Here is a 57,671-nt window from a genome sequence, read left to right on the forward strand (position 1 = left end):
TCTGCCCTTGCTGGAGGCCGGCTCGCATACCCATGGCATCGGAAACCGTTTCCACCGCGTCAATGCCGTGAAGCAACGAGGCAATTCCTGGCACACCGGAAACCTTGGCCGCGAGGCCAGTTGGTCCAGCATTACCAGACGCACCGGCTTCAACGAGTGCCAGGCCCCTTGGCGCTTCTCTCATCGCCGAGGAGAGCTGGTCGATGTCGGGAAGACACAGGCCCTGGGTAAAACGCCCGATAACCTGTTCAACCGCAAACTCCCAGCCATCGGCAATATCGAGCTGGCTGGCTACCCGGGGCATATCGCCCAAATCGTTCCGGGAAAGCCAGGATTGCAGGACATCATCTCCGGCCCCCATCTGTTCATCCAGAAGCGCCTGCTGAGACTCAAGAGAGGCGCGAAGGCTCTGGACCCGTTGGCGCTCCTCCGAGACGGCCTGCTCGGCGTCACGCTGATGCTGCCGGGCGTCGTAGAGCTCATCCTGGATCGCCGCAATGCGCTCAGCCGCTTCCTCGCGTTTCAGCTCCAGTGTTTCTTGCTGGTCCAGCAGCTCCTCAAGTTCCGCCCGATCCATCTGGCCTTCCAGCAATTCCTGCTCATCCTGCAGTTTGCGTTGCCGAGTGAGCAGTTGCTCAATGGCGTCTTCGAGAGAGCGAATCCTGGACTGGGCCAACTCGGCCTGGCGCCGGGCATCCGACGAGCGGGCGCTGAAATCTTCCCATTGGTGCTGCCAGTCGCTCATGGCGTCTTCGGCCTGCTGCAGTTTCTCGCCCGACTCTTCAGAGCGTATCGCCAACGCTTCCTGTTCTGGCTCCATCATGTCCAGCTCTTCCTGGATACCCGCCAGCTTGTCCTCGTCCTGCTCCAGTTCCCTGGCCAGCTCGCGCTGGTTGGCCATGGCCTGGTCCAGTTCCGCGGCCATCTGCCGGCTACGCTCGCGCTGGTGCTCCAGACTCTGTTCGATACGGGCGATATCCGCGCCGGCCTCGTAATAGCGTGCCTGGGCCCGGTTGAAATGTTCGGTCCGTTCCTGATGATTGTCCCGGAGGGATTCGAGAGAGGTCTCAAGGCTGACGCGTTCGGTCAGGTATTTTTCGAGCTCAAGCTCGGTGTCCCGGATCTTGCCCCGCCAGGCCTGCAGGTCATTGTCTAGGGATTGCCAGCGCAGTACCGTCAGTTCGGCTTTCTTCTGGCGCTCCTCCTGCTTGTAAGCCTTGAACTTTTCCGCCGCTGCCGCCTGGCGCTCCAGGTGCTGCAGTTGTCGGCCCAGCTCCTCCCTGAGGTCGGTCAGCCGTTCCAGATTTTCCTGGGTCCGACGGATGCGATTCTCCGTTTCCCGGCGACGTTCCTTGTATTTTGAGATGCCGGCCGCTTCCTCAATGTAGATCCGGAGCTCTTCCGGTTTTGCCTCGATCAGGCGGGAGATCATGCCCTGCTCGATAATGGCGTAGCTCCGCGGGCCAAGGCCAGTCCCCAGGAACAGATCGGTAATGTCCCGGCGCCGGCACTTGGAGCCATTCAGGAAGTATTCGGACTGCCCTTCCCGGGAAACCCGGCGGCGAACGGAGATTTCGTTGAATTTCGCGAATTCACCCGGGGCCGAACCATCGCTGTTATCAAACACCAGTTCAATGGAGGCCTGACCTACCGGCTTTCGTGCGCTGGAGCCGTTGAAGATAACGTCTGTCATGGACTCGCCGCGCAGGTACTTCGCGGAGCTTTCCCCCATCACCCAGCGCACCGCGTCGATGATGTTGGACTTGCCACACCCATTTGGCCCGACCACGGCTGTCATGTTCGATGGGAACGGCACGGTGGTTGGATCAACGAAGGATTTGAAGCCAGCCAGTTTGATGGACTTCAGACGCATATCAGGCGCTCGCCTCCTGCCGGAGAATCGTCAACACCTGCTGCCGCTGGTGTTCACCAAAGGCCTGTATGACCGCTTGCAATCGTTCCGCGTCATCATCAACGGCGGCCTCGGCCAACTGCCGGAAGAAGGTCGCGGTTTCCCCGATTTCTTCCCGAAAGTGCTCCAGCGCCACAAAATAGGTTCGGCTGATGGCCGGCCGGAAGTTCTCGAGAGTCTCCTCAAGAAAAGGGTTCTCAACCAGCCCGTAGGCGTAGCGCATTACCCCGAATCCGGCGTCGATGACCTGCTCGGCAGCGTCTGCGCTGGTCGCGTTGAGGGCGTCAATGACCGCCTGCAGTTCACGGACCTGACCCATGACACCGCCAAGCTCTTTGCCGGACCAACGTTCAAGCACCTTGCGCCCTAGCATGCAGAGAAGATCGATGTAGATATCGTAGAGGCTGTTGACGCTTTCCGGCGTCAGGCTGGAGACAACCGCGCCCCGCCTCGGGAAAATTTCGATCAGATGGCGGCGCTCCAGAATAAGTAGCGCTTCGCGCACAGAGCCACGGCTGACATTCAGTTCACCCGACACTTTCAGTTCCTGAATGCGTTCGCCGGGTTTGAGATCTCGCGTGATGATTCTTTGCCCCAGATGCTGGGCAATTTGTTCAGACAGACTTTCCGGGGCCTGAAACCTCATAAAGTTGGTCACTCATTCCTGAAGACGGCACGATTTCAAACGCAGAAGTTTACCACAGGGAATCTATAGCCCCACCCCTTGTCTGACATTTTGAGCGGTCAGGAACGCATCACGGCAAATCACTGCCGGTTTTTTGACAGCAATTCCTGAACTACCGCTGAAAAATCATAAATTGAGTGAAAAATAGTTCATTAGCATCTGTTTTTGTTGTTATTTTTTAAGTAGGCACGGTTTCTGCTTTTGACCCCGAAAGCACTGTAAATTTCTGCGACAGAGTGAACCGTAGTGAAAAACATACCGTCGATCCATCAGTCTCCTTCCCAGCCCCAGAAACTGGCTGCGCTGCGTCAGGCACATCAGGACTGGACCAATACGCCGGATGTGCTCGCAAGACTGACACGACGGCTCTCGACTACCCTGTCGCTGGAGCAACAGCTGGCCATCCTGGCCGAAGAACTGGTCGCCATTATCCCGTTCAGTTCCCTCAACTACCGCCACCGGATCGGTAAACAGGATTTCGTCTATGCCACCGGAATGGGCGGCCCGCACCGCTGCGAGTATCGTCTGAGCCTTGAGGGAGTCAATTACGGGACTCTTGTGCTGCAACGCCGTCAGAGGTTCACCGAACAGGAGCTTGAAGGCATCGAGATAATTCTGGGCGCGGCCATCTGCCCGATTCGTAACGCCTGCCAGTACGTCGCCATTGAGCAGGCGTCTCTGACCGATTCCCTGACCGGCATTCCCAACAAACGCGCCCTGGATGACGCGCTTCAGCGCTCCAGCCTGTTGTCGGAAAGACATGGCGAACCATATTCACTTGTGCTCTGCGACCTGGATCATTTCAAAACGATCAACGACACACACGGTCACGTGGTAGGCGACCATATTCTGCAAATCGCGGCGGCGGAGATCGAGAAGTCCATCCGCACATCTGATTCAGTGTATCGCTTTGGTGGCGAGGAATTTGCCATCCTGCTGCCGCATACCTTGGAGCAGGATGCAAAAGATGTGGCGGAGCGGGTTCGCAAAGCGATCGCGGCCATCCGGGTGGATGGCGGAGAAAAGGAGCTGAAAGTCACAACCAGCTGTGGCGTTGCTACGTTTCTGCCCCAGGAAGCCCCGCAGGCCTGGCTAGCCAGGGCTGACGAAGCGCTCTATCGTGCCAAACACCAGGGTCGTAACTGCACCCGGGTGTTTGCCACCATTTCGTGACGCTTAACCCCGCGGCGTCTTGCTTCGGGCTCTCTCTGGCCTGGGAGTCCGCCCGGCGGGCCTGGCGGGCTTGGTGTCGCTGACCGCCCATTTATTGCCAGGAGTTTTCTTTCCGGACCGGCCAGGGCTCTTGCGCCTCTGGCGATCATGGGCTGCCTTTTCGTTTGGCGTTTTCTGGGGAATCTCGACCGACTCGAGACCAACGGTTCGACTGAGGGTATCTACCGCCCGCTGATCCAGCTCTTCCCATTTTCCCACGGTCAGCCTGCTTGGCAGGAAGATCGGCCCGTAACGCACGCGTTTCAGCCGACTGACTCGAACGCCCTGGGATTCCCACAGGCGACGCACCTCCCGATTGCGCCCTTCCAGCAGGGTAACGTGGAACCAGCGATTCATACCGCTGCCACCGGCCGGAGAGATATCGGTGAACTTGGCCATGCCATCTTCCAGGAGAACGCCCTGAAGCAGTCGCTCGATCATGGCGTCGTCCACTTCCCCGAAAATCCGCACTGCGTATTCCCGGTCAATCTGGTTGGACGGATGCATCAGGCGGTTCGCCAATTCACCGTCTGTAGTAAACAGCACCAGGCCGGTGGTGTTGATATCAAGCCGACCAATGGAGATCCACCGATGCTCTTTAAGGCGTGGCAAACGATCAAACACCGTCGGTCTGCCCTCAGGGTCCTTTCGGGTCGTGACCTCGCCCTCGGGCTTGTTATAAATCAGCACCCGTCGCATCACTTCAGCCGCGCCGGACACTTCCAGTCGTTTGCCATCGAGCTCGAAACGGTCCTCGACGGACGCCTTCTGCCCTGGTGCCACCGGTTGTCCATTGACCAGGAGACGACCGGCTTCCATCCAGCCCTCGATTTCCCGGCGCGAACCAACACCTGCCCGGGCGAGCAATTTCTGAATACGCTCAGGGCCGCCCTGACTGGCTGGGTCACGGGCGGGTCTGGCTGGTTTGTTGGGGCGTTCTGCCGCCATGTAATCAATCCTTAGTTTCTGACTGACACCCGAATGGCGTCAGTGAAGTGTCTGGCTCGAAGATTCGTCGTCGTTCTCGGCAGTCGTGGATTCGAACTCGATCTCACCCTGCATGTTCTTTTCAATTTCCCGGCCGATTTCTTCAAGATCGCGGACTTCATTCAGGGGCGGTAGCTGGTCCAGGCCCGTGAGATTAAAGTAATCCAGGAATTGTTTCGTGGTCGCGTACATGGCCGGCCGCCCCGGGACATCCCGATGCCCAACGACGCGCACCCACTCTCGCTCAAGCAGTGTACGAATGATATTGCTGCTTACCGTAACACCCCGGATGTCCTCGATTTCACCCCGGGTGATGGGCTGTCGGTAAGCAATCAGTGCCAGGGTCTCCAGCAAGGCCCGTGAATAACGCTGGGGCTTTTCCTCGAACAGTCGACCCACCCAGGGCGCATACTCCTCACGCACCTGGAGTCGGTAGCCACTGGCGACCTTTTTCAGCTCGAAGCCTCGCCCTTCACAGGCCGCTTCAAGAAGCACCATGACGTGCTCCATGACCTGTCGCGCCGGCCGCTCCCCTTCACTGAACAATTCCCGCAGCTGGTCAAGAGACAGCGGTTTGCCCGCCGCCAGCAGGGCGGCCTCGGCAATTGCCTGGATTCTCAGCAGGTGCTCTTCGTTCATGGTGTCTGATCCGTATTTCCGTGCTTCCGACTTCCAGGGGCCCTAACTTGCCGCCCTGGCGCGAACATGAATCGGCCCGAGAACTTCCGCCTGAACCACCTCGATCAACTGCTCCTTGACCAGCTCAAGCGTCGCCAGGAAGGTTACAACAACCCCCAGCCGCCCCTCTTCGACCGTGAACAGGCTCTCAAAGGTCACAAAATGGTCATCCTGAAGCACCGAAAGGATTGCCGACATGCGTTCACGGGTGGACAGCTTCTCACGCTCAACATGGTGACTGGTGAACAGGTCTGCGCGCTGTAAAACACCCTGAAGGGCCAGCAGCATCTCCCTCAGATCCACATCGGGATGGGGCTGACTTGACGGCATCCTGGGCAGGGCGGCCGAGGCTGCGAAGTTATCCCGCTCCAGCCGCGGCAGTTCGTCGATATCCTCGGCGGCCTGCTTGAACCGTTCGTACTGCTGAAGCCGACGAATCAGTTCGGCACGAGGATCGACCTCTTCTTCATCGTCGCTTTCCTGGCGAGGTAACAGCATCCGCGATTTGATTTCCGCCAGGGTGGCCGCCATCACCAGGTATTCGGCAGCCAGTTCAAAGCGCATGGCCTCGACGGCACCGATGTAATCCATGTACTGCCGGGTAATCTCGCTGACGTCGATGTCCAGAATGTTCATGTTCTGGCGACGTATGAGGTACAGCAGAAGGTCCAGCGGGCCTTCAAACGCTGCAAGGAAGACCGCCAGGGCATCCGGCGGAATGTACAGGTCCTTGGGAAGATCCACCACCGGCTTGCCGGACACCAGCGCCAGGGGCGATTGCTCCGGGCCGGCGTCCTGAGCTTCCGGCGTCGCCTGATCGGTGGATTCTTCGGTCATAACCTTTCTCTCCGGATCGGTCCCGCGGCTCTGTGCCCGCGGCACCGATTCCTGCGGATTCAGCGGTAATGAAGCCCCATGGCCGCCCGGACTTCCTCAAGGGTATCTCTGGCAGCATCGCGGGCGTGTTCGCGACCTTCCTGGAGAATGGAATGAACCAGGTCCGGGTTGCCCTCATACTCACGCGCGCGCTCGTGGAGCGGTCGCTGCTCTTCTACAATCGCGTCAATCAACGGCTTCTTGCAATCAAGGCAGCCAATGCCGGCACTGCGACAACCGGTCTGTACCCACTCCTGGGTGTCCGCGTCCGAATAGATCTTGTGCATCCCCCACACCGGGCATTTCTCGGGTTCACCCGGATCCGTACGGCGGACTCGCTGGGGATCGGTTTGCATGGTGCGGACCTTCTGGGCAACGCTGTCCGGCTCCTCCCGCAGTCCAATATAGTTGTTGTAGGACTTGGACATTTTCTGCCCATCCAGACCAGGCAACTTGGACTCCGGTGTCAGCAGCGGCTGCGGCTCTGGCAGAATCACCTTGCCACCACCCTCGATGTAGCCGTACAAACGTTCGCGATCGCCCAGGGAGATGTTCTGCTGTTCTTTCAACAGCGCACGAGCAGTTTCCAGGGCGTCCATGTCGCCCTCTTCCTGGTACCGCTTCTTCAGATTGCGGTACAGCTTGGCGTTTTTCTTGCCCATCTTCACGATGGCGCCTTCTGCCTGCTCCTCGAATCCGGGCTCACGACCGTAGATATGGTTGAACCGACGGGCAATCTCCCGGGTGATTTCAACATGGGACACCTGATCGGCACCGACCGGTACCTTCCCTGCCCGGTAAACCAGAATGTCTGCACTCTGAAGCAACGGGTAACCCAGAAATCCGTAGGTCGCCAGATCCTTCTCCCGCAGTTTCTCCTGCTGGTCCTTGAAGGTCGGCACACGTTCCAGCCAACCGAGAGGCGTAATCATCGACAGCAACAGGTGCAATTCTGCGTGCTCGGGTACCTGTGACTGAATAAACATGGTGGACGAACCCGGGTTCACACCGGCCGCCAGCCAGTCAATGACCATGTCCCAGACGCTCTGCTCAATGCCAGAGGGGTCGTCATAGTTGGTGGTCAGGGCGTGCCAGTCCGCCACAAAGAAAAAGCATTCGAATTCATGCTGGAGTTTAACCCAGTTTTTCAGCACACCGTGGTAGTGGCCAAGGTGAAGCTTGCCGGTCGGACGCATGCCGGACAAAACCCTTTGCTGGGAATCTACAGAACTCAAAGCACGAACTCCTTATTTGATATTGGAACCGCCATCATAGTTCAGGCGACCCGGCATTATAAATAAAAAACCCCCGCTCTGCAGGGCAGAAACGGGGGTTTTTGCTGAAAGAAGGCCAGCTTACCAGCCAGTGACTTCCTTCAGGGCCTGGCCGATCTCGGCCAGACTGCGGACGGTGCGAACGCCAGCGTCTTCCAGGGCGGCAAACTTCTCGTCTGCAGTACCCTTACCACCGGAGATGATGGCGCCAGCGTGGCCCATGCGTTTGCCCGGAGGCGCAGTAACACCAGCGATGTAGGAAACCACCGGCTTGGTGACGTTCTGCTTGATGTAGGCCGCGGCTTCTTCTTCGGCGGTACCGCCGATCTCACCAATCATCACAATGGCTTCAGTCTCAGGATCTTCCTGCAGCAGGGCCAGAATGTCGATGAAGTTGGAGCCCGGGATCGGGTCGCCACCGATACCGATACAGGTGGACTGACCGTAGCCGAAGTCGGTGGTCTGCTTGACCGCTTCGTAAGTCAGGGTACCTGAACGGGACACGATACCAACCTTGCCCTTCTTGTGGATGTGGCCAGGCATGATGCCGATCTTGCACTCGTCCGGAGTGATAACACCCGGGCAGTTAGGACCAATCATTCGAACGCCCTTGCGATCCACGTATTCCTTGGCGTACAGCATATCGATGGTCGGGATACCTTCAGTGATACAGACGATCAGCTGAATGCCGGCATCCGCGGCTTCGATAATAGCGTCTTTACAGAAAGGCGCCGGTACGTAGATAACGGTCGCCTCTGCGCCGGTTGCTTCAACGGCGTCACGAACGGTGTTGAACACCGGAAGGCCGAGGTGCTCAGTGCCACCCTTGCCGGGGCTAACGCCGCCAACCATCTTGGTGCCATAGGCAATCGCCTGCTCTGAGTGGAAGGTGCCCTGCGCGCCGGTAAAGCCCTGACAGATAACCTTGGTGTCTTTGTTAATCAGGATGCTCATTATTTACCCCCTGCGGCTTTAACAACTTGCTCTGCCGCATTCGACAGACTGGTAGCGGCAATGATGTTCAGGCCGCTATCGGCGAGTACCTGAGTACCCTTCTCCGCGTTGTTGCCTTCAAGGCGAACCACAACAGGAACCTTGACGCCGACTTCCTTCACGGCACCGATGATGCCTTCTGCAATCATGTCGCAACGAACGATACCGCCGAAGATGTTGACCAGAACCGCCTTGACGTTGGAGTCAGACAGGATGATCTTGAATGCTTCGGAAACACGCTCCTTGGTTGCACCGCCACCAACGTCCAGGAAGTTGGCAGGCTGGCCGCCAGAAAGCTTGATGATGTCCATGGTGCCCATTGCCAGACCAGCACCGTTGACCATGCAGCCAATGTTGCCTTCCAGGGCCACATAGTTGAGCTCCCACTTGGCCGCTTCCGCTTCCCGGGAATCTTCCTGGGAGGGATCGTGCATCTCGTGGATCTTCTTCTGGCGATACAGCGCGTTACCGTCAACACCGACTTTGGCGTCCAGGCAGTGCAGATCACCGGCCGGCGTGATAACCAGCGGGTTGATCTCTACCAGCGCGAGGTCGCACTCTTCGAACAGCTTGGCCAGGCCAATGAAAATCTTGGTGAACTGACCGATCTGCTTGCCTTCCAGGCCAAGCTTGAACGCAAGCTCGCGGCCCTGGTAAGGCTGTGCGCCTACCAGTGGGTCGATTTCGGCTTTCAGGATCTTCTCGGGCGTCTCTTCGGCAACCTTCTCGATCTCAACACCGCCTTCGGTGGAGGCCATGAACACGATGCGACGGGTGCCACGGTCAACGACCGCGCCCAGGTACAGTTCCTGGTCGATGTCGGTGAGGGATTCAACCAGAATCTTGCTGACCGGCTGGCCATTTTCATCAGTCTGGTAGGTTACCAGGTTCTTGCCCAACCACTTTTCGGCAAACTCACGGATCTCGTCTTTGCTTTTAACCAGCTTAACGCCACCAGCCTTACCACGGCCGCCTGCGTGCACCTGGGCCTTCACTACCCAACCATCACCGCCGATTTCGTCAGCAGCTGCTACTGCTTCCTTGGGAGTATCACAGGCAATGCCTTTGGATACGGGCAGGCCATATTCAGCGAAAAGCTGCTTGCCCTGATATTCATGCAAATTCATAGTTAATGTCCCGAATTAAAAAATTCCTGGTTTGCGTTACTTCTTCTTGCGGCGGTTGGCGATATGAATCGCGCCACCACCGACGGCCAGAGCTGCTTCGTGCACGGACTCGGACAGAGTCGGATGTGCAAAGCAGGTCAGGGCCAGATCTTCGGCGCTGGAACCGAATTCCATGGCGATTACGCCCTGGGCAACGATTTCAGAGGCCTGGGGACCAACTACATGGAAACCGACAATGCGGTCAGTTTTTGCGTCGGCAATGATCTTGACCAGACCGGACGCCGAGTTTGCAGCCATGGCACGACCGTTGGCCGCAAACGGGAAGGTACCTACGTTGTACTCTTCACCCTCTGCCTTCATCTGCTCTTCGGTTTTGCCAACCCAGGCAACTTCCGGCGAGGTGTAGATCACGTTGGGGATGCAGTCGTAGTTGACCTGGGGCTTGTGCCCGGCAATGCGCTCGGCAACCATGATGCCCTCTTCGGACGCCTTGTGGGCCAGCATTGGGCCGCGGACCACGTCACCGATAGCCCAGACACCCGGCGCCTCGGTCTTGCAGTTGTCATCCACGAAGATGAAACCGCGCTCGTCCATCTGCACACCGGAATCCTCGGAAAGCAGGTTATCGGTGTACGGACGACGTCCAACGGCAACAATCAGCTTGTCAAACTTGGCTTCTTGCTTGCCCTTGGAATCTTCATAGGTAACGTTGACCAGCTTGCGTTTGACTTCAGCGCCGGTCATGCGAGCACCCATGACGATGTTCAGACCCTGCTTCTGGAACTGCTTGAGTGCGTCCTTGGCAACCTGCTGATCCACCGCCGGCAGGAAGGTATCCACCGCTTCAAGGACCGTCACCTCGGAGCCCAGACGTGCCCAGACGCTGCCAAGCTCCAGGCCGATAACACCGGCACCGATCACACCCAGACGCTTGGGCACTTCGGTGAACTCAAGGGCTCCCTCGGAATCCACAATGTACTCGCCATCGAACGGCGCAGGCGGAATCTGGATCGGCTTGGAACCAGTGGCCAGAATGATGTTTTCGGCTTCGTAGGTCTTGGACTTGCCGTCCTTGTCAGTTACTTCCACTTTGCGGTTGGCGAGCAACTTGCCGTGGCCGTGGATGGAGGTAACGCCGTTGGACTTGAACAGGCCGGCGATACCGCCGGTCAGCTGCTTCACGATACCAGCCTTGCGCTCCATCATCTTGCCGATGTCCATCTTGACATCCTTGGCGATGATGCCCTGCATCTCGTAATCGTGGGTGGTTTCCTCAAACTTGTGGGAAATCTCCAGCAGTGCCTTGGAGGGAATACAGCCCACGTTCAGGCAGGTACCGCCAAGTACCTGCGCCTTGCCGTCTTCGGCGGTCCAGGATTCGACACACGCGGTCTTGAGACCCAGCTGGGCAGCCTTGATGGCAGCAACATAGCCGCCCGGGCCCGCACCAATAACAATGACGTCGTATTTATCAGACATAGTTAATCCCGTTTTCCGATACGTTTAAAGTCGACTCAGACGTCCAGCAGAATACGTGCCGGGTCTTCAAGCATTTCCTTGATGGCAACGAGGAACTGCACCGCTTCCTTGCCATCAATCATTCGGTGGTCGTAAGAAAGCGCCAGGTACATCATCGGCAGAATTTCCACCTTGCCGTTCACGGCCATCGGACGCTCCTGAATCTTGTGCATGCCCAGGATTGCAGTCTGTGGCGGGTTCAGGATCGGTGTGGAAATCAGCGAGCCGAAGATGCCGCCGTTGGTAATCGTAAAGGTACCACCGGTCATGTCTTCAATGGCCAGCTTGCCCTCTTTCGCCTTGGTGCCGTATTCAACGATCTTCTTCTCGATGTCGGCCAGGCCCATGGCGTCGGAATCGCGGAGTACCGGAACGACCAGACCACGATCCGTGGATACGGCCACGCCGATATCCTGGTAACCGTGGTAAACCATGTCGTTACCATCAATGGACGCGTTCACCGCGGGGAACCGCTTCAGGGCTTCGGTGGCCGCCTTGGTGAAGAAGGACATGAAACCAAGCTTGATACCATGACGCTTTACAAAGCTCTCCTGGTACTGCTTGCGCAGTTCCATGATCGGCGCCATGTTCACCTCGTTGAAGGTGGTCAGCATGGCTGCGCTCTGCTGCGCGTTGACCAGACGCTTGGCGATGCTCGCACGCAGGCGGGTCATCGGCACGCGCTTCTCTGGACGTTCGCCCTGGCTGACGCTCACTTCCGGCATACCCGCCGCAGGCTGGGGCGCGGAAGCACCACCGGAGGACTTGGCACTGTCCACGTGGTTCTGAACGTCTTCCTTGGTTACACGGCCATCTTTGCCGGTACCCTGGATGCTGTTCGGATCAACGTTGTTTTCCTCGGCCAGCTTACGCGCTGCCGGGCTCAGAATCGCTTCGCCGGAAGCGGCTTCACTCTTGGCCTCTTCTTTCGGAGCCTCTTCCTTGGCCTCTTCTTTCTTGCCCTCGGCAGGCTTGGCCTCGCCCTTGGCACCTTCCTTGAACTTGCCGACTACCTCACCACTTTCAACGGTATCGCCTTCGTTCTTGATGATTTCTTCGATCACGCCGTCAGCAGGCGCAACCACCTCAAGAACGACCTTGTCGGTCTCGATATCGACAATCAGCTCGTCACGGGAGCAGGCTTCACCCGGCTGTTTGTGCCAGGTCGCGACAGTACCTTCCGCGACCGACTCCGGGAAAACGGGGGCTTTAATCTCAGTTGACATTACAGATCCTTAGTTCGGTAGCTCGTCAAATTTCAAACGCGTCGTTAACCAGTTTCTTCTGCTCTTCAATGTGGACCGACATATGGCCACAGGCAGGAGCAGCCGAAGCGTCACGACCGGCATACTGAAGGTACAGCTTGGGATTCAGGCGGTGCAGCGCATTACGCATGTGATGCTGGCTGCAATACCAGGCACCCTGGTTCATCGGCTCTTCCTGACACCAGACAACGTGCTTGAGCTTGGTGTACTCGCTCAGGAGCTCGTCAAGGTCGTCTCCGGGGAAAGGATACAGCTGTTCGATCCGGACAATGGCGACGTCTTCACGCTCGTCCGACTTCTTCTTCTCGAGCAGATCAAAATAGACCTTGCCGGAACACAGGATCAGACGGGTGACTTTCTTCGGATCGGACGGCTCTTTCTCAGGCAGCACGGTCTTGAAGGTACCGGTGGTCAGATCGTCAAGATCGGACGTCGCTTCCTTGTGCCGCAGCAGACTCTTGGGCGTGATGGCAACCAGAGGCTTGCGCAGCGGGCGCTTCACCTGGCGACGCAGCATATGGAATACCTGCGACGGCGTGGTCGGCACGCAGACCTGGATATTATGTTCGGCGCTCAGCTGCAGGAAACGCTCGAGGCGTGCAGAGCTATGCTCCGGCCCCTGCCCTTCGTAGCCATGAGGCAGCAGCAGGGTCAGGCCACAGAGGCGCCCCCACTTGTGCTCACCACTGGTCAGGAACTGATCGATCACGACCTGGGCACCGTTGGCGAAGTCGCCAAACTGTGCTTCCCAGACCACAAGGCCATCAGGCGCCGTGGTCGCATAACCGTACTCGAACGCCATAACGGCTTCTTCCGAGAGCAGCGAGTCGTAAATTTCGAATTTCGGCTGGTCTTCCGACAATTGCTCAAGGGCAATATGAGTCGAGCCGTCTTTCTGGTTGTGCAGAACCGCGTGGCGATGCGAGAAGGTGCCGCGGCCAACATCCTGGCCGGTAATGCGGATCGGATGCCCTTCGTTGAGCAACGTCGCATAGGCCATGACTTCACCGTAGCCCCAGTTGATCGGCAGGGCGCCGGCGGTCATTTTCTCGCGGTCGGACACAATCTTGGAGACCTGGCGCTGGATACTGAAACCTTCAGGGACCGAGGTCAGTTTCTTGCCCAGCTTCTGGATGGTCTTCAGCGCAACGCTGGACTTGCACTTGGCCGTCCACTCGTGGCCCAGGTACGGTGTCCAGTCTACGTAGAGCTCCTTGTTGGGCTCCTTGACCAGGGATTTGACCACGTGCTCGCCATTGTCCAGGGCGTCACGGTAGTCGTTCTCCATCTGCTTGGCTTCTTCCTCGGTGATAACACCGGCTTCCACCAGTTGGTCAACGTACAGGTTGCGAGTGGTCTTCAGCTTACGGATCTTCTCGTACATGACCGGCTGGGTTGCGGCCGGCTCATCCGCCTCGTTGTGACCACGACGACGATAGCAGACCAGATCGATCACCACGTCGTTCTTGAATTCGTTGCGGTAGTCCATGGCCATCTGGGTCACGAACATGACCGCTTCAGGGTCGTCCGCATTCACATGCAGGATTGGCGCCTGAATCATCTTGGCCACGTCGGTGCAGTACTCCGTGGACCGCGCATCTTCCTGCTTGCTGGTGGTGAAACCAACCTGGTTGTTGATAACAATATGAATGGTGCCACCAACGCCAAACCCACGGGTCTGGGACATCTGGAAGGTTTCCATCACAACGCCCTGGCCGGCAAACGCCGCGTCACCGTGCATGATGATTGGCACTACCTTGCTGCCATCCTCGTCGTTGCGACGGGTCTGGCGGGCCCGAACGGAGCCTTCAACCACCGGCGAAACGATTTCCAGGTGCGACGGGTTGAAAGCCATCGCCAGGTGCACTTCGCCACCTGGTGTCATCACGTTGGATGAGAAGCCCTGGTGGTACTTCACGTCACCTGAACCGGAATCGGCCAGTTTCTTGCCTTCAAACTCGTCGAAGAGTTCTCTCGGATTCTTGCCCAGAGTGTTGACCAGGACGTTCAGGCGACCACGGTGCGCCATACCCAGAACGATTTCCTTGGCGCCGTAGGAACCGGCACGCTGGATCAGCTCGTCCAGACAGGGAATGAGACTTTCGCCACCCTCAAGACCAAAGCGTTTCACACCCGGATAACGGGAACCCAGGTACTTTTCGAGACCTTCGGCAGCCGTCAGTCGCTCAAGGATGTGCTTACGGGTGTTGTCCTCGTATGCGGGACGTGAACGAACCGGCTCCATGCGTTGCTGGAACCAGCGCTTGATGCGGGTATCGACAACGTGCATGTATTCAGCGCCAATGCTTTCGCAGTAGGTCTGGCGCAAACCATCGACAATATCTCCGAGCTTCATGGTCTCGGAGCCGAGGTTCAGTGAGCCGGTCTGGAACTCGAGGTCACGGTCAGAGTCGGACAGTTCATGGAATTCGGGATCGAGGTCTTCAACCTTGGGACGTTGCCAAACACCGAGCGGGTCCAGCTTCGCTTCCTGATGGCCGCGGAAGCGGTAGGCGTTAATCAGCTGGAGAACGCGAATCTGCTTCTTGTCCGCATCCGACGTTGCACTGGCGGGAACGCCGCCACTGGCAAGAAAGCGCTGGTTACGGGAGATGTGTTCGAACTGTTCGCGGATGGAAGAGTGGACAATGTCACGGCCTTTATAGCCATCGACACTGGGGAGTTTGTCGAAATAGCTGCGCCACTCTTCGGGAACGGCATTGGGGTCTGTCAGGTAGGTTTCAAAAAGCTGTTCAACATAGGCGAGATTTCCACCCTGAAGGTGGGAAGTCTGCCATAACTGCTCCATTATGCTTTCGTGCATCTTGAATAGCTCACCTTGGGCTGGTGCGGGGAGCCCGATATGGTCGGCCAGGGGTATATCTCAGTCAATACGGGTTTTTACGGGATCGACTTTGGCCACCACACCCGACATGGATGTTTTCCATTCCCCGGTGGTTTTTGTACTCAGCAAAACAGGGAGAAAACTTTATAAGTTCCCGCCACGGCTTGCGTAGTGTGCACCCGGGTAAGACTTTTGACTATAAGCCTTTGGTTGAAGGCCCCGCAAACTTGCGAGGCCTTCCGGGTACTAACCTGATCAGAACAGTATAGCGTCTGTCGCAAATCCTGCTGCTTAAGTCGCCCTTTGCAGCAGAAGATTCCGAATGTGGCCGATAGCCCTTGTGGGATTCAGACCTTTCGGGCAGACACTGACACAGTTCATGATGCCCCGGCAGCGGAATACACTGAACGGGTCATCAAGGCCGGCAAGTCGCTCGTCCTGGGCTGTATCCCGGCTGTCCGCCAGGAAACGGTAAGCCTGAAGCAGGCCAGCAGGACCGATAAACTTGTCCGGGTTCCACCAGAATGACGGACAGGACGTGGAACAGCAGGCACAGAGAATACACTCGTACAGGCCATCCAGCTTCTGGCGGTCTTCCGGAGACTGCAGCCGCTCGATCGCGGGAGCAGGCTTGTCGTTAATCAGGTAAGGCATGACCTTTTCGTACTGCTTGTAGAAAAGACTCATATCTACAACCAGATCACGAATAACCGGCAGACCCGGCAGCGGACGCAGCACCAGCTTGTCGCCCTTCACCACCTGGGAGACAGGCGTAATACACGCCAGGCCGTTTTTGCCGTTCATGTTCATGCCATCAGAGCCACACACGCCCTCCCGGCAGGAACGACGGTAGGCCATTGAAGGATCCCGCTCCTTGATCAGGTTCAGCACATCAAGAACCATGAGATCCTTGCCTTCCGGAATATCAACATCCACGTCCTGCATGTAAGGCGCGTTGTCAGTCTCCGGGTTATAACGATAAAGGCTTACTAACATTTTCGGAGTCCCCCTTAGTAAGTCCGGACCTTCGGCTCGAACTTGTCCACCGTCTTCGGTGCAAAGTTCACATCACGCTTGCCCACGCGCTTTTCCAGCGGGAAGAACATGGAGTGCTTCAGCCAGTTCTCATCATCACGCTCGGTGTAGTCGTTCCGGGCATGAGCGCCGCGACTTTCCTTCCGCTCAAAGGCGGAAACCGCTGTAGCCAGGGCAACCTCGTAGAGGTTATCCAGCTCGAGCGCTTCGATACGGGCGGTGTTGAAGGCGTTGCTGGTATCGGCCAGCTTGGTGTTGCGAACACGCTCACCAATCGCTTCCAGCTTCTTGAGACCCTCTTCCATGCTCTTGCCGTCACGGAACACGCCGAAGTACAACTGCATGCAGTTCTGCAGATCCTTGCGGACCTCTGCAACGCTCTCGCCCTCGGTTGCGTTGTTCAGGCGGTCAAGCCGCGCCATGGCACGCTTGATATCGTCCTCACTGGCACCGTCTACCTCGAAGCCGCCGCGAAGCTGCTCTTCAATGTGCAGGCCAGCTGCGCGACCAAACACCACCAGGTCCAGCAGAGAGTTACCACCCAGACGGTTGGCGCCGTGTACCGATACACACGCTGCCTCGCCACAGGCGAACAGCCCGGGGATTGGCTTGTCTTTTCCGTTTTCATCCTGGGTCAACGCCTGACCACCAACGTTGGTCGGAATGCCGCCCATCATGTAGTGACAGGTAGGCACGACCGGGATCGGCTCTTTGACAGGATCCACATGCGCAAAGGTGCGGGACAGCTCACAGATGCCCGGCAGGCGCAGGTTCAGGGTCTCTTCACCCAGATGATCCAGCTTCAGCAGAACGTGGTCCTTATCCGGACCGCAGCCACGACCTTCCAGAATCTCGATCACCATTGCCCGGGCTACAACGTCACGGCCCGCCAGGTCTTTCGCGTTCGGCGCATAGCGCTCCATGAAACGCTCACCCTCGGCGTTGATCAGGTAGCCACCCTCACCCCGACAACCTTCGGTCACCAGCGTTCCCGCTCCGTAAATGCCGGTCGGGTGGAACTGCCACATTTCCATGTCCTGCATCGGGAAACCGGCACGCAGTGCCATACCGATACCGTCGCCGGTGTTAATCAGCGCGTTGGTTGTTGAGGCGTAAATACGTCCCGCGCCACCGGTAGCAAGAACGGTCGCTTTGGATTTGATGTAGGCGACTTCGCCGGTCTCAACCTCAATGGCAACCACACCAACGACCTCATCCTTACTGTTCTTGACGAGATCTACCGCGTACCACTCGTTAAGGAAGGTGGTTCCGCCCTTGATGTTGGCCTGGTACAGAGTGTGAAGCAGGGCGTGACCGGTACGGTCAGCAGCGGCACAGGTACGTGCTGCCTGAGTCGGGTTATCAGGGCCTTTGGACTGACCACCAAACGGACGCTGATAGATACGGCCCTGCTCGGTGCGCGAGAACGGAAGCCCCATGTGCTCAAGCTCGAATACCGCCTGAGGACCAACGGAACACATGTACTCGACGGCATCCTGGTCGGCAATGTAGTCCGAGCCTTTAACCGTGTCATACATGTGCCAGCGCCAGTCGTCATTCGGATCAGCACTGGCGATCGCACAGGTGATGCCACCTTGGGCAGAGACCGTATGAGACCGCGTCGGGAAAACCTTGGTGATACACGCGGTATTGACGCCGGACTCGGTCAACTGGAGCGCGGCACGCATGCCGGAACCGCCGCCGCCGATAACAATTGCGTCAAAGGACATGGTCTTGATATTAGCCATCGATTAAAGCCCCCAAAGAATCTGAATGCCCCAAACCACATAGACGAACATGGTCAGCCCACAAGCCGCCTGCACGATAAACCTGGGACCCATGGCCTTGATATAGTCGGTGGTCACCGTCCAGAGCCCCACCCAGGCGTGAGCACCGATTGAAAGCAGTGCCATAAGGGTAAAGATACGGAACCAGGTCTGGTCGAAAAGCGCACTCCAGGTTTCGTAGTTGACGTCGGAGGTCAACAGAAAGCCGAGCAGGAAAATTGTATACAAAGCAAGTACGTAGGCGGTTACCCGCTGGATCAGCCAGTCATAGACACCACTGCGACCCAGGTTCGTGACGCTGTTTACCATACCCAGACTCCTGCCAGAACGATGAGAATGACGGAAACCACAATCGTGATCTTCGAGGCGAGGCGGCCGCTCTCGAGCTCTTCACCAATGCCCATATCCATGAACAGGTGCTTGATACCCGCAACCAGGTGGTACAACAGAGCAGACAAGATGCCCCAGATAATCAGCTTGGCAAGGAAGCTGTCCAGCAGTTCATTGACACGACTGAAGCCCTCTTCCCCCGACAGGGAAAGCTGAAGCCCGTAAAGCAGGAACGCAACACCAACAAAAATGATGATGCCGCTGATACGGTGCAATATGGACGTAATGGCTGGCAGCGGAAAATGAAACTTGCCGAGATCGAGATTTACTGGTCGTTTGCTATTCACAGCGCTCTCACACTCTCTCTTGGTTCCGCGGGACCGGAAAACCGGGTGCGGATGGTTGGTATGTAAGGATCGGCGTGCAGATACGAAACCGGCACACGATTGGCTCAGAAGGGAGATAACCTCACCGGCAAACCACTATTTACAGGCAGCGGGAGAAGGTTTATCCCCAATTCCGGGCTAGGGATTATAAGGAGTACCCTAACCAATTACAAACCTGCAACGTCGCTCAAGCCGCGTATTTCAGGGGGTTAAGCCAGCTATAAGGATGATTGACAAATCCTTTTCCATCCCCAATCCGTTGTTATTCGGGATATCCCTGATTTACAGCGAATGTCAAATTCTGGGTTTTCCCGACTCTTCCATTGACAAAAAAAGCCAACGCCCTATATTTTGCCGCCAGTTTTGCGATAATACGCGCCTTCTAGCGCATCCATAACTGTAGATAAAGCTTTCAAAGCTGATAAATAGGAGAGCACCATGACCGACAGGAAAGCCACGCTCTCGGTGGGGGACAAGTCCATTGAGCTACCGATTTATTCCGGCACCGTCGGCCCTGACGTTATCGACGTACGAGGCCTAGTCCAGGAAGGCGTTTTTACATACGACCCCGGATTCGTATCGACCGCAGCCTGCGAATCGGCCATAACCTACATCGACGGTGCAAATGGCGTTCTCCTGCACCGCGGCTACCCGATCGAACAGCTCGCGGAACACTCCGACTACCTTGAAGTCTGCTATCTCCTGCTTCACGGCGAACTTCCAAGCGCCGAGGAGAACCAGAAGTTCCACGAGACCATCAAAAACCACACCATGCTGCACGACCAGATGCGGAACTTCTTCCAGGGTTTCCGTCGTGATGCACACCCGATGGCCATCATGTGTGGTGTGGTCGGCGCTCTGTCCGCCTTCTACCACGGCGAGATGGACGTAGCTAGCCAGGAGCAGCGTGAGATCACCGCTCACCGCCTGATCGCAAAAATGCCGACCATTGCCGCCTGGTGTTACAAGTATGCCATTGGCCAACCTTTCATTTATCCGCGTAATGACCTCTCTTACTCCGAGAACTTCCTGCAGATGATGTTTGGCGTTCCTTGCGAGGAGTACAAGCCAAACCCGATCCTGGCCAAGGCCATGGACAAGATCTTCATTCTGCACGCAGACCACGAACAGAATGCGTCGACGTCGACCGTGCGTCTGGCTGGCTCCACCGGTGCTAACCCCTACGCCTGCATCGCCTCCGGCATCGCTGCACTGTGGGGCCCTGCCCACGGCGGCGCCAACGAAGCGGTCCTCGACATGTTGGCCGAAATCGGAGACGAGTCCAACATCGAGAAATTCATCGCCAAGGCCAAGGACAAAGACGATCCGTTCCGCCTGATGGGCTTCGGACATCGGGTTTACAAGAACTTCGACCCGCGCGCCAAGGTGATGGCAGAAACCGCTCACGAGGTTCTGACCGAGCTAGGCCTGGAAAACGACCCGCTGCTGAAGATCGCCCAGCGCCTGGAAAAAATCGCGCTGGAAGACGAGTACTTCGTAAAGCGCAAGCTTTACCCGAACGTCGATTTCTACTCCGGACTCATCCTCAAGGCCATCGGAATCCCGACTTCGATGTTCACCGTTATCTTCGCCCTGTCGCGGACCATCGGCTGGTTCTCGCACTGGAACGAAATGGTCAGCGGCGACTATCGCATCGGCCGTCCGCGCCAGCTTTACACTGGCTCGGATTCCCGGGATTATCCGGCGAAATAAGCCTGATTTCTCGGGCAACGCATGGAAAGGCCGCTGATTCAGCGGCCTTTTTTATTGCGTGCCGCCCCGCCCTTCTGTGCTAAGTTAACCCGACAAAAACATAAGAGGAGAAAGCAATGACTACAGCAGCGTTTATCGGCCTCGGCGTAATGGGCTATCCAATGGCCGGGCACCTGGCCAAGGCCGGGCTCAACGTCAGGGTCTGGAACCGAACCAGCGCCAAAGCCGAGCAATGGGCAAGCGAATACGGGGGAACCAGCTGCACCTCCATTGCCGAGGCCGTGAAGGGCGCGGATATAGTACTCACCTGCGTTGGTGCGGATATCGATCTTAAAGCAGTTTACGAAGGCGATGAAGGCATCCTCGCCAATGCCTCCGAAGGTGCGGTTCTGGTCGACCACACCACGGCTTCAGCCGGCATTGCCGAGTATCTTGCTGAAGCTGCCAGTAAAAACAACATGGGATTTGTGGACGCGCCTGTATCCGGCGGCCAGCAAGGAGCCGAAAACGGCAAGCTGACCATCATGTGCGGCGGCTCTGAACAGGACTATGCGAAAGCCGAGCCGGTTATGGAGCACTATGCGCGCGCACTCAACCGAATGGGCCCAGCTGGCAGTGGCCAGAAAACCAAGATGGTGAACCAGATCGCCATTGCCGGTCTTGTACAGGGCCTTTCAGAGGCGCTGCACTTTGCCGAGCAGGCTGAGCTGGATGTGGCAAAAGTGGTGGATGTGATTTCGAAAGGGGCAGCCCAGTCCTGGCAAATGGAAAACCGCTCGGCAACGATGATTGCGGGTGAATTCGAACACGGCTTCGCGGTTGACTGGATGCGTAAGGACCTGGGGATTTGCCTGGAAGAGGCACGAAAAGTGAACGCGTCTCTGCCAGTCACCGCTCTGGTGGATCAGTTCTACGCGGATGTGCAGTCCATGGGGGGCAAACGCTGGGATACATCCTCTTTAATCCAGAGACTCAGGAAGTTTCGGTAAGTCTCTGAAGCTGGGGCCGGATGAAAGCTCTCACCCGGCCCCGAATCCACAGGCACTACTTTTTCTTGTCCTGCGGCTGCCACTTTCCGTTCACATACCACGCGGACCAGCCAGTCGCCTTGCCTTCCTTCTCGGACATGACGTACTGCTCCTTGGTCTTGCGGCTGTAGCGAATCACCGTCGGATTGCCTTCAGGATCACGCTCGGGCGCATCCATCAGGTAATCATACTTCGGATCAATTTCCTTCCGGTGTGGTTTGATCTCCATCACCAGAGGTGGTCGCGTTTCCCGATTTTTCGGGAACTTGCTGGCGGCCAGAAACAACCCGGACGCCCCATCACGAAGAACGTAAGTGTCATCCACCTTCTGGCACTGAAGCTCCGGCATGGGTACCGGGTCCATCTTGGGCGGTGCTGGCTCGCCATTTTTGAGCAGCTTACGTGTGTTCTTGCACTCGGTATTGGTACAACCGAAATACTTTCCAAACCGCCCCGTCTTCAGCTGCATCTCAGAGCCACACTTGTCGCACTCGAGGGTCGGCCCATCGTAGCCCTTGATGCGGAACGTGCCCTTTTCTACCTCGTAGCCAGAGCAATCCGGATTGCTACCACAGACATGCAGCTTGCGGGTTTCGTCCACCAGGTAGCTGTCCATGGCAGTGCCACACTTGGGGCAGCGGCGCTTCTTGCGCAGCAGCCGGGTCTCGCCCTCGCCTTCCACGTCATCGTCAGCACTGACCACTTCGTCGCCGGACACTAGATTGATGGTGGTCTTGCAACGCTCCTTCGGTGGTAATGAGTAACCGGAGCAGCCCAGGAATACACCCGTACTGGCCACACGAATCTGCATATTCCGGCCACAGCTCGGGCACGGAATATCAGTCTCGGTGGGCGTGTTGGCGCGCATGCCGCCGTCTTCGCCACTTTCTGCCGTTTCCAGTTGCTGCTTGAAACGGCCGTAAAAATCATTCAGGACTTTCTTCCACTCGACATCACCCTCGGCAATCTCGTCGAGCTCATCTTCCATCTTCGCGGTGAAATCGAAGTCCATCAGATTCGGGAAAGATTCTGACAGGCGCTCGGTCACAATCTCGCCCATCTTCTCGGCATAGAAGCGGCGGTTCTGCAGCCTGACATAGCCGCGATCCTGAATCGTCGAAATAATCGACGCATAGGTCGAGGGACGGCCAATACCCTGCTTTTCGAGCTCTTTGACCAGGCTCGCCTCGGTGTACCTCGGCGCAGGCTTGGTAAAGTGCTGGCTCGGGTCGAGTTTTTTCAGGTCCAGCACTTCATCTACCTGAATATCAGGCAGCGCGATGTCTTCATCTTTCTTGGCCGCCTGTGGCGCGGCTTTCAGGAAACCGTCGAACTTGATAATCCGGCCCCGGGTGCGCAGCTCATAATCGCCGTTGGCAACGACTATCGAGGTACTGAGGAACTCCGCATCGGACATCTGGCAGGCAATGAACTGGCGCCAGATCAGGTCGTAGAGCTTCTCCGCGTCTTTCTCCAGGCCACTGATATCCGAGGGCCGGCGACTGACTTCCGTTGGCCGGATGGCTTCGTGGGCTTCCTGGGCGCCCTCTTTACTACCGTAAACCCGGGGCTTTTCCGGCAGGTATTTATCGCCAAACTGTTTCTGTATGAAGGTACGGCAACTGTTAATCGCATCCTGACTCAGGTTCGTGGAGTCAGTACGCATGTAGGTAATGAAACCCGCCTCATAGAGACGCTGGGCAAGCATCATGGTTTTCTTGACGCTGAAGCCCATTCGGTTACTCGCCGCCTGCTGCAGCGTGGAGGTGATAAAAGGTGCTGAGGGGCGAGAACGGGTTGGCTTGTCTTCACGCTTGGAAACCTTGAACGTGCCCGCCTTAAGGCGATTGACATGCTCGGTGCTCTCCTGCTCGTTGACCGGGCGGTATGGCTTGTCATCGTGACGGGTCACCTCAAAGCGGACCGGCTGATCTGCCTTGGCGGACGCGAGATCGGCATGTAATTGCCAGAACTCCTCCGGAACAAACTTCCGGATCTCCCGTTCCCTCTCAACAATCAGCCGTACGGCGACTGACTGCACCCGACCGGCAGACAGGCCCCGGGCAATCTTGGCCCAAAGCAGGGGCGACACCATGTAGCCTACAACCCGATCCAGGAAACGTCGGGCCTGCTGGGCATTCACCCGGTTATTGTCAAGATTCCCGGGATCCTTGAAGGCTTCCTGGATGGCACGTTTGGTGATTTCGTTGAACACTACACGTCGGTATTTCTCGGGCTCGCCACCGATCGTCTGCTGAAGGTGCCAGGCGATGGCCTCCCCTTCGCGGTCCAAATCCGTTGCCAGATAGATATGGTCTGCTGATTTGGCGAGACGCTTGAGCTCGCTGACCACCTTCTCCTTGCCGGGAAGGATCTCGTAACGCGCACTCCAGTCCTGATCCGGGTCGACGCCCATCCGGGCGACCAGCTGCTCACGGGCCTTGCGCTTTTTATGCACCGCCTTTTCTTCCGGGCTCATCTTCCGGGTGAGCGCAGCCTGCTTGGCACGCTCCTTGGGATCGGTTTGGGATCCGCTGCCACTGACGGGAAGATCACGAATATGCCCGACGCTCGATTTGACGATGAAGTCAGAGCCCAGGTACTTGTTGATGGTCTTCGCTTTCGCTGGTGACTCGACAATTACGAGACTTTTACCCATATCGGAGTTCTGTATCCTTGGCGATAAATCGGTCAATTAATCAGCAAACCGTAAACTCGCTGTAAAATCAGTCGGCTAGAAAACACTCATACGCCGCCAATCTGTATAGGCTCACTGTTTTACAGGGTCAAGAATAGCAAGACAACCCATTCTTTGGTTTCAATCCTGCTTTTTTTCACATTCGGGAACCCGGTTCAGGCCGCCGATTGAAACAGAAAGGCCCGGCATTTGCCGGGCCTTCTGAAACCGCGTACTGCAACCTGCTTAACGGGTTACAGACGCTCCCAGACCGTCGCGATGCCCTGGCCCAGACCGATACACATGGTGGAAACACCAAGTTTACCGCCTTTGGCCTGCATCACATTCAGCAGGGTTGTGGAGATACGTGCACCAGAGCAGCCCAGCGGATGGCCAAGGGCAATCGCGCCGCCGTTCAGGTTCACCTTCTCTTCCATAACGCCCAGCAGCTTCAGGTCCTTGAGAACAGGAAGCGACTGGCCGGCAAAGGCCTCGTTCAGTTCCCAGAAGTCGATATCTTCAACTTTCAGGCCTGCGCGCTTGAGCGCCTTTTTGGTGGCAGGCACCGGACCATAGCCCATGATTGCGGGATCACAGCCGGCAACGGCCATGCTGCGAATCTTGGCAATCGGCTTAAGTCCCAGGGCCTCAGCCCGCTCTGCGGACATCAGTACCATGGCAGCGGCACCGTCGGTCAGCTGGGAGGAAGTCCCGGCAGTCACAGTACCGTTCTTCGGATCGAAGGCCGGCTTCAGCTGGCTCAGGGATTCAGCCGTGGTCTCCGGACGAATAGTCTCGTCCTGCTCAATCAGCACCTTGAAGCCATTCTCATCGTGACCTTCAATCGGCACGATTTCGTTCTTGAAACGGCCTTCTACGGTCGCTTCATGGGCCAAACGGTGGGAGCGAGCACCGAACTCGTCCTGCTGCTCACGGGTAATCCCGTGCATCTTGGCCAGCATTTCCGCAGTCAGGCCCATCATGTTGGACGCCTTTGCGGAGTACTTGGAGGCCGCCGGATTGTGGTCGAAGCCTTCGGTCATGGGTACGTGCCCCATGTGCTCGACACCACCCACGAAGAACACATCACCGTTACCGGTCATGATGGCCTGCGCGGCAGTATGGATCGCACTCATGGCCGAACCACACAGACGGTTCACGGTCTGAGCAGCAGACTCGTGGGGAATGCGGGTCAGCAGGGAAATCTGACGCGCCACGTTGAAGCCCTGCTCCTTGGTCTGGTTTACACAGCCCCAAATAACATCTTCAACTTCTTTCGGGTCGAGCTTCGGGTTGCGCTCAAACAGTGCTTCGATCAGATTGGCGGACAGGGTCTCTGCACGCACGTTCCGGAAACAACCGTTTTTGGCACGACCCATCGGAGTCCGCACGCAATCGACGACGACAACGTCTCTCGGATTAAGGCTCATAGATCTTTCTCCGTTCGGAAATCTCGTTCAGGGTTAGCCAAAGAACTTTTTGCCAGTCTTGGCCATTTCACGCAGCTTCTCGGTCGGGTGATAAAGAGGACCAAGGTCTGCAAACTTGTCTGCCAGTTCGACGAACTTGTCTACACCCATATCGTCGATATAGCGCAGGGCACCGCCACGGAACGGCGGGAAGCCGATACCGAAAATCAGGCCCATATCAGCATCTGCCGGATCTTCGACAATGCCGTCTTCCAGGCAGCGAACGGTTTCCAGACACAGAGGAATCATCATACGGGCGATGATGTCTTCTTCGCTGAATTCGTTCTTACCCTGAACAACCGGCTCGAGCAGCTTGTAGGTCTCTTCGTCGACAACCTTCTTCTGCTTACCCTTGCGGTCCAGTTCATACTTGTAGAAGCCCTTGTCGTTCTTCTGTCCGTAACGGTTGTTATCGAACATCACGTCAATGGCGGTTGTACCTTCGTGCTTCATGCGGTCCGGGAAGCCGTCTGCCATCACTTCACCAGCGTGCTTGCCGGTATCCATGCCGACAACGTCCAGCAGGTAGGCAGGGCCCATGGGCCAGCCGAACTTTTCCATAACCTTGTCAACGTGCTGGAAGTCAGCACCGTCACGCACCAGGCCGATAAAGCCGCCGAAGTACGGGAACAGAACGCGGTTAACCAGGAAGCCCGGGCAATCGTTAACAACGATCGGGGTCTTGCCCATGGCTTTGGCGTAAGCCACGGTGGTCGCGATTGCACGATCACTGGTCTTTTCGCCACGGATTACCTCAACCAGCGGCATCATGTGTACCGGGTTGAAGAAGTGCATGCCGCAGAAGTTTTCCGGACGCTTCAGGTTCTTCGCCAGCAGATCGATGGAAATCGTCGAGGTGTTGGAGGTCAGGATAGTGTCCTCACGAACCGCATCTTCGGTTTCACGAAGAACCGCGTCTTTCACCTTCGGATTCTCAACCACGGCTTCAACCACCAGGTCGACGTTCTTGAAGTCACCGTAGTTCAGGGTCGGCGTGATGCTGTTAAGCACGTCAGCCATCTGATCGGGCTTCATCTTGCCCTTCTCGACCCGCTTGGTCAGAAGCTTCTTGGCTTCCTTCAGGCCCAGGGCGATACCGTCCTGGTTGATGTCCTTCATGATGATCGGCGTGCCTTTCAAGGCGGACTGGAACGCAACGCCACCACCCATGATACCGGCGCCGAGTACGGCGGCCAGGTTCACGTCATTGGCTTCTTTTTCCCAGGCCTTGGCCTTCTTCTTGAGCTCCTGATCGTTCAGGAACAGGCCAACCAGGCAAGCCGCAACGTTGGTCTTGGCCATCTTGGCGAAGCCTTTGGCCTCTACCTCGATTGCCTTGTCACGGGTCATACCGGCATGCTTCTGCATGACCTTGATGGCCTCGACCGGCGCCGGGTAATTCTTGCCAGCCTTGCCGGCCACGAATGCCTTGGAGATCTCGAATGCCATCATGCTTTCCATGGCATTAAGCTTGATCTTGCCCTTCTTCTCTTCGCGACGAGCTTCGTAATCCAGCTTGCCTTCATTGCACTGGTTAATAATGCCAACCGCTGCATCCACAAGCTTGTCGGACTCGAGCACAGCATCCACAGCGCCGACTTTCAGTGCCGCATCTGCACGGTTCTCGGTGCCGCCACTGATCCACTCAACGGCGTTGTCGACGCCTACCAGACGGGACAGACGCACGGTACCGCCGAAGCCAGGGAAGATGCCCAGTTTCACTTCCGGAAGACCAACCTTGGCCTTCTTGTCCATCACCCGGTAGTCGGTCGCCAGGCACATCTCGAAACCGCCACCCAGGGCCATACCGTTGATCGCGGTAACGGTGGGGAACGGCAGATCTTCAACGGCGTTGAAGACTTCGTTGGCCTTGAGGTTGTTGGCTACCAGATCCTCTTCCGAGCCCGCAAACAGCTCGGTGAATTCGGTAATATCGGCACCAACAATGAAGCTGTCCTTGGAGCTGGTCACTACCAGGCCCTTCAGGTTCTTCTGCGCTTTAAGTGCGTCAGTCGCGGCGCGGAGCTCTTCAATAGTAAGACGGTTGAACTTGTTCACTGACTCGCCCTGCAAGTCGAAGTTCAACTGAGCGATCCCGCCTTCGATCTCTTTAACCGTGATGGCTTTACCTTCGTAAATCATCAACTGATCTCCAGTCTGTGTTTGGAACTGCTTCCAGCCGAGCGGTGCTTTTGGTTTACCGGCGCGGCTGTTTGTGCAGCGAGATTTCGGTCACTGCCCGATCATCCGATCCAAAAATTCATACAGTCGTTTGAATCGTGAGGGCACACGATGAAAAAAAACGGCGCGTTTGTCAATTTGTTTCTTTCTGGAGGGTTGCAAAAGTCCCCAAAATGCCGGGGGCAACCGAAGAAATTGGAGCGGAATTGTTATGTTTCAGTGAACTGGAAGCCACTGCTCAGGGAAATTAGGAACTTCGTCACGCAAATTTCAAAGTTATTTACATTTACGGGCGACAACGCCGCCAAAACTGCTTGATTGGCTGACGCAGTTACTTTACCTTCGATCTACGACTTTGGTCCACAATAATAAAACCGCATTACGGAGACCCATCCGATGAAAGACGCCAACCCGCGGATACGCTCCCTCGTAGCCGTATTTATTTTCCTTGCACTGACGTCCATGGGCGCCCGCGCCCAGGATAGCGCCGACGGATTTCTCTCCGATCTTCATAATTTCCGGGTCAGCAATTACGTAGCTCTGGATGCGTACTACCGTTTCAGTGGAACCGGGGACACCGACACCCTGAACGAGATCGTACAGGGCATCAACTCGGCCAATGACTCCATGAACTCCGTTGCTGGCAGCGACTCGGGAGTACTGTCGGCCGAGGAGCTGGAGGGGCTGAATCAGGAATTCGACAAGTTCAAGAACCTGATGCGAGACAATATCAACGATGTGCGTAATCAGGGTTATCCGGATTTGCGCCTCGTCTCCGATATGGCCAACCAGGCGCTGACCATGAACGAAAAAGCCACCGAGCTTTACCGGGTGGCACAGGAGAGCTCCCAGACCGACACCAATCCGAGGGTTGAAGCGGCCCGGTCGGCTGCCGTAAAGATGGCCCAGATGATGGCCAAGTACTCGGTCAGGACCAACTCCTCGGTTGCCCAGACCTTCCAGGGTTCTTCCACCGAAACCCCGCTGGACGAGCAGGCCCGGGAGCTGGACGAATTGCTGGCTTCGGTCAAAAAGGGCGAGGGAACACAAGAACTTAAAGCAGTAATTGACGACATCTCATCCAAGTGGCAATTCATTCGCGGATCCTACATCAACTACAACGAAAACAACGTGGGTTTTGTGATCGACCGGTATTCCAAGGGCATCCTCAAGGGCCTGGCCACAACCATTGAACTTCTTCAGGGTAACGCCTGAACACCTACCCCGTTTTCTGGCAGGCGTAATTGCCTGCCAGAAAAGCAGTTTTCCGCTTCTGTTTTTGATACCCGTCAGTTTCCCGCTACACTTTCCCGACCGAATTTAAGGTACTATCCTCAGAACAATACCCCGTGTGCGAAGGAGCGAAACGATGTCTGCCTATAAAAAGATGCTTGTTGCCATTGATCTCACTGAAGAGGCGCCTCAGGTGCTGGACAAGGCAAAGGCCGTGAGCGAAGCCCATGGTGCCGAGCTGATGCTGGTCCACGTGGTTGAGCCGGTCGGGTATGCCTATGGTGGTGACATCCCGATGGACCTGACGGAACTGCAGGATCAGCTCGACAAAGCGGCGCGCGAGCAGTTGGGAACCTACGGGGATCAGTACGGCGTCGCAAAGAACAATCAGGTAGTGACGGTCGGTCGCCCGGAATCAGAAATTCACCGGCTCGCCAAGGAGCAGGAAGTGGATCTGGTGATCGTCGGCAGTCACGGGCGAAAGGGTTTCCAGCTGTTGCTGGGCTCAACCGCCAACGGGGTCCTTCATGGAACCGAATGCGATGTTCTGGCCGTTCGAATCCACTAACGGTTCGTAAATAGAAGGCCCGGGTCTTACCCCGGGCCGGCACAATGGGACAGCGGTTATCAGGCTCCCTCCCCGCCCATCTTAGCCTCCAGTTTGCGCAGCTGGCTTTCCAACGAAAAGCTGACGCTTGAGGCCATTGAAAAGAAGTTCAGCAGCGCCTTCAGGTTGCTGTCTCCCCTGCAGACCGAGTGGATACGCTGCCACAGGGCCTGGTTAACCAGTTGCAGCCGCTGATTCCTCTCCACAAGCCCTTTCAGCTCCCAGTCCGGGGTCTGGTGATTCCGTTTCGCAAAATACTGCTGCAACAGGTAGTGGGAAACACTGCGCATGATGAATTCGTCGGTATTTGCAAACGGCAGGTGATGAACAGCCATCGGCTTGAGCTCTGACAGCACCGGACACCCGCTGGTCGCCATCTTCAATCCAAGCAGCGAACGGAGCGCCTCCTCCAGGGCAGTCTGCTTCACATAGCTGCGGCGGTCATCCGTTACCTTTACTTCAACCTTCTGATAGGCGTCCTCATCCCGGAAGGCCTCTACAACAGGCAATATTTCTGTTGCTGCCGGGCAGTGAGGAGATTCCGACGCTTTCAGCGGGCAGTTGCTACACTGGCAATGCTCCAGTTTTGTCCATGAGGGCAGCGAGTCCGAGGGCCGGGACGGTTTGTCCGTTACTTTGAATTCTACAGTACGGCCGTCCTGAAACTTGAAATCGTAGTGTACGTTCATTGGTTTGCCTGTTCTTCCAGCTCCATCCACCGCTCAATGACCTGCTCCAGACGGCTTTCCTTTTCCGTCAGTGCTTCCAGAGTGGCCGAGACTTCATCCGGTGGGCCTGAATAAAAATCGGCCTGGGAAATTCTTTCCTGCAGGCCGGCGACTTCCTGCTCGAGTGCCTCGATCTGCCCTGGCAACTGTTCGAGCTCCAGTTTGAGCTTGTAGCTCAGCTTAACGGGTTTGCTTTTCTGGGGCTGCTCTCCCGCTTTTACGCCATCCGCAGCTTTCGGTGATTCGGCCTTGCCGGTATCGCCAGGGCTTTTACCGGTTTTATCCTGCTTGTCCGGCCGATTGCCGGTCGCTTCCGATGGGAAACAACCGCCCTGTCGGCGCCAATCGGTATAGCCACCGACGAACTCACGCACTTTGCCCGATCCATCGAGGAAAACCGTTTCGGTGATCACATTATCAAGAAACTCACGGTCGTGACTGATCACAATCACGGTGCCGGCAAATTCCGCCAGCTGCTCCTCCAGCAACTCCAGCGTTTCCACATCAAGATCGTTGGTGGGCTCATCAAGCACCAGGATATTGGCGGGCTTGCTGAACAGCTTCGCCAGCAGCAGCCGGGCGCGCTCCCCCCCGGAAAAGACGCTTACCGGCGATCTGGCACGTTCCGGTGTAAAGAGGAACTCCTGCAAATAGCCGAGCACATGCTTGCTCTGGCCGTTGATTTCGATGAACTCCCGACCCTCGGACAGGTTATCCAGTGCGTTCCGTGACAGATCCAGCTCACCTCGCAACTGATCAAAGTAGGCAACCTGAAGATTGGTTCCCAGACGAATGGAACCCTCGGTTGGTTCCAAATCTCCCAACAGGAGTCGCACCAGGGTGGTCTTGCCCGTGCCATTCTCGCCAACGAGCCCGATCTTGTCCCCTCGCAGGATGGTAAGGTTCATATCTCGGATTACCGGGCTGCCACCCGGATAGGCAAAGCCCGCGTCCCTGGTTTCGACCACCAGCTTGCCGGAACGCGCCGCGTCCTCCACCGAAAAGCTCGCGGTGCCACCCCGAACCCGGCGCTGCCGGTGTTCTTCGCGCATGGCTTTCAGGGCCCGAACACGCCCCATATTACGGGTCCTGCGGGCCTTGATACCCTGCCGAATCCAGGCCTCTTCCTGCTTCAGACGCTTGTCGAATAAGGCATTCTGCCGCTCTTCTTCTTCCAGCGCCTTTTCTTTCAGATCGAGGTAGCGATCATAGGTGGCGGCAAAGCTCACCAGCTTGCCCCGGTCGAGCTCCACAATCCGGGTCGCCATACGACGGATAAACGCACGATCATGGCTGACGAACAACATGGCGCCGCGGAATTGCCCAAGAGCCTCTTCCAGCCAGGCAATGGCGGGTACATCCAGATGGTTTGTGGGCTCATCCAGCAACAGTATGTCCGGATCGGCAACCAGCGCCTTGGCCAGCAAAACCCGACGCTGCCAACCGCCGGACAGGGTATTCAGTGTCTGGTCCGGGTCGACGCCGTACTGCCCAAGAATGGTGGTAACTTTCTGATCGAGGCGCCAGCCATCCAAGGCCTCCAGGCGCTCTTGAACCTTCATCAGCCGGTCGAGACTCGCCTCATCTGCCTGCTGGGACAGTTGATGGAATTCAGCGAGCAGCTGGCCCGTTTCCGGAAAGGCGCCAGCGACCACTTCATAGGCGGTACGGGAGTCTTCCGAAGGCAGGTTCTGCGGAAGTACTGCCAGAACAGCGCCGTCGTCGAGACGCACCACGCCACCGTCGGGTACCACTTCCCCACTGACAATCTTGAGCAGCGTGGATTTTCCCTCGCCGTTGCGCCCCAGCAAACATACGCGCTCGCCGGCATCAATGACCAGGGAGGCCTGATCCAGCAACGGATGCATTCCATAAGCCAGGGATACTGAGTCCAGCGTTAACAGTGGCACGTTTGGTTCTACTCCGATTTGTTGACAGTAACGGGATCACCCACCCGAATAATGCCCGGTGATTCGTGAATGGCGTTCTGGCCAAAGATGACGCCCTCCTGGGTTCTCCGATAGCCCGAGAGCGTCCTGAGTGGTTGCAGGGCAGCATCCTTCTGGCCCGTCGAGGGATCCACGGTGGTCATGACACAACGCGAACAGGGTTTCACCACACTCAGGCGGTTGGCGCCGATACTCAGGCTCTGCCAGTTGTCCTCCTCCCAGGCCTCAGTACCCTCAACCACTATGTTAGGACGGAACCTGCGCATCTCTACTGGTGCGTCGAGCCGGTTATTAAGCTCTGCCAGGGAGGCGGTATTGGTCACCAGAAGCGGGAACCCGTCAGCGAAGCCCACCCGCCGATATTCATCAACCCGGCCCGCATCAACACGGCGAAAGGAATTGTCCGGCATAAAGACCAGGCGAACGGGCTTGCCGCAGAAGCGGCTCAGGGCGTCGTTTGCCTCCGGCAAACCCGTCTGGGCCTTCACCCAGTCTCGCCAGACCAGAACCCGAACCTCTTCCTCTGTGGCAGTCAGGGCAAACTCGCCCTCATCGGGAATACTGATGACCACCCGGTCATCATCCAGACGGGTTCCTACCCGGGCGAGTTCCGGATGCTCTCTCTGGGTAACAAACCGGCGATCATCATCGACGATCATCCACCGGCGATCCCCAACAGGCCCGAAATCATCGGTATTGAAACAGGAAACTTCAATGCCAGACAGGGATTTGACGGGGTACACGAACAGCGAATGGACCTTCATGACGGGCAGCCTCCCCCAAAGAATCAGGATACGAAACAGGCTGCTGAGTATACCTGACCACACACCCTGGCGCCGAGTTTGGCGGTGCCCGAAAACGAAAAAACCCGGTCCTTTTCAGGACCGGGTTTTTGAATCTGGAGCGGGAAACGAGATTCGAACTCGCGACCCCAACCTTGGCAAGGTTGTGCTCTACCAACTGAGCTATTCCCGCAGTGCTGATCGGCTGTAACCGACAACGGAGGCGTATTCTACGGATCCCGACGAAGGCGTCAACCACTTTTTTTCAGGTTTTTTCCAGCCAGCGTTTTGTTGTCGCATTTCAGGAACCCGGAACTGTGCAGCCACTCCTGGTCGGGATAGTACTTGAACACCAATTGCCCGCCCTTCAGGTTGTCTACCACCCGTTTGACGATCTGGTTATCCACGGCCGGGCACCCGTGGCTTCGCCCGATGCGGCCGTATTTGCTGACCCAGTCATCATTCACGTAGTCGGCGCCATGAATCACGATGGCACGCTGCCTGGCAAGATCATTGATCCCCGGCTCAAGACCATCGAGCCTGAGCGAGTAACCGTGTTTTCCGAAGTAGGATTCCCGGGCCTGGAAAAGGCCGATGCTGGACTGATGGCTGCCCTCTACGTTGGAGAAAGCAGTCGATTCAAAATTCCCGGAGTTCTTGCCGTGTGCAACAAGATCACGCAACAGCAACTCTTCCTTCTCCAGGTCAAAGATCCACAGCCTCTCCTGACTGGAGGGCAAGGAGAAATCGATAACCGCCAGGCGCTCGGGCATTTGAACGCCGTTGGACACAGCGCAACGGGAAGCATTGATCGCTGTCTTGAGAACCACTTTGTCAATTTTCGGCGCGACTTCACTGAGGCGATCAAGAAGTTGCTCGTCAAGCGAAGCGCCAAACGATGAAAAAGGTAGCGCAGCACACACGGCCAAAAACAGCCCTGCAGTCGAAAAACGCCGCGTTCTATGCATTACATATCCCCGATAACTTAATGGAAAGCCCAACGTTGTCTTGCGGGCCTGTCACAATTCAGTGTTGCGCATTTTATCAGGGAAAATTGCCAACCCCGTCAGAATGTACGTTTTTTATACAAAACTTTAAGGAAACTGCGATCATCTTACTGACCGAACCGTCGCCCACCTTCCAGATAATTCTGCTCCTCTGGTGTTGAGGTCCTGCCCAGGGCCTTGTTGCGGTGGGGGAAACGGCCGTACTGCTGGATTATGGCCCGATGATCCCGGGCGGACTGCAGAAAACTGCCCATGAAATCGGCAAGAATACCCTGCGTCGACCGTGCAAGCTGTTCATAACATTCCACGGACATATCCTGATCTTCCTTGAGCTCGGAATGCTGCAGGGGCATATACAGAAACGCCCTGTGGACCGGTGCGAGCATCATATCCTGCCCCTTCTGCATCGCTTGCCGGCAAAGCTTTCGGGCCTGTCGGTCCTGATCGAAGGCCATGGCACCGCCACGGAATATATTCCGGGAAAACTGATCGAGCAGAATGATCTCCGCGAGTATCCCGCCGGCCTCACTTCGCCAGTGGTCGAGACCCTGCTCGGAGGCGAAAAGCACCATCGACAGGAAACGCCGACGGATTTCCTGGTCGAACCGTCGATCCGATCGGAACCACTTGTTCCGATGGTCACTGTCCGGCAGTCCATGTTCGTCCAACTCGCCAAACCAGAAATCCAGAATCTCTTTCCAATCGAACATTCAGCGTCACCCTGTTACTTTAAATAGTGCCGGAGATATTGCCGGAGGCCGGAGATAGTACCGAGCCCCACCCGAGGCCGGCATCCCGGACTTACGACAGGCCCCGTAAAATTGACTACTTCAGGAGCGGCAATGAACAGCCCCCGCATTATTCTGTTGGCCCATGGAAGCAGTGACAAGCGCTGGTGTGAGACCTTTGAAAAGCTTGCAGCTCCAACCCTCGCCTCTGTCGACAACGCGCGCGTTGCCTACATGGAACTCGCCGAACCATCCATAGACACCGTTGTAGGAGAAGGTGTTGCGGAAGGAGCCACCGAATTTACCATCATCCCCCTGTTCCTTGCTGCTGGGCGACACTTGCGCAAGGACGTTCCCGCGATGATTGAGGACCTCGAGAAAGAGCATGGCGCAACCATCCAACTCGCGCCTCCAATCGGAGAAAATTCCCTGTTGGGACAGGCGATCCGGGAGGTTGTTATGCTTCAACTGGAAGAGACGCCAGCCTGAGTCGGGCTTTTGCAAACAAACGCGGCCATTGGACGACAGGAGCAACAAATATGTCGAAAAGGATTCTGATTACCGGCGGTACCGGTTTTATAGGCCATGTCCTGTGTCGCCAATTGCTCGCACGGGACTACGAGCTGACGGTTTTCAGCCGGCAACCCCCGGAAACGGTGAAGTCCAGTTGCGGTCGGGTTGAAGCAGTCAGCGACCTCCAGCAGCTTCGTTCCCACCCGGGATACGATGCCGTTATCAATCTTGCCGGTGAAGGCATCGCGGACAAGCGATGGTCTGAGGCTCGCAAGCAGGAACTGCGGGACAGCCGTATCGGTGTAACGGAAACGCTGGTTGAAGTCATCCGCAGTTGGGAGCGGGCGCCGAAGGTGTTGGTCTCGGGATCAGCCGTGGGCTTTTACGGGGATCAGGGAGCCGCGACGGTCACTGAAGACACCAACCCAAATGATGAATTTACTCACCGCTTATGCCGCGACTGGGAAAATGCCGCCAAACCTCTCGCCGACGATGGCGTGAGGGTCTGCTTTTCAAGGACCGGAGTGGTAGCAGGCCCGGGCGGTGGTTTTCTGGAACGAATGATACTGCCCTTCAAACTTGGACTTGGCGGGCGCCTGGGAAGCGGTACACAGTACATGCCCTGGATACACCGAGATGACGTCGTCGGGGCCCTAATCTGGATGATGGAAAACCCGAACGCGTCTGGTCCATTCAATGTGGTGAGCCCTAACCCGGCAACCAACGCAGAATTCACCCGAACTCTCGGGAAGGTTTTGCATCGCCCCACCCTTTTCCCGGCTCCCGCACCGGTACTCAAGGTTGCGCTGGGAGAAATGGCGCGCCTCCTGCTCACGGGACAAAAAGCGATTCCAGAGAGGCTTACACAGGAAAAGTTTGAATTCCGGTATCCAGACCTCGAACGGGCCCTTGCTCAATCCGTCTCTCCGAGGTCATCCCGATGAGACAGAGTACGAACTTTTTTTCACAAAAGGCGTTGACACTGCTCTGAGGCTTACTTAATATACGCGCCACCTCGACGAGGCAAGGTGTTGAAAACGTTGCGTCCCCTTCGTCTAGTGGCCTAGGACTCCGCCCTTTCACGGCGGCAACAGGGGTTCGAACCCCCTAGGGGACGCCAATTTTTCTGCCTTGATGTGTCAGGGAAACAAATGTTTCCCCATGACACGGTCAGACCGGTTTATGGCCGTGCTTCCCTTCTTTTCTGTCCTGGTGTCCGTGCTCCTTCTGATCTTTCATCACGAAGATGCCCACACCAACGAAAAAGCCAACCATCAGCAGTACAGTCGCAATACCCGCGATAACAACGGCGTCCATATACATTTTGCTTCTCCTTCCGGCAATTAACTTGATTAAACTCAGGTTACGCCCGGCACGCCCGCAAGGTATTGATCCAGGTCAACGTATTTGTCAGGCTCGATGTACGCATAAATACTGAACCACAACACATTTCCTTCGATTTTTCCTGCATTTGCAAGGCATTTGAAAGAAACTGCTGCTATAGTCGGAATCAAAGGAAGTGTCCGATCTCCTAACCGGTCTGGGTGGCTGAAGTTCAATACATGCCAAAACTGTCGACGCGTCTTCAACGTTTTCGCACAGGCTCGCCCCTGTCTTTCAGGCTGCTGGCCTGGATTCTTCTGTTCAGTTCCGCCTTTACGCTGGTGGCCTCCGCGCTTCAGATCTACTCCGATTATCGAAAAGATCTATCCCAGATCGACAATCGCATGCAGGTGGTTGAGTCTGGCTATGCCTCCAGTCTGGCGCGCAGTCTGTGGGCCCTTGACCAGAAGCTCCTGCAAACCCAGATGGAAGGCATTCTGAGCTTGCCCGATGTGGTGCATCTTCGGCTGAGAATCGAACCCGACTCCGAGCTGGTTATGGGTGAGATCCCACGGGACGCGAAAACCACTTCCCACAGCTTCAATCTGGTTCACCAGGGCGATGAAATGTTCAAACTGGGCGAGCTTACGGTGACCGCCGATCTGGACCGCGTCTACGATGAACTCAAGCGGAAGGTGGGTGTGATTCTCCTGACCCAGTTTCTCAAGACGTTTTTTGTTTCGATCCTCATCATCCTGATCTTCCAGCACTTCGTGGCACGCCATCTGACCACCATGGCGAATTACGCGCGGGACTTCTCCCTGAAAACGACCTCCAGGCCACTGACACTGGAAAGGCCCAGCACACCCTCAAACCGCAACGACGAGCTCGGCCGGGTTACGGACGCTATCAACCAAATGCGTGAACGGCTCAACGCGGATATGGAGCGTCAGCAAAAAGATGCGGCGGAGATCCGGAAGTTTTCCAAGGCCATCGAACAAAGCCCCTCGTCGGTTCTCATCTGCGACCGGCAGTGGCGCATCGAGTTTGCAAACCAGAAATTTACTCAGCTGACCGGCTACGATGCCTCGTCGATTGTGGGAAAACATCCCGGGGCGCTTGGAAACAACGAAATCGAAAACCGTGAAAGCCGTCATCTATGGCAATCAATTCGCTTACAGGTACAGCGGGTCGGTGTCTGGCAGGGTGAAGTGAACAGCGTGCGTCGAAACGGCGAACGTTTCTGGGAGCAACTGATCGTCACTCCGATCAAGGACGAATCCGGCAGTACGACCGGATACCTCATCCTGGGCGAGGACATCAGCATTCGCAAGCGCTATGAACAGCAGCTGCTGCGCCAGGCCAACTACGACATCCTCACTGGCCTGCCCAACCGGATGCTGGCCCTGGACCGACTGAAGCTGGCTTTGGCTCAGGCGCGTCGGGAGAGCACCCTCGTGGGCGTGATGTTCCTCGATCTCGACAACTTCAAACACATAAACGACACCCTCGGCCACGATGCCGGCGACAACCTGTTGATTGAAGCAGCCCGTCGAATTTCCAGCTGCCTCCGCGGCACCAGTACCGTTGCCCGGCTGGGCGGCGATGAGTTTCTGGTGATCTTGCCCGGCCTGACCGGCCCGGAGGCGTCATCCCAGGTGGCAGAGCGTATTCTGAAAACCTTTTCGCCGCCCTACATTCTCAATGGCCAGGAAGTGTTCGTAACGACCAGCATCGGGATTGCGATTTTCCCGACCGACTCGGATAACAGTGGCACACTCTTACAACACGCCGACGCAGCCATGTACCAGGCCAAGCACAAAGGCAAGAGCTCCTTTGCCCACTTTGCGCCGGAGATGACGGAAGTCTCTCACGAACGCTTGAAGATGGAGTCCAGCATGCGCAGGGCTCTGGAACTGAAGGAATTCGAACTGTATTTCCAGCCGATCGTAAATACCGATTCCGGTACGCTTTGCTCGGTGGAGGCCTTGCTGCGCTGGAATAATCCGGCCATGGGCATGGTGATGCCCGATCGATTCATTCCGCTGGCCGAGGAAACCGGCCTGATAACGCCGATCGGCGAATGGGTTCTTGAGGAAGCCTGTCGGGCCGCCGTGGGCTGGAAACAGGCCACTGGCAAAGACATTGGCATTTCCGTGAACGTCTCCCCGCGCCAGTTCCGGGATCCTGGTTTTACCGAGGCCGTGATGCACGCCCTTGCTGCCAGCGGCCTGGCACCGGAACAGTTGGAGCTTGAAATCACTGAACGACTGATTCTGGACAACTCCATTGAGACCGCCGAAATCCTGCGCCAACTGGACAAAGCCGGGATCCGCTTGTCAGTGGACGATTTTGGTACAGGCTACTCAGCACTCAGCTATCTCAAGAGCTACCCGTTTGATACGCTGAAAATTGACAAGTCCTTCGTCCAGGACGTCATGAAAGAGCCCGAGGATGCCTCACTGGTCCGGGCCATCATCAACATGGCCCATAGCCTGGGCCTGCGGGTGATTGCAGAAGGGGTGGAAGAAGAGGCCCAGACCCACTTCCTGAAAAAGGAAGGTTGCGACTTCTCACAGGGATACTTCTACAGTCGCCCTTTGCCAGCTCCGGATTTTGATGCCTGGCTGGCCAGCAATCACCGGGTATAGATTCGAATTCGTTGGAAACCCACTCCCATGGAAGACACCGTACTTGTCGTGAACTGCGGCAGCTCATCCCTGAAACTCGCCCTGTTCGATTGCCAACATAACAAGCTGGCTTCTGCCCTCGCCGAGCGCCTCGGCCAGAACGATGCGTTTGCCCATGTTGGAGGCCTGGACAAAGCCATTCCCCTGGACCCAGGCGCCAGTCACGATCAGGCGCTCAATACACTGGTTACGGTATTTCAGGATGAAGGACTGATGGCGTCGGCTCCCACGGCCGTTGGCCACCGGGTAGTTCATGGCGGCGAGACCTTCCGTGAGGCCGCGCTTATTGATGACGATGTTATCACTGCCATTGAGGACTGCGCGGGCCTTGCGCCCCTGCACAATCCGGTCAACCTGTCCGGAATTCGCGCAACCCTGGCCCGGTTTCCCGACGTGCCCCAGGCAGCGGTTTTCGACACCGCCTTTCACCAGACCCTGCCCAAAAGAGCATATCTCTATGCGGTGCCGGAAGCCTGGTATCGCGATTGGGGAGTTCGCCGGTACGGATTCCACGGCACCAGTCATGCGTTTATGGCATCAGAGGCTGCCAGTCGGCTGGGCAAAACACCGGCAACCATCTCGGTCATCTCGGCCCACCTGGGCAACGGGTGCAGTATTGCAGCCATCCGCGATGGGATAAGTGTGGACACCAGCATGGGCCTTACGCCGCTGGAGGGCCTGGTTATGGGAACCCGAAGCGGAGATGTCGACCCTGGCCTGTTCGACTTTCTCCGCGGCAAGGGAATCGCCGCTGACGAAGTACATCGGGTCCTGAACCAGGAAAGCGGCCTGCTGGGTCTTTCCGGCCAGACCAACGACATGCGCTCGCTCTGTGAGCTGGCAGACCATGGCCATGAGCCATCTCAAACCGCCATTGATGTGTTTTGCTTCCGCCTGGCCCGTTACATTGGCGCCATGATGGCTTCCCTGAGCCATCTGGACGCGCTCGTCTTTACTGGCGGCATCGGGGAAAACAGTGCCCGGATCCGGGCCGAAACCATTCACCACCTCAAGCTCATGGGATTTGAACTCAGCCCGGACCTCAATAATCATCATGGCGAATTCAGCGACGGCCGGATCGAAAGCGCCGACTCCCGGTTTCCCGTATTGGTCATCCCCACCAACGAGGAACTCGTTATTGCCCGGGAAGCCTCGCGGCTTGCCGGCGCTCTTACGCCCGACTGACCCATACGCATCATCAGGATTACCATCATGGCAAAGAGTCTCTTTCTCGCACCGACATCCATGGATTCAGGGCTCACGTCGGTCTGCCTCGGCCTGCTGCGCGCCCTGGAACGGGTCGGCGTGAGCGTTGGCTTTTACAAACCTTTCTGTCAGACCGTTCACCATGCCGAATCCATGCACAACGCAGGTCAGGACACCTCGGTCTCTTTCGTAAGGGCCAGCAGCCATCTGAATCCACCAGATCCGATTGCGCTCAAGGAAGCGCAGCAACTGCTCAACAGGGGCAAATCCGATTACCTGCTCGAGACAGTGGTCGGGGAATACCAGAAAGTTGCGCGCGACGTGGACGTCGTCGTCATTGAGGGATTGGTCCCAGACCGCAGCGAAGCCTATATTGCCCGGCTAAACGTGGAGGTCGCCCGCAATCTGGGTTCCGAGGTCATCCTGGTGAGCACGCCCAAAAACCTGGACGCCCGGCAAATGGATGAGGAACTGGATTTTTCATCACGCCTGTTTGCCAACCCAAGCGATCCGGACGTCATCGGTGTCATCCTGAACAAGGTGGGAGAACCCGAACACGCGGCCCTTGAACCTCGATCCAACAGCAAACCCCATACCCCGTCTGCCATCGATTACCGCGGACAGTGCAAGGTGTTCAGTGAGGGCCGCTTTCGGCTGATTGCGGAGATTCCCTGGCAGCCGGAGCTGCTTGCACCTCGCGTCTCTGACATTGCCAGAGAGCTGGGGTTACCGGTTCTCAATGAGGGGCAGATGCACAACCGGCGGGTCCAGAAGGTATCCGTGTGTGCCCGAAGCATTCGCAATATGACCGAAACCCTGAGGCCCGGTACTTTGCTGGTCACCCCGGGTGATCGGGAAGACATTGTGGTGACCACTGCTGTTGCAGCCCTGAACGGGGTTCCACTGGCTGGTTTGATGCTCACTGGCGGTCTGATGCCTGACCAGCGTGTGATCGAGCTCTGCCACCGGGCACTCGAAACGGGGCTGCCGGTGCTGGGCTCCGATGCCAATACCTATGATACGGCCCACATGCTGGCGAATCTGTCTTCCGCCATTCCCGTTGATGACCCCAACCGGATTGAAAAAGCGATGGAGGTGGTCGCCACCCGGATAGACACCGATTGGTTGCAGCAGCACCTCAAAGTGGCCCGACAGAACAGGCTGTCCCCGCCCGCTTTCCGGTATCAGCTGTCGGAACGCGCACGGGCAGCAAACAAGCGTATCGTACTGCCGGAAGGCAGCGAGCCACGAACCGTGCAGGCCGCTATCATCTGTCATCAACGCAAGCTGGCCCGGTGTGCCCTGATCGGAAATGCCGCTGAGATCAGGCGCGTGGCGGCTTCCCAGGATCTGGAACTGCCCGAAGATATCGAAATCATTGATCCGGCTGAAGTGCGGGAGCGTTATGTCGACCCGATGGTCGGGTTGCGCAAGCATAAAGGCCTCACTCCGGACATGGCCGAAGCTATGCTCGAGGACAACGTCGTTCTCGGTACCATGATGGTGGCTCTGGACGAAGCCGATGGGCTGGTTTCAGGTGCCATCCACACAACCGCGAACACAGTCCGCCCCGCCCTTCAGCTCATCAAGACCCATGACCACGCAAAAGTGGTTTCTTCGGTGTTTTTCATGCTGCTTCCGCAACAGGTCGTGGTCTACGGGGACTGCGCCATCAACCCGGATCCGAATGCCGAGGAACTGGCAGACATCGCTATCCAGAGCGCTGAATCGGCGGAAGCCTTCGGCATCGAGCCCCTGGTCGCAATGATCAGCTACAGCACCGGGGAATCCGGCAGTGGCCAGGACGTGGACAAGGTGAGAGAAGCCACGAGGATAGCTCGTGAGCGCAGACCGGATCTTTTGATAGACGGGCCGCTTCAGTACGACGCTGCGGCCATCGAGAGCGTGGCAAGGAGCAAGGCGCCAGACAGCAAGGTAGCCGGCAAGGCCACGGTGTTCGTGTTCCCGGATCTGAATACCGGCAACACTACCTACAAGGCGGTTCAGCGCAGTGCCAATGTGGTCAGTATCGGGCCAATGCTGCAGGGTTTGCGAAAGCCGGTCAACGATCTGTCCCGGGGCGCACTGGTGGAGGATATTGTGTTTACCGTCGCCTTGACTGCGGTTCAGGCAAAGCAGGTTGAAAACGCTGAAGCGGGCAAGGGATAAACCCTGAGCCCGATCACCAAATCAGCGTTTGAGACTCTTCTGGCGCTGTTTCTTTGGACGACGGCCTTTCTTCTCGTCGTTGTCCTTCTTCACCTTCTGACGTGGGGTCAGGCGATCCACTTTACCGGCAAACGGGTTTTCACCCGATTTGAATTCAAAGCGAATTGGTGAACCGGTCACTTTCAGAACCTTCCGGAAGGTATTCTCAAGGTACCGCTTGTACGCCCCTGGCAGTGAATCCACCTGGTTACCGTGAACCACAATGACCGGCGGGTTGGACCCGCCCTGGTGGGCGTAACGGAGTTTAATTCGGCGTCCGTGCACCATGGGTGGCTGATGCTGGGCAATGGCATCCTGGAGAATGGCCGTCAGGCGGTTGGTCGGCCATTTCGCCATAGCAGACTCGTAGCAGGCTTCCACCGACTCGTACATCACACCCACGCCAGACCCGTGGAGCGCCGAAATATAGTGCTTATCAGCGTAATCCAGGAAGTCGAGGCGACGCTGCACCTGCTCCTTTACACGGGCACGGTCTTCCGGGTCCATGCCGTCCCATTTGTTGATGGCGATCACCAACGAGCGACCGGCATCAAGAACAAACCCGATCAAGTGGAGGTCCTGATCCACCAGGCCTTCCCGGGCGTCAATGACCAGGATAACCACATGGGCATCGTCAATTGCCTGCAGTGTCTTGATAATGGAGAACTTCTCCACCACTTCACTGACATTCTTGCGGCGGCGGACACCTGCGGTATCAATCAGAGTGTACTGACTGCCCTGGCGCTCGTACGGAATGTAAACGCTATCCCGGGTAGTGCCCGGCATGTCGTAAACCACGACACGTTCTTCACCGAGCATCCGATTGACCAGGGTGGACTTGCCCACATTCGGCCTGCCGACCACGCCAATGCGGATGCCGGGGTAACGATCAGCCCGATCCTCTTCCTCCCGCTCCTCCTCGGAGGGCAGCAGGATTTCGAGCATCGAACGGATACCCCGGTTGTGGGACGCGGCAATCAGGAACGTGGATTCAAAGCCCAGGCTGTAGAAATCCGATGCCGCAATGTCCGGATCCTGGCCATCGGTCTTGTTCACAACCAGATGAGCCTGCTTTCCAGACCTGCGAAGACTGTCTGCAATAAGCTCATCGCCCGCGGTCAGACCGGCACGACCGTCCACCAGGAACAGAACAATGTCAGCCTCTTCCACCGCCTGCATGGACTGACGCGCCATTTCAAGATCGAGGCCCTGCTCGTCACCGGTAAGACCACCGGTGTCTATGACGATGAAGCGCTGCCCCTCATAGCTGCCCTCACCGTATTTGCGGTCACGGGTAAGCCCCGGGAAGTCCGCAACCAGGGCATCCCTGGAACGGGTCATCTGATTAAACAATGTCGATTTGCCAACGTTGGGGCGTCCGACAAGGGCAATAACTGGGGTCATAATTGGGGATCAATCCTGCGGTTTAACCTGGAATACGGCCATCTTTCCGCTGTTGCCAAAAACCAGCAGGTTACCATTGGCAAGACGCTGTGCCGGTACGCGGATACCCTCATCGTCGAACTCCAGCTGGCCGACCAGCTTGCCGTTCTCACGGTCAATGGCGTGCAGGTAGCCTTCGAAATCGCCTACCACCAGGTAGTCTTCGTAAACCATTGGCTGGGTCAGTTGGCGCCAGGCGAGACGATCCTGGGTCCAGACTTCCCGACGGTCCGAGCCTCTCAGGGCAACAATGTCGCCATTGGCCGAGGCCAGATAGATCTCGCCGCCGCCAATCATCGGGGAATAGAGGCTGGAAGCTTTCCGGCTCCAGATTTCCTGCCCGGTACGAATATCAACGAGGGCAAGTTTACCCTGGTAACCAACCACCATGACGGCGGTTTCAATGACCAGGGGCTGCCCCGCCACATCGACCAGCCTTTCCAGCTCGGTGCGCCCCTGGGGCTGGCCCACTTCATACTGCCACATCGGTTGACCCGAGCCTGCGGCCAGGGCAATCAGTTTACCGCTGGCAAAAGAAGCTATGACCACGTCACCACCAACCAGCGGGGCTGCGGCGGCCCGCATCGAAAGGACCGGAACGGTACCGTCGTACTGCCATAACTTTTCGCCATCGGCGGCGCTGAACCCGAGAACCTTGCCATCAGTGGTCTGGGCGACAACCAGAGAGCCATTGGACTGAGGTGCGGACAACACTTCCGTCGGCAGTGGCTGGCGCCAGATTTCGGTGCCATCTTCACGGGAGAGCGCCACCAGATCAGCGTTCTCGGTGGTCAGGTAGAGATTCTCCCCATCACCGCCGAGACCAGAGAAGATGCGCTCCTCAAATTCTGATTCCCAGACAACCTTGCCGGAATCCGACGCCACGGCGTACAGCTCCCCGTCCGCCGAAGCAGCGTAGATCAGATCGCCGGTGTTCAGGGGTGCCAGGTAGAGAAAATCGCCATCATGACCGTCGCCCACGGACATGCTCCAGACTCTCTTGAATTCGGCTGTCGCCTCAATTTCAGGAACCGGAACAGGTTGTTCGAAGGTATCCGTCGTGCTACAGCCGGAAAGTGCCGCCAGAAGCGCCAGCCCCATCAGCAGTCCGCGTTTCGAAATCCTGTCGCGGAGGAGTGGCATCAGGCATCCTCCCCGACACCGAGGTCAGCCAGTTTCAGTTCCAGAATGCCACTGCGGCCCTGCTGGCTCTGTTCACGGGCAGCAAGATAAGCTTCGCGAGCGCCCTCCTTGTCGCCCTGCGCCAGCAGGATGTCGCCGCGCAACTCGGAGTACATGGCAGCAAACGCGTCGGCATTACCGGCACCATCGATGGTGGCCAGCGCCTCTTCGTACTGGCCCGCGGAAAACTGGGCGCGAGCCAGGCGATTGCGCACCACAAGCGCCAATGCTTCGTGCTCGCCGGTCTTGTCCAGCGCCCACTTCAGGGAATCAACAGCAGCTTCGGCATTGCCTTCCTGCATCAATTGCTGGCGTGCCAGGATCAGATTGCCGTAAACCGCATAGGCACTGTCCGTGTAATCTTCTCTCAGGGTCTGCGCCACGAAAGCGACGGTCTCGCCGCTGGTTTCATCGGCCTGGTCACTGAAGGCATTCAGCAGGTTGGCGAACTGGTTCGCTGCCTCGGTGCGCTGCTGGGCCTGATGGTTCTGCCAGGCCTGCCAGCCAAACACGATGGCCAGGGCCGCACCAATGCCGATCAGCAGGGAACTGCCGTTCTTCTTCCACCAGTCCTTGATCGCCTGGATCTGTTCTTCTTCGGTGCGCAACTCTGCCATGAGGACTCCTGTTGTCGAATTTTTGCTTTTGTATCAGTAAATTTGGTCGGATTCAGTCTGCCATCGCCGTGGCCAGCGCAGCGGCCAACTCGTCCTGGGCAATCTCGGTCTGAGGCTCATCAGCACGCAAGGGTTTCAGTCCCGCAGTTCCATTGGCCACCTCATTCTCACCCAGAATCACTGCGTACCTGGCGCCACTACGGTCAGCCTTCTTCATCTGGCTTTTAAAACTGCCGCCCCCACAGTGAGAAACGATAACTCGCTCCGGCAAGGCTGCACGCAGTTTTTCAGCCAATATGAGCGCTGGCGCCAACGCCCCGTCTCCCATAGCCGTCACATACACATCGGCGTTGCTGTTCACGTAATCCGGGACCAGCCCAAGCGTTTCCAGCAGCAGGATAAGACGCTCCAGACCCATTGCAAAGCCTACGGCGACTGTCGGTTTGCCACCCAGCTGTTCCACCAGGCCATCGTATCGGCCACCGGCGCACACGGTACCCTGGGCACCGAGACTGTCGGTTATCCATTCGAAGACGGTCTTGCCGTAATAATCCAGGCCCCGAACCAACGCCGGGTTAACTGAATACGCCACGCCCGCAGCATCCAGCAACGATTTCAGACGCTCGAAATGCTCTCGGGATTCTTCATCAAGATAGTCGTCGAGGCTGGGCGCGTTTTCCAGGATCTTGCGGGTGGAAGGATCCTTGCTGTCCAGAATTCGCAAGGGATTAGACTCCAGGCGCCGCTGACTGTCTGCATCGAGGTCTGACTTGAACTGGCTCAGATACTCTACAAGGGCTGTCCGGTAAACCCGTCGAGATTCGGACGTTCCAATGGAATTGATTTCCAGACGGGTATGCTCGGCAAGTCCGAGCTCTTTCCAGAGTCTCGCGGTCAGGATCAGCAATTCGGCATCGATATCAGGACCAGTCATCCCGAAACATTCCACGCCGATCTGGTGGAATTGGCGATACCGCCCCTTTTGCGGACGTTCATGTCGGAACATGGGGCCCGTGTACCAGAGTCGACGGGTCTGGTTGAACAGGAGGCCGTGTTCCTCGGCCGCCCGGACACAACCGGCTGTACCCTCCGGACGCAAAGTCAGGCTGTCACCGTTGCGGTCTTCAAAGGTGTACATTTCCTTTTCGACAATGTCGGTGACTTCACCAATCGACCGCTTGAACAGGTCGGTCTGTTCCACGATCGGCATGCGGATTTCCTGGTAGCCATACTGGGACAGCACCCTGCGTACCGTGGATTCTACAAACTGCCATACGGGCGTCTGCTCCGGCAGGATATCGTTCATCCCGCGAATTGCCTGAATCTTTGCCAATGTTAACCCTTAAATCTGTCTGGATGGTTGTGCCCGGGAATGGAAACGATCAGTTGTCCGAACGGGCAATGATCGATTCTTCCTGTTCCTTGCGACGTGCCACTTCCTCGCGAATCAGGCGCTCCAGATCATCGGTCAACGTGGCATTGTCCAGCTTCTGGTTCGGTTTGCCCGCCATATAGAAAAGATTCTTGGGGCTGCCACCGGTCAGTCCGAGGTCGGCAACTTTGGCCTCACCCGGGCCGTTGACGATGCATCCGATGATGGCCACATCGAGGGAGTCATTCACATCCTCCAGCCGCGCTTCCAGGTCATTCATGGTCTGGATGACATCGAAGTTCTGGCGGGAACAGCTCGGACAGGCAATAAAATTGATGCCCCGGCTGCGCAGGCGAAGACTCTTGAGAATATCGAACCCCACCTTGATTTCCTGCACTGGATCCGCCGCCAGTGATACGCGTATGGTGTCGCCGATGCCATCCATCAGAAGCATGCCCAGCCCAATGGAGGACTTGACGGTGCCCGAGCGCAGGCCACCGGCTTCGGTAATACCCAGATGGAGCGGCTGTTCTATCTGCTGGGCGATCTTACGGTAGGCATCCACGGTCATGAACACCTCGGAGGCTTTCAGGCTGACCTTGAAGTCCTGGAAATCATGACGGTCGAGGATATCGATATGGCGCATGGCGGATTCCACCAGCGCGTCTGCCGTGGGTTCACCGTATTTACGCTGAAGAGACTTTTCCAGGGAACCGGCGTTTACACCGATCCGAATCGGAATGTTGCCGTCCCGCGCCGCGCTGATAACAGCACTGACGCGATCATCCCGGCCGATATTGCCCGGATTGATACGTAGACAGTCTACACCCAGCTCCGCCACCCTGAGCGCGATCTTGTAATCGAAATGGATGTCGGCGACCAGTGGCAGGGATACCCGCTCCCGAATCTTTCCGAACGCCTCTGCAGCGTCCATGGAAGGCACAGAAACCCGCACGATGTCCGCACCCGCTTCCTGCAATGCCGTGATCTGGCCAACCGTGGCCTCCACGTCACAGGTGTTGGTGTTGGTCATGCTTTGCACCGCGATCGGCGCGTCGCCACCCACAGGAACATTGCCCACCATGATCTGGCGGGATTTGCGTCTGGTAATCGGGGAATCCTGTTTCATGTCTTGCTGACCGATATAGAAAATTTGATCAAGTTTCAGATTGTCAGGGTAAATTCTGACCGGTTATTGACAACCCGGTAGCCGCCGATATCCACGGGCTCACCCTGGAAACGGATGGATTCGACCGCATCGACCGCACCAATAACAACCCTGAGCGGCGCTGGTCCGGCAACATCGATCTGGTCTCCGTTCCGCTGAAGCGAATTCACCAACCGGTTACCCGCAGCATCACTGACCTGAACCCAACAATCGTCGCTGAAGCGAATCTGAAGCCGGCCTGTGTCCGCCACTTCAGAAAAGCCATTTGGATTTTCAAGAACCGGATCCGGCGTCTGAACAACCGCCGGAATCTGCTCGGTCACCGGGTCGACCGGCTCCTGAACGGAGTCTTCAACGACTGCAGTGTCTGCCGTGGCCTGAGCCCCGCCAGCATCCAGTTCAACTTGTTCTGGCGACGGCTCCTGGGGCTCTGCAACCTCAGGCTCAGATTCCACTACTGCAGGCTCAGGCTCTTCAACGGTTGCTACAGCCTGAGGCTCGGAACGCTCTGGCTCAGCCGACGCTGTCAACTGCTCAGTTGCCCCCTGCTCTTCCTCCTCAGGCAACGCCTCAGACTCCGTTACCGCCTCCGAGGGTGCGGCATCCTGTTTAGGAAGCAGGAAGGTAAACGCCAGATAACCGGCAATACCCAGGACGACCAGAAAGAACAGGGCCTTGGCCAGCTGGCGTTTCCGACGTCTGCGGCGCTCAATATCAACCAGAGGATTGGCTTCCTGCTCCTGTTCGCGCTGTTGCCGGATTGGCTCCAGCTCCTGATCCAGATCGGCGATTACCGCATCCGCATCCAACCCAACCTGTCTTGCATAAGCCCTGACATACCCTTTCAGAAAGAGTTCACTGTCAATCTGGCTGTAATCTCCCGACTCTATCGCCTGGATCACCGAGGGGCGCAGATGCTGCGCTGCGGCGACATCTCCGGTGCTCAAACCGGCTTTTTCCCTTGCTTTCTGTAGCTGCTGCCCTACGGGGTCCTTCATCGCTGGCTGTGGATTTTCTTCAGTTGCCATTAGAAATCAGCACCTTATATTGTTGGTATTCGACTGACTCCGGAAATTTATTTCTGAGCTGAAGTGCAAGGCTCGCTTCCTGGTCTTCATCACTGTAATAGCGGGCAATACGAATGCCGGTAAGAAGACTCTCCGGTGAATGAACCAGACGCTGATTTCTCTGCATCATTGAAATCAGGCGCGAATAGTAACGGGCCGCATCGTCGTAGTCACCGGTCTCAACAGACACCCGTGAAAGCGCCAGCAGGGAGCGGGCATCACCCCGCGTCAGCTCAACCGCCCGGCGATAAGATGTGGCGGCAGCCTCCAGTTCTCCGAGCCGCTCCTGAGTCATGCCAAGGTTAAAGAACACCGACCCCCGGTCCTGGTAACCAGTATCCCTTGATGCAGCGCGGAACTGGTCGCGCGCATCTTCCATCCGGTTCTGGCCGAACAGGAAGGCACCGTAGTAGACTCGCGCCCTGGTATAGCCCGGATCCTCGGAAATAGCCTGTTTGAAATTGCGCTCCGCAAGCTCGGGTTCACTCTCGGCGTTGTAAACAAGACCCATCGCGGCCCTGGCTCCAGGGTCATCTGAATCGAGCTTCAACGCCCTGTCGAGGTGATGACGCGCACGCTCGAGGTTGCCCTGTCCTATATAGGCTGTAGCCAGTTTGACATAGTTATCCAGTGCTTCCTGCTTATCCGCTTCCCGTGAAAACCGACTGTCGGTGGTGGTAACGCAACCTGTAACCAGCACAGTCAGCAGCACGGCCACTAACATGGAAAAGCGTCGGTTTGCTGGTGTCGTTATCACGGGTGTCCCCTTCCTCGATTGGGCTGCAAGACGTTCCTGGTTCAGGGATTTACCTGCTGAACCTGAATATACCTCTGGCTCCGACGGGTCCTGTCTTCGACGCGCCCTACCAGCTGACCACACGCGGCATCAATGTCGTCTCCCCGGGTGGTTCGGATGGTCGTGATGTAACCGGCCTCGTTCAGAGCCGTCTGGAAGCGACGGGTCGCATTCATGCTTGGCCGCCGGAAATCGCTTTCCGGGAACGGATTAAAGGGAATCAGGTTGATCTTGCACGGCAGATCCCTCAGAAGCACTGCCAGCTCGCGGGCATGCTCTGGCTGATCGTTCATCCCCTCGATCACGGTGTATTCGATCGTTGCCTTGCGCTTGTCCGGCAACCGGGCGAAGTAGCGCTTGGTCGCAGCCAGCAGTTCTGCTATCGGGTACTTTTTATTCAACGGAACCAGTTTGTTACGAAGTTCATCATTCGGCGCATGCAGGGAAATGGCCAGTGAAACATCGGTAACTTCCGACAGGCGGTCCAGAGCCGGCACAACACCGGATGTGCTGAGAGTAACTCGACGCTTGGAGATCCCGTAGGCCAGATCTTCCATCATGAGGTTCATGGCATCGACGACGTTGTCGAAATTGAGGAGGGGCTCGCCCATGCCCATCATGACCACGTTGGTTATCGGTCGATCCGGACCCGGCTCGAAAGGCATAAAGGCCTTGCGCGCGACCCATACCTGGCCGATAACTTCCGCCGCGGTAAGATTACGGTTGAATCCACGCTTGCCCGTGGAGCAGAAGGTGCAGTCCAGACTGCAACCAATCTGTGAGGAAACGCAAAGCGTGCCTCGCTCCCCGTCTGGTATCAGCACGGTCTCGACACTGTTGCCGTTGTCCATGCGCATCACCCATTTGCGGGTGCCGTCTTTGGACGTTTCGTCGTAAACCACCTCAGGACCACGGATCTCGGCAACCTGCTTCAGCTTCTCCCGCAGCGCCTTGCTCATATTGGTCATTTGATCGAAGTCATCAGCGCCACGCTGATGTATCCACTGCAACACCTGTGTGGCACGAAAACGCTTCTCTCCCAGGGATTCGAAGAAAGCTTCGAGCTTGGCTTTCGGCATCCCCAGAAGATTGGTTTTTTCAGCGGCCGCTGTCATTTCATAACCTCGATCAGATAACCAATTCGGAGGCGACCATCCGGTCGCCTCCGATCAACGCGATCAGCCCCGCGGGCAGATCTCGTTGTCATTGAAGAAATAGGCGATTTCGCGCTCTGCTGAAGCTGCGGAATCAGAGCCGTGAACGGCGTTCGCGTCGATGGAAGAGGCGAAATCGGCACGGATGGTGCCAGCATCGGCTTCCTTCGGGTTGGTCGCGCCCATCAGATCACGGTTCTTGAGGATGGCGCCCTCGCCTTCCAGAACCTGGACAACCACCGGACCGGAGGTCATGAAAGCAACCAGATCGTTAAAGAACGGACGCTCTTTGTGCTCTGCGTAGAAGCCTTCCGCCTGCTCCTGGGTGAGGTGCATCATCTTGGCAGCAACAATGTTCAGTCCCGCTTTCTCAAAGCGGCTGTAGATTTCGCCGATCACGTTTTTTGCTACCGCGTCGGGCTTGATAATCGAGAGCGTGCGCTCAGTTGCCATGGTCTTTCTCCAGTTTGTGGATGGTAAAAATTCTGGCCTGCGATTATACGCAGTCCGGGGCAAACTTCCTACCGCACTGCGCGGAGGCGGCTAACAACATCAACTATTTGCGAACTGGCAAAGGCCACGTCCTCTTCGGTGGTGAAACGGCCGAAGGAAAAACGCAGCGCCCGATGGGCCTGCTCATCACTCAGCCCAATACCACGCAAAACATAAGAAGGTTCTACTGTGGCCGAAGCGCAGGCCGAACCGGAGGAGACCGCCAGATCCCGAAGGCCCAGCATCAGGGACTCGGCATCAACGCCGTCAAAGGACAGATTCACTATACCGGGCACGCGATTGCTTTCACTGCCGTTAAGACTGACACCGTCGAGAGACTGAAGCCCCGCCAGAAAAGACTTCCGGAGCGCCTCCAGTTTAACGATTTCTTCCTCAAGCCCGGATTGAGCCAGTGAAAACGCTTTTCCCATTCCCACGATCTGGTGGGTCGGCAAGGTTCCTGAGCGCATTCCCCGTTCATGGCCACCGCCATGGATCTGGGCTTCAATTTGCACGTCCGGGGACCGCCTCACGTAGAGAGCGCCCACCCCTTTCGGCCCATACACCTTGTGCCCGGAGAGCGCTAACAGATCTACCGGCATGGAACCAACATCAATGGCCATCTTGCCGCCGGCCTGGGCGGCGTCCACATGGAAAAGAACGCCACGCTGACGCAATTCGGCACCAATAGCGGCAATATCGTTGATCGTTCCCAGCTCGTTGTTCACCAGCATCAGGCTGACAAGCACGGTATTTTCCTGCAACGCATCCAACACCTGCTCACAACTGATGGTCCCGTCGGCTGCGGGATCCAGCCAGGTAACATCGGTCCCCTGGTGCTCCAGCCACTTGCAGGTATCGACGACGGCCTTGTGCTCAATCTTCGAGGTAATGATATGAACACCCTGCCGGCCTGCCACAGCGCCCTTGATCGCCAGGTTATCCGATTCCGTGGCGCCTGACGTCCAGACGATTTCCCGGGGGTCGGCGTGAATCAGCCCGGCAACCTGCTTGCGTGCAGCTTCCACAGCAGCTTCCGCTTGCCAACCGTAGGCGTGCGTCCGGGATGCAGGATTACCGAAAACGCCATCCAGCGTGAGGTACTTCATCATTTCATCGGCGACAGCAGGATCAACGGGCGTGGTGGCCGCGTAATCCATATAAACGGGCTTTTTCATGGGATCCGGAAACTTGTTGGTGTCAGGCCGGCGCCTGATCAGACAGGCGTTCGGTGTTGATGGTTTCTGAGCCGTTGTCAGACTGACGGCGGTTCTGCCGGTCCGCAACCTGGCGAATTTCGTGTTTTCTCATCAGATCTCCGAGACTTATCTCGCTCAGGAACTGATGAATCTGATCGCTGAGATCAGACCAGAGATGGTGGGTCAGGCATTTCTCGCCATTCTGGCAATCACCTTTATTGCCACACCGTGTTGTATCCAGCGACTCGCTGACGGCGTCGACAACTTCGGCAATATAAAGCTCAGCCGCCGGACGACTGAGTTTATAACCTCCTCCGGGGCCGCGAATACTGACAACCAGTTTCTGGCGGCGGAGACGGGAGAAAAGCTGTTCCAGGTAGGACAGTGAGATTTCCTGACGGGCCGAAATATCAGCGAGACTCACCGGCCCCTGATCTCCATGCAGAGCCAGATCAAGCATTGCCGTGACGGCATAGCGGCCTTTGGTGGTCAACTTCATAGTGTCAGCCCCGTGACGGGATTGAATCTCAAAAACGCAGCTGAGAGTATGAATTGACCAACCATTTCAGTCAAGTATTCAGCGGCGCACCTCATCGTCATCACGGACGCAATCAAAGTCCTCTTCCTGTAACGGCGGCAGCTCGCCATTCTGGTATTCACTGTTCACCTTACGCAATGCCTTGCACATGTTCTCGATGCGATCATCCACCGCATGCATGTGATCAAGCAGCGAGCGCATGGCCCGGGCAACCGGGTCTGGCATTTCCTCAGTCACACCATAGGCGTCGAAGCCCATGCGCTCTTCCATCTCCTTGCGGCGCGCATCATCCTCGCCTTTACGCTTGACGATGACTCGGCCCGGAATACCTACCACCGTTGCTCCTGCGGGCACTTCCTTCGTAACCACGGAATTCGACCCGATCTTGGCACCCTCGCCCACTTCAAAGGGCCCCAGAATCTTTGCGCCGGCACCAACCACGACGCTGTTGCCAATCGTGGGGTGGCGCTTGCCTTTGTTCCAGCTGGTTCCGCCAAGGGTAACGCCTTGATAAAGGGTAACGTCATCGCCTATAACCGTGGTCTCGCCAATGACCACGCCCATGCCATGGTCAATGAAAAACCGGCGCCCGATGGTCGCGCCCGGATGGATCTCGATGCCGGTCAGCCACCGGGCAATGGTGGAGATGGTCCGAGCAAGCCATTTCAGACCGAGGCTCCACAACCAATGGGAAAACCGATGAAAAAGCAGTGCGTGCAAGCCCGGATAGTTGGTCAGGACCTCAAAGGTGTTCCTCGCGGCGGGATCCCGATGGAACACGCTGTTAATGTCTTCCCGCAAACGCTCAAACATGGCCATTATCCTGTTCCGTCGCCGCAGTGCCGGCCTCGGTTGATTTGCTGCTATTCTGTGTACCTGCCGCCTTCTGAACAGCAGTGAGAATACCCCTGAGAATGTTGATTTCCATCTGATCCAGTCTGGCCCGCTGGAACAGACGCCGCAAGCGCGTCATCAGTTGCCTGGGGTTCTCCCGTCGATGAAAATCCACATCAATCAGCACCTGCTCGAGGTGCCCGAAAAAGCCCTCGACATCGTGAACTTTGGCCGGCGGCACGTCCCAGCCTTCGTCCCCGGGTCTGGTCATCGACTTTAGGTATGGGCTCCCCTCACCGCCTTCAAGGCTGCGCAGATAATACATTCGCAATTCATAGCACATCACCTGAACAGCCATGGCCAGATTCAGGGAACTGTAATCCGGGTTAGACGGGATATGAATGTGGTAGTGGCAACGCTGCAGCTCGTCGTTGCTCAGACCATGATTCTCTCTTCCGAATACCAGGGCCACCGGGCCATTTTCTGCGTGGCCTGCCGCGGCCGCTGCGGCCTCAGGTGGCGCACAAACCGGCCATGGCACCTTTCTTCCCCGGGCACTTGTCCCCATCACCAGCACGCAGTCGGAAAGCGCCTCGTCCAGCGAAGACACCACATGAGCGTTATCAAGCACATCAGACGCTCCCGCCGCGCGAGCGTAGGACGCCTCATCCGGAAAAGAAGCCGGGTTAACCAGCCACAGATTGCCCAACCCCATATTTTTCATGGCTCGGGCAACAGCGCCGATGTTGCCGGAATGAGATGTCTCTACCAGAACAATCCGGATCTGATCCTGAAATGTTTCTGTCCCTTCCTGTGGAAGTGCGCTTTTGTGCATTGCTAGCAGGCCCAAGGTTGTTGATCAGGGCGGCAATGATAGCAGAAAGCACCGCCTCACTGCCCCTCCGGACAACCCGTAACCTCTGATTATCCGTGCTATTGCTGAGTCAAAAAACATACAAGCGGGGTGATCTTTTGCTATGATACCCGGCCTTCACACACCCGGATAATGAACACTCAGATGCAACCAGCTATTAAAATGGCCCTGCGCGTCGCGCGTCAGGGGTCCGATTATCTGAAAGCCCATTTCGAGCGCCAGGAACCCACCGGTAAGGACGACTCAGAACGCCGTCGGCAGCTGGAGCGGGTTGAGCAGTCTATTTACGATAACTTTGCCGAACAACTCGAAAAGGCCTACAAGGACCACAGCATCGCGCCATTGAACGAAGCGAATGCCGGAACCAGCGAGAAAAGCTGGCATATTTTCCCGGTCCTGGGGCGTGAGAATTTCCTGAGGGGCATTCCGGAGTTTGCTCTGGCATTGTCCCAGAAGAAGAATAACCGTACCGAAAACCTGCTGCTGGTGAACCCCGTTACCGGCGAGGAATATTCCGCCAGCCGTGGCCACGGCGCCGCATTGAATAGCCGCCGGGTACGTGCTTCGGAAATCAAACTGCCAGAAAATGCCGCGATTGCAACCAACCTGCTGGACCAGGCCCGTAAGAGCGAAGATCCAATGCTCTGGGGCGAAATGGCCGCGGTACTGGCACGGGATTCTGGCATGTTCCGCACGTCAGGCTGTGTGGTCCTGGATATTGCCCGAGTTTCAGCGGGCCTGATGGATGCGGCGATCATTTTCCGCCCCGAGGCGACCGATCTGGATCTGGGCGTCACACTCGCCATGGAATCCGGCGCACTGACCGGCGATTTCTCCGGCAACCCGTCTACCGGCAATGCCCGCCAGCTGGTAGTGGCAAATCCGAAACTGTTCCGGGAAGTTCTGAAAGTACTGCACCCGTTCCGGGGCCGGCTGCCCCGCTAAAGCGCCAGGCTTTTCCGGACACAAAAAAACCGCCAACATCATGTGGCGGTTTTTTTATGCCCGAAACGACAGGACCAGATCGAATTACATCCTGTTCAGCCATTCCGGCGGCTGCTCTTCCTCGCCCTCGTTTTCGGCGCCTTCTTTCTGCGGCACGATCAGATCGTCACGGGACACGCCCATAACCATCAGGAGGTTGGCAGACACGTAGATGGAAGAATAGGTACCAACAACCACACCGATAATCAGTGCCAGGGCAAAGTTGTTGATCGCCTCACCACCCAGAAAATACAGGGCGAACAGCACCACAAGAGTTGTGCCGGAGGTATTGATTGTCCGGGCGATGGTCTGATGAATCGATTCGTTGATAATGTCCCAGGGCTCACCAACGCGCATCTTGCGGAAATTTTCCCGGATACGGTCAGCTACAACGATGGTGTCGTTCAGCGAGTAGCCGATTACAGCAAGCAGGGCCGCCAGCACCGTGAGATCAAAGGTCCACTGGAACAGGGCAAAGACACCCAGAACGATAATTACATCGTGAGCCAGGGGCACCACCGAGGCAATACCGAACTTGAACTGGAAGCGCATTCCCACATAGATGAGCACGACCGCCAGGGCAATCAGCAGGCCAAGGCCGCTATCTTCCTTGAGCTCCTCGCCAACCTGGGAGCCCACAAACTCGGAACTGACGAGCTCCAACTCCACGCCACCCTCTTTCAGGGTTCGGGTTACCTCGGGGGCCAGTTGATCGTTGTCAGCCTCGGCCATACGCACCAGCACTGTGGTGTCGGCTCCAAAGTTCTGGACAGAGAACTGCTCATAGCCGGCGGCATCGAGCCTGGACCGGATTTCATCGAGCTGCGGCGCCTCTGCATATTCAAATTCAACGGACGTGCCGCCGGTAAAGTCCATCCCCAGGTTCAGACCACGAACGGCCAGGAGGGCAATGGACACAACGATCAGCGAGATAGAGATTACGGAAGCAATTTTCCGCAAGCCCATGAAATCAAACGGTTGCTTTTGATCTTCAGACAT

Annotated in this window: 50 protein-coding genes and 2 tRNA genes (2 of these 52 running past the window's edge); 12 read left to right on the forward strand and 40 right to left on the reverse strand. The window is 56.9% G+C overall.

Annotated elements, in window-relative coordinates:
- Window positions 1-1,873, reverse strand: partial view of a chromosome segregation protein SMC gene (gene smc / locus GJU83_RS15165; RefSeq protein ID WP_153634636.1) — the 5' portion only. It extends 1,622 nt beyond the left edge of the window; 1,873 of the gene's 3,495 nt are visible here — the first part of the coding sequence; the start codon lies at window positions 1,871-1,873; its stop codon lies off the left edge, out of view.
- Window position 1,874: 1 nt separating this feature from the next.
- Window positions 1,875-2,558, reverse strand: coding sequence for a GntR family transcriptional regulator (locus GJU83_RS15170; RefSeq protein ID WP_064228107.1), 684 nt, complete (start codon window positions 2,556-2,558; stop codon window positions 1,875-1,877).
- Window positions 2,559-2,843: 285 nt separating this feature from the next.
- Here GJU83_RS15170 and GJU83_RS15175 point away from each other — a divergent pair, with 285 nt between their 5' ends.
- Window positions 2,844-3,770: a GGDEF domain-containing protein gene (locus tag GJU83_RS15175; RefSeq protein ID WP_069185012.1), complete on the forward strand. Its 927-nt coding sequence runs from the start codon at window positions 2,844-2,846 to the stop codon at window positions 3,768-3,770.
- A 3-nt stretch (window positions 3,771-3,773) separates the two neighbouring features.
- On the opposite strand, the gene rluB is transcribed toward GJU83_RS15175, so the two are convergent.
- The 13 genes from rluB to sdhC all read right to left on the reverse strand — a co-directional run bounded on the left by rluB (window position 3,774) and on the right by sdhC (window position 18,871).
- Window positions 3,774-4,757 (reverse strand): 23S rRNA pseudouridine(2605) synthase RluB, encoded by a 984-nt coding sequence (gene rluB, locus GJU83_RS15180; RefSeq protein WP_069185011.1) that lies wholly within the window; start codon window positions 4,755-4,757, stop codon window positions 3,774-3,776.
- Window positions 4,758-4,796: 39 nt separating this feature from the next.
- Window positions 4,797-5,435, reverse strand: coding sequence for an SMC-Scp complex subunit ScpB (gene scpB, locus GJU83_RS15185; RefSeq protein ID WP_069185010.1), 639 nt, complete (start codon window positions 5,433-5,435; stop codon window positions 4,797-4,799).
- A gap of 42 nt (window positions 5,436-5,477) precedes the next feature.
- Complete coding sequence (locus GJU83_RS15190) at window positions 5,478-6,311, reverse strand: segregation and condensation protein A (RefSeq protein WP_069185009.1); 834 nt, start codon at window positions 6,309-6,311, stop codon at window positions 5,478-5,480.
- 59 nt (window positions 6,312-6,370) lie between these two features.
- Complete coding sequence (locus GJU83_RS15195) at window positions 6,371-7,585, reverse strand: tryptophan--tRNA ligase (RefSeq protein WP_083231878.1); 1,215 nt, start codon at window positions 7,583-7,585, stop codon at window positions 6,371-6,373.
- A 120-nt stretch (window positions 7,586-7,705) separates the two neighbouring features.
- The gene (sucD, locus tag GJU83_RS15200) at window positions 7,706-8,578 is read right to left on the reverse strand and encodes a succinate--CoA ligase subunit alpha (protein WP_064228102.1); all 873 of its coding nucleotides are present in this window, start codon (window positions 8,576-8,578) and stop codon (window positions 7,706-7,708) included.
- Entirely contained in the window at window positions 8,578-9,744 is a 1,167-nt protein-coding gene (gene sucC, locus GJU83_RS15205; RefSeq protein WP_064228101.1) for an ADP-forming succinate--CoA ligase subunit beta, read from the reverse strand. The genes sucD and sucC overlap by 1 nt, the downstream gene beginning before the upstream one ends.
- 36 nt (window positions 9,745-9,780) lie before the next feature.
- Complete coding sequence (gene lpdA, locus GJU83_RS15210) at window positions 9,781-11,223, reverse strand: dihydrolipoyl dehydrogenase (RefSeq protein WP_064228100.1); 1,443 nt, start codon at window positions 11,221-11,223, stop codon at window positions 9,781-9,783.
- A 35-nt stretch (window positions 11,224-11,258) separates the two neighbouring features.
- A complete protein-coding gene (odhB, locus tag GJU83_RS15215; protein WP_069185008.1) occupies window positions 11,259-12,488 on the reverse strand; it encodes a 2-oxoglutarate dehydrogenase complex dihydrolipoyllysine-residue succinyltransferase in 1,230 nt (409 codons plus the stop codon).
- Window positions 12,489-12,513: 25 nt separating this feature from the next.
- A complete protein-coding gene (locus GJU83_RS15220) occupies window positions 12,514-15,351 on the reverse strand; it encodes a 2-oxoglutarate dehydrogenase E1 component (RefSeq protein ID WP_064228098.1) in 2,838 nt (945 codons plus the stop codon).
- Window positions 15,352-15,663: 312 nt separating this feature from the next.
- Window positions 15,664-16,368 carry a succinate dehydrogenase iron-sulfur subunit gene (locus GJU83_RS15225; protein ID WP_064228097.1) on the reverse strand — a complete coding sequence of 235 codons (705 nt, stop codon included), beginning with the start codon at window positions 16,366-16,368 and terminating at the stop codon, window positions 15,664-15,666.
- A 14-nt stretch (window positions 16,369-16,382) separates the two neighbouring features.
- Window positions 16,383-18,155 carry a succinate dehydrogenase flavoprotein subunit gene (sdhA, locus tag GJU83_RS15230; protein ID WP_064228096.1) on the reverse strand — a complete coding sequence of 591 codons (1,773 nt, stop codon included), beginning with the start codon at window positions 18,153-18,155 and terminating at the stop codon, window positions 16,383-16,385.
- A 3-nt stretch (window positions 18,156-18,158) separates the two neighbouring features.
- Window positions 18,159-18,503 carry a succinate dehydrogenase, hydrophobic membrane anchor protein gene (gene sdhD, locus GJU83_RS15235; RefSeq protein ID WP_064228095.1) on the reverse strand — a complete coding sequence of 115 codons (345 nt, stop codon included), beginning with the start codon at window positions 18,501-18,503 and terminating at the stop codon, window positions 18,159-18,161.
- Window positions 18,497-18,871 carry a succinate dehydrogenase, cytochrome b556 subunit gene (sdhC, locus tag GJU83_RS15240; protein WP_064228094.1) on the reverse strand — a complete coding sequence of 125 codons (375 nt, stop codon included), beginning with the start codon at window positions 18,869-18,871 and terminating at the stop codon, window positions 18,497-18,499. The genes sdhD and sdhC overlap by 7 nt, the downstream gene beginning before the upstream one ends.
- 477 nt (window positions 18,872-19,348) lie before the next feature.
- On the opposite strand from sdhC, the gene gltA reads away from it, so the two are divergent.
- The gene (gene gltA / locus GJU83_RS15245) at window positions 19,349-20,623 is read left to right on the forward strand and encodes a citrate synthase (RefSeq protein WP_069185007.1); all 1,275 of its coding nucleotides are present in this window, start codon (window positions 19,349-19,351) and stop codon (window positions 20,621-20,623) included.
- Between the two features lie 116 nt (window positions 20,624-20,739).
- Entirely contained in the window at window positions 20,740-21,612 is an 873-nt protein-coding gene (locus tag GJU83_RS15250; RefSeq protein WP_064228092.1) for an NAD(P)-dependent oxidoreductase, read from the forward strand.
- 55 nt (window positions 21,613-21,667) lie between these two features.
- Here GJU83_RS15250 and topA read toward each other — a convergent pair whose 3' ends face one another.
- From topA to fadB, 3 genes are all read right to left on the reverse strand, one after another.
- Window positions 21,668-24,310 carry a type I DNA topoisomerase gene (gene topA / locus GJU83_RS15255; RefSeq protein WP_153634637.1) on the reverse strand — a complete coding sequence of 881 codons (2,643 nt, stop codon included), beginning with the start codon at window positions 24,308-24,310 and terminating at the stop codon, window positions 21,668-21,670.
- Between the two features lie 272 nt (window positions 24,311-24,582).
- Window positions 24,583-25,758 carry an acetyl-CoA C-acyltransferase FadA gene (gene fadA / locus GJU83_RS15260; RefSeq protein WP_069185005.1) on the reverse strand — a complete coding sequence of 392 codons (1,176 nt, stop codon included), beginning with the start codon at window positions 25,756-25,758 and terminating at the stop codon, window positions 24,583-24,585.
- 33 nt (window positions 25,759-25,791) lie between these two features.
- Entirely contained in the window at window positions 25,792-27,939 is a 2,148-nt protein-coding gene (gene fadB / locus GJU83_RS15265; protein ID WP_153634638.1) for a fatty acid oxidation complex subunit alpha FadB, read from the reverse strand.
- 435 nt (window positions 27,940-28,374) lie between these two features.
- Here fadB and GJU83_RS15270 point away from each other — a divergent pair, with 435 nt between their 5' ends.
- Both GJU83_RS15270 and GJU83_RS15275 read left to right on the forward strand, forming a co-directional pair.
- Window positions 28,375-29,193 (forward strand): hypothetical protein, encoded by an 819-nt coding sequence (locus GJU83_RS15270; protein ID WP_069185003.1) that lies wholly within the window; start codon window positions 28,375-28,377, stop codon window positions 29,191-29,193.
- 154 nt (window positions 29,194-29,347) lie between these two features.
- A complete protein-coding gene (locus tag GJU83_RS15275) occupies window positions 29,348-29,779 on the forward strand; it encodes a universal stress protein (RefSeq protein ID WP_069185002.1) in 432 nt (143 codons plus the stop codon).
- 59 nt (window positions 29,780-29,838) lie between these two features.
- Here the strand turns inward: GJU83_RS15275 and GJU83_RS15280 are convergent, their stop codons facing one another.
- The 6 genes from GJU83_RS15280 to GJU83_RS15305 form a co-directional block, all read right to left on the reverse strand.
- Window positions 29,839-30,507, reverse strand: coding sequence for a DUF6901 family protein (locus tag GJU83_RS15280; protein ID WP_069185001.1), 669 nt, complete (start codon window positions 30,505-30,507; stop codon window positions 29,839-29,841).
- Window positions 30,504-32,456, reverse strand: coding sequence for an ATP-binding cassette domain-containing protein (locus GJU83_RS15285; RefSeq protein WP_069185000.1), 1,953 nt, complete (start codon window positions 32,454-32,456; stop codon window positions 30,504-30,506). The genes GJU83_RS15280 and GJU83_RS15285 overlap by 4 nt, the downstream gene beginning before the upstream one ends.
- A gap of 8 nt (window positions 32,457-32,464) precedes the next feature.
- The gene (locus GJU83_RS15290; protein ID WP_069184999.1) at window positions 32,465-33,259 is read right to left on the reverse strand and encodes an MOSC domain-containing protein; all 795 of its coding nucleotides are present in this window, start codon (window positions 33,257-33,259) and stop codon (window positions 32,465-32,467) included.
- Between the two features lie 135 nt (window positions 33,260-33,394).
- Window positions 33,395-33,470, reverse strand: a tRNA-Gly gene (locus GJU83_RS15295).
- A gap of 58 nt (window positions 33,471-33,528) precedes the next feature.
- Window positions 33,529-34,245 carry a murein L,D-transpeptidase catalytic domain family protein gene (locus GJU83_RS15300; protein ID WP_083231877.1) on the reverse strand — a complete coding sequence of 239 codons (717 nt, stop codon included), beginning with the start codon at window positions 34,243-34,245 and terminating at the stop codon, window positions 33,529-33,531.
- A gap of 146 nt (window positions 34,246-34,391) precedes the next feature.
- A complete protein-coding gene (locus GJU83_RS15305; protein WP_069184998.1) occupies window positions 34,392-34,994 on the reverse strand; it encodes a DUF924 family protein in 603 nt (200 codons plus the stop codon).
- A gap of 132 nt (window positions 34,995-35,126) precedes the next feature.
- On the opposite strand from GJU83_RS15305, the gene GJU83_RS15310 reads away from it, so the two are divergent.
- From GJU83_RS15310 to GJU83_RS15320, 3 genes are all read left to right on the forward strand, one after another.
- Window positions 35,127-35,501: a sirohydrochlorin chelatase gene (locus tag GJU83_RS15310; RefSeq protein ID WP_069184997.1), complete on the forward strand. Its 375-nt coding sequence runs from the start codon at window positions 35,127-35,129 to the stop codon at window positions 35,499-35,501.
- A 50-nt stretch (window positions 35,502-35,551) separates the two neighbouring features.
- Window positions 35,552-36,469, forward strand: coding sequence for a TIGR01777 family oxidoreductase (locus tag GJU83_RS15315; protein ID WP_069184996.1), 918 nt, complete (start codon window positions 35,552-35,554; stop codon window positions 36,467-36,469).
- A gap of 100 nt (window positions 36,470-36,569) precedes the next feature.
- Window positions 36,570-36,645: transfer RNA gene (locus tag GJU83_RS15320), tRNA-Glu, on the forward strand.
- Between the two features lie 50 nt (window positions 36,646-36,695).
- Here the strand turns inward: GJU83_RS15320 and ccoM are convergent.
- Window positions 36,696-36,848, reverse strand: a complete 153-nt coding sequence (ccoM, locus tag GJU83_RS19215) for a cytochrome c oxidase subunit CcoM (protein WP_167352726.1) — start codon at window positions 36,846-36,848, stop codon at window positions 36,696-36,698.
- Window positions 36,849-37,087: 239 nt separating this feature from the next.
- On the opposite strand from ccoM, the gene GJU83_RS15325 reads away from it, so the two are divergent.
- The 3 genes from GJU83_RS15325 to pta are packed head-to-tail and all read left to right on the forward strand — an operon-like array spanning window position 37,088 to window position 42,913.
- The gene (locus GJU83_RS15325) at window positions 37,088-39,499 is read left to right on the forward strand and encodes a bifunctional diguanylate cyclase/phosphodiesterase (protein ID WP_069185070.1); all 2,412 of its coding nucleotides are present in this window, start codon (window positions 37,088-37,090) and stop codon (window positions 39,497-39,499) included.
- Between the two features lie 27 nt (window positions 39,500-39,526).
- Window positions 39,527-40,723, forward strand: coding sequence for an acetate/propionate family kinase (locus GJU83_RS15330; protein ID WP_069184995.1), 1,197 nt, complete (start codon window positions 39,527-39,529; stop codon window positions 40,721-40,723).
- A gap of 27 nt (window positions 40,724-40,750) precedes the next feature.
- Window positions 40,751-42,913 carry a phosphate acetyltransferase gene (gene pta, locus GJU83_RS15335; RefSeq protein ID WP_069184994.1) on the forward strand — a complete coding sequence of 721 codons (2,163 nt, stop codon included), beginning with the start codon at window positions 40,751-40,753 and terminating at the stop codon, window positions 42,911-42,913.
- A 21-nt stretch (window positions 42,914-42,934) separates the two neighbouring features.
- Here pta and der read toward each other — a convergent pair whose 3' ends face one another.
- From der to trmJ, 13 genes are all read right to left on the reverse strand, one after another.
- Entirely contained in the window at window positions 42,935-44,356 is a 1,422-nt protein-coding gene (der, locus tag GJU83_RS15340) for a ribosome biogenesis GTPase Der (RefSeq protein ID WP_069184993.1), read from the reverse strand.
- A 9-nt stretch (window positions 44,357-44,365) separates the two neighbouring features.
- Window positions 44,366-45,538 (reverse strand): outer membrane protein assembly factor BamB, encoded by a 1,173-nt coding sequence (gene bamB, locus GJU83_RS15345; protein WP_069184992.1) that lies wholly within the window; start codon window positions 45,536-45,538, stop codon window positions 44,366-44,368.
- Window positions 45,538-46,194 (reverse strand): YfgM family protein, encoded by a 657-nt coding sequence (locus GJU83_RS15350; protein ID WP_069184991.1) that lies wholly within the window; start codon window positions 46,192-46,194, stop codon window positions 45,538-45,540. The genes bamB and GJU83_RS15350 overlap by 1 nt, the downstream gene beginning before the upstream one ends.
- A gap of 52 nt (window positions 46,195-46,246) precedes the next feature.
- Complete coding sequence (hisS, locus tag GJU83_RS15355; RefSeq protein WP_153634639.1) at window positions 46,247-47,527, reverse strand: histidine--tRNA ligase; 1,281 nt, start codon at window positions 47,525-47,527, stop codon at window positions 46,247-46,249.
- 49 nt (window positions 47,528-47,576) lie between these two features.
- On the reverse strand, window positions 47,577-48,695 hold the full coding sequence (gene ispG / locus GJU83_RS15360) for a flavodoxin-dependent (E)-4-hydroxy-3-methylbut-2-enyl-diphosphate synthase (RefSeq protein ID WP_069184989.1): 1,119 nt from the start codon (window positions 48,693-48,695) through the stop codon (window positions 47,577-47,579).
- Between the two features lie 35 nt (window positions 48,696-48,730).
- Window positions 48,731-49,762 (reverse strand): RodZ domain-containing protein, encoded by a 1,032-nt coding sequence (locus GJU83_RS15365; protein ID WP_069184988.1) that lies wholly within the window; start codon window positions 49,760-49,762, stop codon window positions 48,731-48,733.
- A complete protein-coding gene (gene pilW / locus GJU83_RS15370) occupies window positions 49,752-50,525 on the reverse strand; it encodes a type IV pilus biogenesis/stability protein PilW (RefSeq protein ID WP_069184987.1) in 774 nt (257 codons plus the stop codon). Before pilW ends, GJU83_RS15365 begins: the two co-directional genes overlap by 11 nt.
- A 74-nt stretch (window positions 50,526-50,599) precedes the next feature.
- Complete coding sequence (rlmN, locus tag GJU83_RS15375; RefSeq protein ID WP_069184986.1) at window positions 50,600-51,712, reverse strand: dual-specificity RNA methyltransferase RlmN; 1,113 nt, start codon at window positions 51,710-51,712, stop codon at window positions 50,600-50,602.
- Between the two features lie 63 nt (window positions 51,713-51,775).
- Window positions 51,776-52,204: a nucleoside-diphosphate kinase gene (gene ndk / locus GJU83_RS15380; RefSeq protein ID WP_069184985.1), complete on the reverse strand. Its 429-nt coding sequence runs from the start codon at window positions 52,202-52,204 to the stop codon at window positions 51,776-51,778.
- A gap of 68 nt (window positions 52,205-52,272) precedes the next feature.
- A complete protein-coding gene (locus GJU83_RS15385) occupies window positions 52,273-53,421 on the reverse strand; it encodes an IscS subfamily cysteine desulfurase (RefSeq protein WP_069184984.1) in 1,149 nt (382 codons plus the stop codon).
- Window positions 53,422-53,443: 22 nt separating this feature from the next.
- Window positions 53,444-53,941: a Fe-S cluster assembly transcriptional regulator IscR gene (gene iscR / locus GJU83_RS15390; RefSeq protein WP_069184983.1), complete on the reverse strand. Its 498-nt coding sequence runs from the start codon at window positions 53,939-53,941 to the stop codon at window positions 53,444-53,446.
- Window positions 53,942-54,019: 78 nt separating this feature from the next.
- Window positions 54,020-54,793 carry a serine O-acetyltransferase gene (gene cysE, locus GJU83_RS15395; protein WP_064228158.1) on the reverse strand — a complete coding sequence of 258 codons (774 nt, stop codon included), beginning with the start codon at window positions 54,791-54,793 and terminating at the stop codon, window positions 54,020-54,022.
- A complete protein-coding gene (gene trmJ, locus GJU83_RS15400) occupies window positions 54,786-55,649 on the reverse strand; it encodes a tRNA (cytosine(32)/uridine(32)-2'-O)-methyltransferase TrmJ (RefSeq protein WP_069184982.1) in 864 nt (287 codons plus the stop codon). Before trmJ ends, cysE begins: the two co-directional genes overlap by 8 nt.
- 183 nt (window positions 55,650-55,832) lie before the next feature.
- On the opposite strand from trmJ, the gene GJU83_RS15405 reads away from it, so the two are divergent.
- Window positions 55,833-56,633 (forward strand): inositol monophosphatase family protein, encoded by an 801-nt coding sequence (locus GJU83_RS15405; protein ID WP_069184981.1) that lies wholly within the window; start codon window positions 55,833-55,835, stop codon window positions 56,631-56,633.
- Between the two features lie 84 nt (window positions 56,634-56,717).
- Here the strand turns inward: GJU83_RS15405 and secF are convergent, their stop codons facing one another.
- On the reverse strand, window positions 56,718-57,671 hold the full coding sequence (gene secF, locus GJU83_RS15410; protein WP_069184980.1) for a protein translocase subunit SecF: 954 nt from the start codon (window positions 57,669-57,671) through the stop codon (window positions 56,718-56,720).
- On the reverse strand, window positions 57,664-57,671 hold the final stretch of the coding sequence (secD, locus tag GJU83_RS15415) for a protein translocase subunit SecD (protein WP_069184979.1). It continues 1,867 nt past the right edge of the window; the window shows 8 of its 1,875 coding nt (coding positions 1,868-1,875); its start codon lies off the right edge, out of view — the gene reads right to left on this strand; its stop codon occupies window positions 57,664-57,666. Before secD ends, secF begins: the two co-directional genes overlap by 8 nt.

The organism is Marinobacter salsuginis, assembly GCF_009617755.1.
GTDB lineage: Bacteria > Pseudomonadota > Gammaproteobacteria > Pseudomonadales > Oleiphilaceae > Marinobacter > Marinobacter salsuginis.

Coding starts and splice junctions, on each gene's coding strand:
- GJU83_RS15170 (WP_064228107.1), bottom strand. CDS start 2,558: ATGAGGTTTCAGGCCCCGGAAAGTCTGTCTGAACAAATTGCCCAGCAT.
- rluB (WP_069185011.1), bottom strand. CDS start 4,757: ATGGCGGCAGAACGCCCCAACAAACCAGCCAGACCCGCCCGTGACCCA.
- scpB (WP_069185010.1), bottom strand. CDS start 5,435: ATGAACGAAGAGCACCTGCTGAGAATCCAGGCAATTGCCGAGGCCGCC.
- GJU83_RS15190 (WP_069185009.1), bottom strand. CDS start 6,311: ATGACCGAAGAATCCACCGATCAGGCGACGCCGGAAGCTCAGGACGCC.
- sucD (WP_064228102.1), bottom strand. CDS start 8,578: ATGAGCATCCTGATTAACAAAGACACCAAGGTTATCTGTCAGGGCTTT.
- sucC (WP_064228101.1), bottom strand. CDS start 9,744: ATGAATTTGCATGAATATCAGGGCAAGCAGCTTTTCGCTGAATATGGC.
- lpdA (WP_064228100.1), bottom strand. CDS start 11,223: ATGTCTGATAAATACGACGTCATTGTTATTGGTGCGGGCCCGGGCGGC.
- odhB (WP_069185008.1), bottom strand. CDS start 12,488: ATGTCAACTGAGATTAAAGCCCCCGTTTTCCCGGAGTCGGTCGCGGAA.
- GJU83_RS15220 (WP_064228098.1), bottom strand. CDS start 15,351: ATGCACGAAAGCATAATGGAGCAGTTATGGCAGACTTCCCACCTTCAG.
- GJU83_RS15225 (WP_064228097.1), bottom strand. CDS start 16,368: ATGTTAGTAAGCCTTTATCGTTATAACCCGGAGACTGACAACGCGCCT.
- sdhA (WP_064228096.1), bottom strand. CDS start 18,155: ATGGCTAATATCAAGACCATGTCCTTTGACGCAATTGTTATCGGCGGC.
- sdhD (WP_064228095.1), bottom strand. CDS start 18,503: ATGGTAAACAGCGTCACGAACCTGGGTCGCAGTGGTGTCTATGACTGG.
- gltA (WP_069185007.1), top strand. CDS start 19,349: ATGACCGACAGGAAAGCCACGCTCTCGGTGGGGGACAAGTCCATTGAG.
- GJU83_RS15250 (WP_064228092.1), top strand. CDS start 20,740: ATGACTACAGCAGCGTTTATCGGCCTCGGCGTAATGGGCTATCCAATG.
- topA (WP_153634637.1), bottom strand. CDS start 24,310: ATGGGTAAAAGTCTCGTAATTGTCGAGTCACCAGCGAAAGCGAAGACC.
- fadA (WP_069185005.1), bottom strand. CDS start 25,758: ATGAGCCTTAATCCGAGAGACGTTGTCGTCGTCGATTGCGTGCGGACT.
- fadB (WP_153634638.1), bottom strand. CDS start 27,939: ATGATTTACGAAGGTAAAGCCATCACGGTTAAAGAGATCGAAGGCGGG.
- GJU83_RS15270 (WP_069185003.1), top strand. CDS start 28,375: ATGAAAGACGCCAACCCGCGGATACGCTCCCTCGTAGCCGTATTTATT.
- GJU83_RS15275 (WP_069185002.1), top strand. CDS start 29,348: ATGTCTGCCTATAAAAAGATGCTTGTTGCCATTGATCTCACTGAAGAG.
- GJU83_RS15280 (WP_069185001.1), bottom strand. CDS start 30,507: ATGAACGTACACTACGATTTCAAGTTTCAGGACGGCCGTACTGTAGAA.
- GJU83_RS15290 (WP_069184999.1), bottom strand. CDS start 33,259: ATGAAGGTCCATTCGCTGTTCGTGTACCCCGTCAAATCCCTGTCTGGC.
- GJU83_RS15300 (WP_083231877.1), bottom strand. CDS start 34,245: ATGCATAGAACGCGGCGTTTTTCGACTGCAGGGCTGTTTTTGGCCGTG.
- GJU83_RS15305 (WP_069184998.1), bottom strand. CDS start 34,994: ATGTTCGATTGGAAAGAGATTCTGGATTTCTGGTTTGGCGAGTTGGAC.
- GJU83_RS15310 (WP_069184997.1), top strand. CDS start 35,127: ATGAACAGCCCCCGCATTATTCTGTTGGCCCATGGAAGCAGTGACAAG.
- GJU83_RS15315 (WP_069184996.1), top strand. CDS start 35,552: ATGTCGAAAAGGATTCTGATTACCGGCGGTACCGGTTTTATAGGCCAT.
- ccoM (WP_167352726.1), bottom strand. CDS start 36,848: ATGTATATGGACGCCGTTGTTATCGCGGGTATTGCGACTGTACTGCTG.
- GJU83_RS15325 (WP_069185070.1), top strand. CDS start 37,088: ATGCCAAAACTGTCGACGCGTCTTCAACGTTTTCGCACAGGCTCGCCC.
- GJU83_RS15330 (WP_069184995.1), top strand. CDS start 39,527: ATGGAAGACACCGTACTTGTCGTGAACTGCGGCAGCTCATCCCTGAAA.
- pta (WP_069184994.1), top strand. CDS start 40,751: ATGGCAAAGAGTCTCTTTCTCGCACCGACATCCATGGATTCAGGGCTC.
- der (WP_069184993.1), bottom strand. CDS start 44,356: ATGACCCCAGTTATTGCCCTTGTCGGACGCCCCAACGTTGGCAAATCG.
- bamB (WP_069184992.1), bottom strand. CDS start 45,538: ATGCCACTCCTCCGCGACAGGATTTCGAAACGCGGACTGCTGATGGGG.
- GJU83_RS15350 (WP_069184991.1), bottom strand. CDS start 46,194: ATGGCAGAGTTGCGCACCGAAGAAGAACAGATCCAGGCGATCAAGGAC.
- ispG (WP_069184989.1), bottom strand. CDS start 48,695: ATGAAACAGGATTCCCCGATTACCAGACGCAAATCCCGCCAGATCATG.
- GJU83_RS15365 (WP_069184988.1), bottom strand. CDS start 49,762: ATGGCAACTGAAGAAAATCCACAGCCAGCGATGAAGGACCCCGTAGGG.
- pilW (WP_069184987.1), bottom strand. CDS start 50,525: ATGTTAGTGGCCGTGCTGCTGACTGTGCTGGTTACAGGTTGCGTTACC.
- rlmN (WP_069184986.1), bottom strand. CDS start 51,712: ATGACAGCGGCCGCTGAAAAAACCAATCTTCTGGGGATGCCGAAAGCC.
- ndk (WP_069184985.1), bottom strand. CDS start 52,204: ATGGCAACTGAGCGCACGCTCTCGATTATCAAGCCCGACGCGGTAGCA.
- GJU83_RS15385 (WP_069184984.1), bottom strand. CDS start 53,421: ATGAAAAAGCCCGTTTATATGGATTACGCGGCCACCACGCCCGTTGAT.
- iscR (WP_069184983.1), bottom strand. CDS start 53,941: ATGAAGTTGACCACCAAAGGCCGCTATGCCGTCACGGCAATGCTTGAT.
- cysE (WP_064228158.1), bottom strand. CDS start 54,793: ATGTTTGAGCGTTTGCGGGAAGACATTAACAGCGTGTTCCATCGGGAT.
- trmJ (WP_069184982.1), bottom strand. CDS start 55,649: ATGCACAAAAGCGCACTTCCACAGGAAGGGACAGAAACATTTCAGGAT.
- GJU83_RS15405 (WP_069184981.1), top strand. CDS start 55,833: ATGCAACCAGCTATTAAAATGGCCCTGCGCGTCGCGCGTCAGGGGTCC.
- secF (WP_069184980.1), bottom strand. CDS start 57,671: ATGTCTGAAGATCAAAAGCAACCGTTTGATTTCATGGGCTTGCGGAAA.